The organism is Nostoc sp., assembly GCF_036917535.1.
Lineage (GTDB): Bacteria > Cyanobacteriota > Cyanobacteriia > Cyanobacteriales > Nostocaceae > Nostoc.
The window spans coordinates 1-44,374 of record NZ_JBALDA010000096.1 but is presented as its reverse complement, the minus strand read 5'-3'; the positions used below and the strand labels follow the sequence as shown (position 1 = coordinate 44,374).

41 protein-coding genes, 1 tRNA gene and 3 pseudogenes are annotated in these 44,374 nt (G+C 39.8%); 20 read left to right on the top strand and 25 right to left on the bottom strand.

From position 1 onward, the window contains the following. Positions 1–102: 102 nt before the first annotated feature. On the bottom strand, positions 103–477 hold the full coding sequence (locus V7K56_RS32250) for a hypothetical protein (protein WP_334917443.1): 375 nt from the start codon (positions 475–477) through the stop codon (positions 103–105). A gap of 232 nt (positions 478–709) precedes the next feature. Continuing rightward, entirely contained in the window at positions 710–1,432 is a 723-nt protein-coding gene (thyX, locus tag V7K56_RS32245) for an FAD-dependent thymidylate synthase (protein ID WP_334917441.1), read from the bottom strand. Between the two features lie 197 nt (positions 1,433–1,629). Between thyX and V7K56_RS32240 the strand changes: the two genes are divergently transcribed. Next, positions 1,630–1,845, top strand: coding sequence for a chlorophyll a/b-binding protein (locus V7K56_RS32240; RefSeq protein WP_114083012.1), 216 nt, complete (start codon positions 1,630–1,632; stop codon positions 1,843–1,845). Positions 1,846–1,990: 145 nt separating this feature from the next. Continuing rightward, positions 1,991–2,572, top strand: coding sequence for a thioredoxin family protein (locus V7K56_RS32235; protein ID WP_334917439.1), 582 nt, complete (start codon positions 1,991–1,993; stop codon positions 2,570–2,572). Positions 2,573–2,652: 80 nt separating this feature from the next. Here V7K56_RS32235 and V7K56_RS32230 read toward each other — a convergent pair whose 3' ends face one another. Beyond that, a complete protein-coding gene (locus tag V7K56_RS32230) occupies positions 2,653–3,165 on the bottom strand; it encodes a hypothetical protein (RefSeq protein WP_334917437.1) in 513 nt (170 codons plus the stop codon). 781 nt (positions 3,166–3,946) lie between these two features. On the opposite strand from V7K56_RS32230, the gene V7K56_RS32225 reads away from it, so the two are divergent. Continuing rightward, positions 3,947–5,161 carry a type I restriction endonuclease gene (locus tag V7K56_RS32225; RefSeq protein ID WP_334917435.1) on the top strand — a complete coding sequence of 405 codons (1,215 nt, stop codon included), beginning with the start codon at positions 3,947–3,949 and terminating at the stop codon, positions 5,159–5,161. Between the two features lie 176 nt (positions 5,162–5,337). On the opposite strand, the gene acsF is transcribed toward V7K56_RS32225, so the two are convergent. Beyond that, the gene (gene acsF, locus V7K56_RS32220) at positions 5,338–6,414 is read right to left on the bottom strand and encodes a magnesium-protoporphyrin IX monomethyl ester (oxidative) cyclase (protein ID WP_334917433.1); all 1,077 of its coding nucleotides are present in this window, start codon (positions 6,412–6,414) and stop codon (positions 5,338–5,340) included. Between the two features lie 46 nt (positions 6,415–6,460). On the opposite strand from acsF, the gene V7K56_RS32215 reads away from it, so the two are divergent. Beyond that, on the top strand, positions 6,461–6,586 hold the full coding sequence (locus V7K56_RS32215) for a hypothetical protein (RefSeq protein WP_334917431.1): 126 nt from the start codon (positions 6,461–6,463) through the stop codon (positions 6,584–6,586). Between the two features lie 324 nt (positions 6,587–6,910). Here V7K56_RS32215 and V7K56_RS32210 read toward each other — a convergent pair whose 3' ends face one another. Further along, a complete protein-coding gene (locus V7K56_RS32210) occupies positions 6,911–7,729 on the bottom strand; it encodes a DUF2996 domain-containing protein (protein WP_334917429.1) in 819 nt (272 codons plus the stop codon). A gap of 196 nt (positions 7,730–7,925) precedes the next feature. Beyond that, positions 7,926–8,297, bottom strand: a pseudogene (locus V7K56_RS32205) (EamA family transporter); the annotation flags it as partial. A 1,102-nt stretch (positions 8,298–9,399) separates the two neighbouring features. Here V7K56_RS32205 and V7K56_RS32200 point away from each other — a divergent pair. Further along, complete coding sequence (locus tag V7K56_RS32200; protein WP_334917427.1) at positions 9,400–10,380, top strand: water stress protein WSP1; 981 nt, start codon at positions 9,400–9,402, stop codon at positions 10,378–10,380. A 402-nt stretch (positions 10,381–10,782) separates the two neighbouring features. Here the strand turns inward: V7K56_RS32200 and V7K56_RS32195 are convergent, their stop codons facing one another. Both V7K56_RS32195 and V7K56_RS32190 read right to left on the bottom strand, forming a co-directional pair. Continuing rightward, on the bottom strand, positions 10,783–12,258 hold the full coding sequence (locus tag V7K56_RS32195; protein ID WP_334917424.1) for an NYN domain-containing protein: 1,476 nt from the start codon (positions 12,256–12,258) through the stop codon (positions 10,783–10,785). A 63-nt stretch (positions 12,259–12,321) separates the two neighbouring features. Beyond that, the gene (locus V7K56_RS32190; protein WP_334917422.1) at positions 12,322–13,194 is read right to left on the bottom strand and encodes a D-alanyl-D-alanine carboxypeptidase family protein; all 873 of its coding nucleotides are present in this window, start codon (positions 13,192–13,194) and stop codon (positions 12,322–12,324) included. Between the two features lie 380 nt (positions 13,195–13,574). Between V7K56_RS32190 and mnmG the strand changes: the two genes are divergently transcribed. From mnmG to V7K56_RS32175, 3 genes are all read left to right on the top strand, one after another. After that, on the top strand, positions 13,575–15,497 hold the full coding sequence (gene mnmG / locus V7K56_RS32185) for a tRNA uridine-5-carboxymethylaminomethyl(34) synthesis enzyme MnmG (RefSeq protein WP_334917420.1): 1,923 nt from the start codon (positions 13,575–13,577) through the stop codon (positions 15,495–15,497). Between the two features lie 434 nt (positions 15,498–15,931). Continuing rightward, the gene (locus V7K56_RS32180) at positions 15,932–17,293 is read left to right on the top strand and encodes a hypothetical protein (protein WP_334917418.1); all 1,362 of its coding nucleotides are present in this window, start codon (positions 15,932–15,934) and stop codon (positions 17,291–17,293) included. A gap of 506 nt (positions 17,294–17,799) precedes the next feature. Then, positions 17,800–18,777 carry a bestrophin family protein gene (locus V7K56_RS32175; protein WP_334917416.1) on the top strand — a complete coding sequence of 326 codons (978 nt, stop codon included), beginning with the start codon at positions 17,800–17,802 and terminating at the stop codon, positions 18,775–18,777. Between the two features lie 97 nt (positions 18,778–18,874). Here V7K56_RS32175 and V7K56_RS32170 read toward each other — a convergent pair whose 3' ends face one another. From V7K56_RS32170 to V7K56_RS32145, 6 genes are all read right to left on the bottom strand, one after another. Further along, complete coding sequence (locus V7K56_RS32170) at positions 18,875–19,495, bottom strand: hypothetical protein (protein ID WP_334917414.1); 621 nt, start codon at positions 19,493–19,495, stop codon at positions 18,875–18,877. 29 nt (positions 19,496–19,524) lie between these two features. After that, positions 19,525–20,889: a tRNA (N6-isopentenyl adenosine(37)-C2)-methylthiotransferase MiaB gene (gene miaB, locus V7K56_RS32165; protein WP_334917411.1), complete on the bottom strand. Its 1,365-nt coding sequence runs from the start codon at positions 20,887–20,889 to the stop codon at positions 19,525–19,527. 573 nt (positions 20,890–21,462) lie between these two features. Next, the gene (locus tag V7K56_RS32160; RefSeq protein WP_334917409.1) at positions 21,463–22,320 is read right to left on the bottom strand and encodes a GH25 family lysozyme; all 858 of its coding nucleotides are present in this window, start codon (positions 22,318–22,320) and stop codon (positions 21,463–21,465) included. 128 nt (positions 22,321–22,448) lie between these two features. Further along, the gene (locus V7K56_RS32155; protein ID WP_334917407.1) at positions 22,449–23,033 is read right to left on the bottom strand and encodes a retropepsin-like aspartic protease family protein; all 585 of its coding nucleotides are present in this window, start codon (positions 23,031–23,033) and stop codon (positions 22,449–22,451) included. A 734-nt stretch (positions 23,034–23,767) separates the two neighbouring features. Continuing rightward, positions 23,768–23,841: transfer RNA gene (locus tag V7K56_RS32150), tRNA-Val, on the bottom strand. A gap of 470 nt (positions 23,842–24,311) precedes the next feature. After that, positions 24,312–24,938: an NADPH-dependent FMN reductase gene (locus tag V7K56_RS32145; RefSeq protein WP_334917404.1), complete on the bottom strand. Its 627-nt coding sequence runs from the start codon at positions 24,936–24,938 to the stop codon at positions 24,312–24,314. A 119-nt stretch (positions 24,939–25,057) separates the two neighbouring features. Here V7K56_RS32145 and V7K56_RS32140 point away from each other — a divergent pair, with 119 nt between their 5' ends. Further along, positions 25,058–25,243: a hypothetical protein gene (locus tag V7K56_RS32140; protein ID WP_334917402.1), complete on the top strand. Its 186-nt coding sequence runs from the start codon at positions 25,058–25,060 to the stop codon at positions 25,241–25,243. Here the strand turns inward: V7K56_RS32140 and V7K56_RS32135 are convergent. From V7K56_RS32135 to V7K56_RS32125, 3 genes are all read right to left on the bottom strand, one after another. Then, entirely contained in the window at positions 25,240–25,974 is a 735-nt protein-coding gene (locus tag V7K56_RS32135; RefSeq protein WP_334917400.1) for an amino acid ABC transporter ATP-binding protein, read from the bottom strand. The two genes, V7K56_RS32140 and V7K56_RS32135, sit on opposite strands and share 4 nt — an antisense overlap. Continuing rightward, complete coding sequence (locus V7K56_RS32130; protein WP_334917398.1) at positions 25,967–27,454, bottom strand: ABC transporter permease subunit; 1,488 nt, start codon at positions 27,452–27,454, stop codon at positions 25,967–25,969. The genes V7K56_RS32135 and V7K56_RS32130 overlap by 8 nt, the downstream gene beginning before the upstream one ends. 233 nt (positions 27,455–27,687) lie before the next feature. Beyond that, complete coding sequence (locus V7K56_RS32125) at positions 27,688–28,278, bottom strand: TetR/AcrR family transcriptional regulator (protein ID WP_334917396.1); 591 nt, start codon at positions 28,276–28,278, stop codon at positions 27,688–27,690. Between the two features lie 114 nt (positions 28,279–28,392). Here V7K56_RS32125 and V7K56_RS32120 point away from each other — a divergent pair, with 114 nt between their 5' ends. Continuing rightward, a complete protein-coding gene (locus V7K56_RS32120) occupies positions 28,393–28,887 on the top strand; it encodes a hypothetical protein (protein WP_334917393.1) in 495 nt (164 codons plus the stop codon). Here V7K56_RS32120 and V7K56_RS32115 read toward each other — a convergent pair. From V7K56_RS32115 to V7K56_RS32095, 5 genes are all read right to left on the bottom strand, one after another. Then, positions 28,870–29,928, bottom strand: coding sequence for a 2-dehydropantoate 2-reductase (locus V7K56_RS32115; protein WP_334917391.1), 1,059 nt, complete (start codon positions 29,926–29,928; stop codon positions 28,870–28,872). The genes V7K56_RS32120 and V7K56_RS32115 overlap by 18 nt on opposite strands. Before the next feature lie 108 nt (positions 29,929–30,036). After that, positions 30,037–30,747 (bottom strand): GNAT family N-acetyltransferase, encoded by a 711-nt coding sequence (locus V7K56_RS32110; protein ID WP_334917389.1) that lies wholly within the window; start codon positions 30,745–30,747, stop codon positions 30,037–30,039. Next, complete coding sequence (locus V7K56_RS32105) at positions 30,744–31,613, bottom strand: inositol monophosphatase family protein (RefSeq protein ID WP_334917387.1); 870 nt, start codon at positions 31,611–31,613, stop codon at positions 30,744–30,746. Before V7K56_RS32105 ends, V7K56_RS32110 begins: the two co-directional genes overlap by 4 nt. Positions 31,614–32,096: 483 nt before the next feature. Continuing rightward, positions 32,097–32,690: a PEP-CTERM sorting domain-containing protein gene (locus V7K56_RS32100; RefSeq protein WP_334917385.1), complete on the bottom strand. Its 594-nt coding sequence runs from the start codon at positions 32,688–32,690 to the stop codon at positions 32,097–32,099. 129 nt (positions 32,691–32,819) lie between these two features. After that, positions 32,820–33,443 carry a 4Fe-4S single cluster domain-containing protein gene (locus tag V7K56_RS32095; protein WP_334917383.1) on the bottom strand — a complete coding sequence of 208 codons (624 nt, stop codon included), beginning with the start codon at positions 33,441–33,443 and terminating at the stop codon, positions 32,820–32,822. A gap of 380 nt (positions 33,444–33,823) precedes the next feature. Here V7K56_RS32095 and V7K56_RS32090 point away from each other — a divergent pair. From V7K56_RS32090 to V7K56_RS32065, 6 genes and pseudogenes are all read left to right on the top strand, one after another. Then, positions 33,824–34,195 (top strand): annotated as a pseudogene (locus tag V7K56_RS32090) (biliverdin-producing heme oxygenase); the annotation flags it as partial. Positions 34,196–34,348: 153 nt separating this feature from the next. Beyond that, positions 34,349–35,731: an oxygen-independent coproporphyrinogen III oxidase gene (hemN, locus tag V7K56_RS32085; protein WP_334917381.1), complete on the top strand. Its 1,383-nt coding sequence runs from the start codon at positions 34,349–34,351 to the stop codon at positions 35,729–35,731. Positions 35,732–36,107: 376 nt separating this feature from the next. Continuing rightward, positions 36,108–36,356, top strand: coding sequence for a GlsB/YeaQ/YmgE family stress response membrane protein (locus tag V7K56_RS32080; protein WP_334917379.1), 249 nt, complete (start codon positions 36,108–36,110; stop codon positions 36,354–36,356). Between the two features lie 203 nt (positions 36,357–36,559). Next, positions 36,560–37,252: a manganese catalase family protein gene (locus tag V7K56_RS32075; protein WP_334917377.1), complete on the top strand. Its 693-nt coding sequence runs from the start codon at positions 36,560–36,562 to the stop codon at positions 37,250–37,252. A 347-nt stretch (positions 37,253–37,599) separates the two neighbouring features. Beyond that, a pseudogene (locus V7K56_RS32070) lies at positions 37,600–37,767 on the top strand (DUF3891 family protein); the annotation flags it as partial. 113 nt (positions 37,768–37,880) lie between these two features. Next, a complete protein-coding gene (locus V7K56_RS32065) occupies positions 37,881–38,003 on the top strand; it encodes a hypothetical protein (protein ID WP_334917375.1) in 123 nt (40 codons plus the stop codon). A 562-nt stretch (positions 38,004–38,565) separates the two neighbouring features. Here the strand turns inward: V7K56_RS32065 and V7K56_RS32060 are convergent. Together V7K56_RS32060 and era are read right to left on the bottom strand one after the other, a co-directional pair. Then, positions 38,566–39,243, bottom strand: coding sequence for a response regulator transcription factor (locus V7K56_RS32060; RefSeq protein ID WP_334917373.1), 678 nt, complete (start codon positions 39,241–39,243; stop codon positions 38,566–38,568). A 100-nt stretch (positions 39,244–39,343) separates the two neighbouring features. Beyond that, the gene (gene era / locus V7K56_RS32055; protein WP_334917372.1) at positions 39,344–40,318 is read right to left on the bottom strand and encodes a GTPase Era; all 975 of its coding nucleotides are present in this window, start codon (positions 40,316–40,318) and stop codon (positions 39,344–39,346) included. Between the two features lie 429 nt (positions 40,319–40,747). On the opposite strand from era, the gene V7K56_RS32050 reads away from it, so the two are divergent. The 4 genes from V7K56_RS32050 to V7K56_RS32035 all read left to right on the top strand — a co-directional run bounded on the left by V7K56_RS32050 (position 40,748) and on the right by V7K56_RS32035 (position 43,374). Then, complete coding sequence (locus tag V7K56_RS32050; RefSeq protein WP_334917447.1) at positions 40,748–41,830, top strand: ATP-dependent 6-phosphofructokinase; 1,083 nt, start codon at positions 40,748–40,750, stop codon at positions 41,828–41,830. A gap of 251 nt (positions 41,831–42,081) precedes the next feature. Further along, complete coding sequence (locus V7K56_RS32045) at positions 42,082–42,519, top strand: hypothetical protein (RefSeq protein WP_334917371.1); 438 nt, start codon at positions 42,082–42,084, stop codon at positions 42,517–42,519. Positions 42,520–42,616: 97 nt separating this feature from the next. After that, positions 42,617–42,844, top strand: a complete 228-nt coding sequence (locus V7K56_RS32040; protein ID WP_334917449.1) for a hypothetical protein — start codon at positions 42,617–42,619, stop codon at positions 42,842–42,844. Positions 42,845–42,933: 89 nt separating this feature from the next. Next, the gene (locus V7K56_RS32035) at positions 42,934–43,374 is read left to right on the top strand and encodes a DUF4351 domain-containing protein (protein WP_334917369.1); all 441 of its coding nucleotides are present in this window, start codon (positions 42,934–42,936) and stop codon (positions 43,372–43,374) included. Positions 43,375–43,456: 82 nt separating this feature from the next. On the opposite strand, the gene V7K56_RS32030 is transcribed toward V7K56_RS32035, so the two are convergent. Then, the coding region (locus V7K56_RS32030) for a tetratricopeptide repeat protein (protein WP_334917367.1) at positions 43,457–44,374 on the bottom strand (918 nt) is incomplete at its 5' end.

Below are 44,374 nucleotides of genomic sequence, written 5' to 3'. Positions count from 1 at the left end.
CATCCGAGACTTTTATTTATCTTGCCATCATACGCATTATGGTTCAGCGATTAGCATAATTTTTCACCTCTAAAAACTTTTCAAACATCCTCTAAACAAAGTTTACACAAAAATAGAACTTAAATCTATTTTTGCAAGTCCGAGTTGGTTTGCAATTTTGACATACTCATTAATTAGATAGTTTATATCAACAGTGGGAAGTTCATTTGATGTATGGTTTATTTCAGAGAGAGCAAAGCTTTTGTTAATCAAAGTTTTCGGAGGTAAGCCAGGAAGTGAGAAAAAAAGATTTAGGTTATAAAAATATCCGTCTAAAGAGTCAGAAACAAAACCTCCAAAAGAGTAGACGCTCCTACCTCCAGTACCATAGCCTTCAAACTTATAATTATTGATTCCTAACTGATTACACCTCTTTAACAACTCAATCACTTCACTTGGCTTTGAAAGTAAAAACTTGTCCTCTACACTGATGTTCATAAAATTTTATGAGTTTCTAAAATTTTGTCTTGATTTTAGCTCAAAAAATTCTCAAATTTGAAATTTTAATGACTTAATTTACTGAAGGTGCTAATCTTGCATTACCTAAACGCTGCTTTTCATACCATTGTGCGATCGCTCTGAATCTAGTTCCATAAATCAGATTGCGATTGCTTTATCCTACCGCAAATTATGTCAACTCTCGTATATAGAGAGCAAGGTAAGCCATTATCTAAGGTGCTAACCTTGCTTTACCTAGACGCTGCTTTTCATACCATTGTGCGATCGCAGGTGCCCAATCTTCAAAATGAGGCCACATCATTTCACACAACTTTTGAATTTCAAGTTGAGCATCTTTTTTATTTCTCAAGTCACAAAAATGCAAGAAAGACCTTAAATTGAAACTAACTACAAAATGCTGGCGATAATCAAAAGGCACTTTACCTCTTGCGTGTTCTTCAGACATTCCCTCCTCAAAATCAGCTTTATATCGTTTAGCTGCTTCTAGACACCATTGCAAATCTGCTGCTCTAGCTTCAGGTGAATAATGGTATTTTTTGCCTTGTCTATCAGTGTAATAACCAATAGGACGTAGGTAAAAAACATCTTCTATGTCTTTCTTACCTTCTACTACATCAATAAATTGGTTGCCTGTGTACCTAAAAGATTGTACATCAAATGATACAGAAACCCGATGAGTCCGCGCCTGCTGCATCACACTGTGGGGAAAGTAGCCACAGTTGAAAACAATCTGGGGATGCTCTAAAGGCCCATAGTGTCCCCTCTCACCCGCTAAAAGCCGCTTAACAATAATTTCGCCGCTTTGTGACTCCGACGGCCAGGAGTCACGCTCATCAAACACGAACCCATCGGTATAGTCTTGGTGCATCGCGGCATAAATCACCTGCTGCGGGTTTGGTGTTTTGGCAATAACCTCTACTCGAAATCGATGCATTAGCTGTTGGGGAATGGATTTGTGATTGAAAGTGCTTACGAACAAGGAACAAAGCCTGTTACTTAGACATAACTTTGAACTCGATTCATCATCATATCCTGGCTTGGACTTCTACTCGATTAGATCAAAATACTTTACAAATGTTCATATATTTGTTACAGTTATTTACATAAACAACAGAAGACAGAGGAAAATCCATGCGTACAAGCACTGCTATAATTGATGACCAAGGCAAACTGAACAACTTTGCGATCGAACCAAAAGTTTATATAGATGAGCAAGGCGATCGCACTGGTTTCACTCCCTATGCAGAAATGCTCAACGGTCGTTTAGCAATGATTGGTTTTGTCTCTCTGATAGCATTAGAAGTATTTACAGGACACGGTATTGTTGGTGTTTTGGCAAATCTCTAAAAACTAATTTATTTAATAAAATTCTCAACAAATATAAGAGACGGGAAATTTCCTGTCTCTTAATTTATGGAAAACTTAGTGCTAGAGTGAAAATATACTGATAACAAAAGCCGTTAGTTATCAGCGTAAAAATATTGGGTGAACTATGGCTTTAACTGCTTCAACTATGTTGCCACTAGGCACTAAAGCGCCAGATTTTAATCTACCGGAAGTAGTATCTGGAAAGGCAACTTCACTTTCTACCTTTGCAGATAAAAAAGCACTGTTGGTAATGTTTATTTGTCGGCATTGCCCGTTTGTAAAACACGTCCAAAAAGAATTAGTGCAGTTAGGAAGAGATTATTTTACAAGTGATTTAGCGATCGTTGCTATCAGTGCTAACGATGCAAAGAATTACCCAGATGATGCGCCAGAGTCGTTACAAGCATTTGTTACAGAACAAGGGTTTAATTTTACCTTATGTTACGACGAGAGCCAGGAAACGGCAAAAGCTTACACAGCAGCTTGCACACCAGATTTTTTTGTATTTGATGGCGATCGCCAACTTGTTTATCGGGGACAATTAGATGATAGCCGCCCTAGTAATGATAAACCGGTAACAGGTGCAGATTTACGCGCAGCCATAGAAGCAGTGTTAGCGGATAAACCTGTTACAAGCGAGCAAAAGCCGAGTGTTGGTTGCAACATTAAATGGAAACCTGGAAACCAACCTAGTTATTTTGGTTAAGAGGGATTGGGGATTGGGCATTGGGCATTGGGCATTGTGAAAACTTGTCCTCACTACCTACTCCCTACTGCCCATGCCTATCAATGTTTAATTTCCAAATTCAGTATGTAGCATCCTAATTGGACTTTTTCTGCCCACAATTCATATTCCAACCGCAAATGCTCTGGCAAGGGATGTCCATTGAGAGTTAGGCTACTAGTAAAGTTTCGTAAACGAATGGGATCATTAGGTTGTAATGACTCAGTTGGCAACCAATAGCGACTAATGCCATAAACGCCCTGTTCCCAAAAGTGACGGTAACTCACTTGAGCGTTACCTTGCATAGTCATGATGACTCGGTAAGGGGAAATCTCCAGCCACAAAATTCGAGGACTGTTAGGAGCGTAAGCTTTGCTTTTGGTTTGAGGAAGTGTGTCTTCTGGACTTATGACACTCTCTACTTCGCAGCTAATTAAAGGCGGTGCGGTCATCAGTAAATGGAATCGATCGGTATCTTTTTGATACAATGTCGCGGCAGTTTCGACAACAGACCAGATTGGTAGGTCAGTGGAAATAAGTGATAAGCACACGGGCTTGCGGTGATGGGTGAGCATGGGAGCGATAAGGGCTAAAAGCTATTGAACAAAGTGAAATGGACACTCTAGCTGTCTAATAGGTCAGGGTAAGAAACTAAATAGTAAAGCAGGCTTAATATTAATGAATCCGCTGATTTGTTAATAAGCTACACAAATCTGGATAGAAACAGGTAGAATGTCAGCTTACACAGCAAAAACAATACTTTATCTAGAGAGAGCTAATTCGTAAGTAAAGCTTGTAAATATTCTAAGGCTATAGCCTCAAAACAGTGGCAGTCGTTTTAGATGCTAAAAACCTTCTTCAGGGAGACTTACCGGAGATTGGAGTAAGTTTCATACAGCCAAAAGCGATAGGACACTAGGAAGGAAGTCACTAGAAGCAACAAACTAAGTCGCTGATGAACTTCCGGTGTATTCAAATGCCAGTGTATCCTAATGTCGGCTTCTGTTATAACCGTAGAAACTCACGAAAACCTTTCTCATCAAAATATTGCTGAGTAAAAAGTAAAATTCATTGACTCAGCAATATTTTGGTCTGCCCATTGACGGGGCGACAAAGAGGCTAAAGCTTCATAAAAAATCATTCTAATTTATTTTTATTCATTACCGATGCCATTGCACCTGTGAACAAGTCATCAGTGTTACAGGCTGGTACTTATTTGGGAATACTTTTATAGGAGTGATAAAAAAGGCGATCGCACTAACACTTTCAATCCAAATGTACTACTCACCTTAAAATCACTCTTATTTTACATAAAAAGACGTATCAATACTCACTAATCTAGCAGGAGCAACCAAGATGGCATTCACTGAAGATATTACCAAGCTATCTGAACAAGTGCGTAAGCGGGCTGATCAAGTTGTTGGCGAAGAATCTACTAAGATGGCACTGATTGTTCCTTTTTTGAGTGCTCTTGGCTACGATGTCTATGATCCTAGTGAAGTAATGCCGGAATACGTGGCAGATTTTGCTATTAAAAAAGCAGGGCAGTTTGAAAAAGTAGATTACGCTTTAGCTATTAACAATAATATAGTTATGCTCGTAGAGGCAAAAGCTCGTGGTCAAAAAGCTGAAGCACATGATGGGCAACTAAGCCGCTATTTTAATGGACTTTTGACAACAAAAGTAGCTATCGTCACTAATGGGGTTGAGTACCGTTTCTTCACAGACTTGCGTGATAAAAATGTTATGGACAAGGAGCCATTTTTTACTTTTAACATTCTGGAATATGATACCAAAGATATTGATAACCTCAAATTCTTTCACCGTGAGAATTTTGAGGTTACAGCTATTACCAACCATGCTGAGGAAATGGTTTATGTAAAAGGCATGACTCAACTTCTAGGAAATCTTTTACGTTCTCCTTCTGAAGAATTTGTTCGCTTTTTAGTGACTGAACTTGGTACAGTTGCTCCTAGTTATGAAATTAAAGGTCGAATTACTGGTAAAATTATTGAGAAATTCAAACCAATTGTTAAAAAGTCGATTCAAGGAAGTTTAGTAGAGTTAATGACTCGCTCACTTACTCCAGTAATAGATCAGCCTGTTGAACCTCCAACAGACATAGATAATGGAGAAGTGGACATACAACCAGATCCTCAAGAACCAAAAATAGTAACAACTGCTGAAGATCTCGAAGCTTTTGAAAAAATTAAAGCAATTACGCAAACCTCAACGAGTTACAATTATCAACTTCAATACAAGGATACTGCTTCATACTTTGGTATCAATCTTGTTGGCAAAAGTACTTGGTGGTTTCTGCGGCTGTATCTATCTTCGCAGAAAAAAAGTTTTGTTACTCGGCTAAGTGTAGATGAAGTCAAATCTCTAGCTTCAAACTTTGAAGTGCTGGAAGTAACAGCTTCTCTGGGGGATGCTGCATCAAAAGTAATTATTTCCTCTGTCAGTGATTTAGATAAGCTGACATTACTGATTCTAAGATGTTACGAGGCAGAAGCAGCCAAGCATCAAACATTGACTCCAAACATAATCAGAATGGAAAAATCAGCTTAACTTAAGGTATTTATTACCAAACTACACTTAACTATCTCCGATTTTTGCCTAAGAGTAATTTAGCGATCGCAGTACTAATTGCTTGACATTTCAGTAATCATTGTCTTGGAAAAAGGACAAAAAAAGTGGCTCTACAATCAGCAGAACCACCAAAGCTTTTGCAAATCTGTTGTAAATTAACGAACTGCCCCTTGAGCAGAAACAGTATCAATCGGTTTCATCAGGTACAGCCGCAATAACTGCCAGCCGTTGGAGATGTAAAGCGGCAGTTTTTGGAAGAATTGTAAGAATTTGGGAGTGTTGGAGTTAGCGATCGCACCCAGCTTCTCGTTATTGCTTATACAAACATCCAACCGCTGATAAAACTCTGGATTCTCTACATTCAGCATCAGCGGGAATACCCGACCTGCATTTTCGTTGGTCTTCTTAATTACATGGATATCGTATTCTCGTGCATTCAATCCCAAGGAGGCATAAAAGTCCTTGCGTTGGATGTCATTGAGATACATAGTCGCAAATACCGACAACAGGAAGAACCGACTCCACAGCCGTGCCTTCCAATCATTCAATATTTGCGGCTGAGATTTCATGACCGCATCAAAAAAATCGCCGTGACGGTTTTCATCCTGACACCAGTTCTCAAAGAACCGGAAGATTGGATAAACCCGGTCTTCGGGATGTGCTTCTAAATGGCGATAAATGGTGATGTAGCGCCAATAACCAATTTTCTCAGAAAGATAAGTAGCGTAGAAAATGAATTTCGGTTTAAAGAAGGTATAACTGCGACTCTTAGTCAAAAACCCTAGATCTAGGGACAGATTAAAGTCCGACAAAGCTTTGTTCAAAAAGCCAGCATGACGCGCTTCATCCCGTGACATCAGGTTAAAACACTCAGCCAAGACAGGGCTTTTGCCTTTCAAGCGACGACCAAGTTCTTTATACAGCAAAAAGCCGGAAAACTCTGCCGTACAAGAACGTTCTAGAAATTCAACAAACAATCGGCGAGTTTCCCCGTCAATATGATCCCAAGATTGTTCAAACTCGGCATCCCGAACAAAGTGGTGGCGGTTGTAGTCAGTGCGGAACTCTTCAAGAATGGCTCTTAACTCATCTTCATTGACGGAGATATCCATCCGTGCCATTTCATCAAAATCGGTAGTATAAAACCGAGGTGTTAACAGGGTTTCTTTTGCCGGGACTTTAATCCCTGGCCGGATTTCTTCAAAGCCTGGTTTTTTGAGGGAATCTACCATGTCTTGATTTCTCTTTCGTCTTTATTATCTTAAGTAGACCTTTCGGGTGACGTTCCTACGTCTCTACCGCCACGGTAACGGCAGTTCCTCATCGGGAGCCAGTGCGTTGGGCGGCTGTGCCGACTTGAAGCAACTGGCGTGGAAACCCGTTGGCGCTAGCCTCTCCCTTTGAGAGAAGACCGGACTGCCTCACCAGAAATGCTCTGGCAAACCGTAACAGCCCACGATAATCGAATTGTATAAAGTTCAGTCTACCAAGGTGCGGGTAACAAATTTGTAAGCAAAACATTAAGAGTTGCAACAATCATTCAATATTTGCGGAATCAAAAATCGCAGATTAGTCATTTGTCATTTGTCCTCTCTTACAAAGTCTGAGCGGAGGAAACCTCCGCTCAACGCCAGTTCGCCCAAGTCGGGAAACTCGCCCAAGCGACTGGCTCGACTTTGCACTTTGTCCTTTGTAAAAAACTAATGATTAATGACTAATGACCAATGACTAATTTCTACCTAACCACTTTTGACCGTCCAAGCGCTGAACTAAGCCATATACCAATAAATCGAGGGTAGTTTTGCGTTCATCGATTAGGAATGACTCAAGAGTGCTAGGTTTTTTGCCTTCATTACAAGAAAATCCCTTTTTTCCTTGAATATCTTCATCGGGGAAATACAGGTTAAACTGACGCTTACCAATTTCTGACCAACTGCCGATAATTTGCCAGCATTCTTCGGCGGATTCAAAGCCAGTAATTGGCATCTTCTGCTTGGCAAAAGATAGCTGTAAATCTTGTACGCCTTTTTGAGCGATCGCTTTTTGTAAAGCTGGCAAGTAGTCTTGCTCAATAAACTCTACAAATGGCTTATTTTCAACAGCTGGGGCTTTTTCCTTTTTTGCGGCTTTAGCTGCGGCGGGTTTTTCTTCTGTTGCGTCGTCGGCGGCGGGTTTTTCTCCTTTTGCGGCTTTAGCTGCGGCGGGTTTTTCTTCTGTTGCGTCGGCTGCGGGTTTTTCTCCTTTTGCGGCTTTAGCTGCGGCGGGTTTTTCTTCTGTTGCGTCGGCGGCGGCGGGTTTTTCTCCTTTTGTGGCTTTAACTGCGGTGGCGGGTTTTTCTCGCTTGGGTGGTACAGCAGCTGGTTTAGCAGCATTGGGATTATCTTCGGGGTTTGCGGCTTTAGGATCTGGCGTGTTGGCAGTAGGAATATCTGTGGCTTCGGGCGAGTCTGTACTAGGAGCGTGTTCTTCAGCTACACTGGGAGCTTGCTTGTCAACAGTGCTGGGAGCTACTTCTCCCGCTTGATTGTGATTGGTTGGGTCTGCCATTGCTCAGGTCAATCCTTTAATCTAGCTTTGGGAGCGATCGCTCACCTTGATGTATCGGGTATTTTTATTTTGACATACTAGTACTGCAAGGCGAAATTCTTAATTCGTAATTCCTATACTGTAAGGATTTCATTTATTTGGGATGGGTGGTTTACTTCAGCCATACTGTAGCTGCGATCGCACCAAAAAATTCCTAAATATTTACCTGTTCTCTCAATAACCAGACTGATAAAGCCAAAGTTAGAGGCGGTTCCAAGCGTCCCACCAAGATGACATTGTTCACCCCTGTAAGTGCCATGCCAGTGCCTGGAAAATTAAACTAGGGGCTAACGCTCCTAATAAATATAGCTACTGCCGTTAGACTGACCCAATTCTTTCTTGAGAGCTGCTTCAAAGTAGCTTTGTTCCACTGCCGCCCATAAATTAGGATTAGAAGTATCAAGGCACAAAGGTTTCCTACAAATAAAACATTACAAAAAGAAATCGGATTGCGATTGCCGATAAAATGTTGAGCACCAATTTCTGTTAGTTTCCGGGTAACGGCGCTAGATACTCCAAAAATTAGCATTGCTAGCCAAAGATAGGTTTGTCCTGAAATTTTATGGATTTGGTGATGTGGTCTTTTGGGTCTAGTCACAATAACATTACTGCCCGGAGCAACGGAAACGCCTCCGGCTTTAGACTGTGCGTTTATGCCCTAGCAAAAGTCTGATTTAGCCCTCCATAAAAAGTTATCAACTTTCTGGCAGAATCAGGTTAAACGGAAAATATAAAATTAAAAATAAATTTTTAATTTTATATTTTAAGTCTTATTTAATTATTTTCGCCCCAGGTATTTTGAAGCGAACAAGCTAAAAGCGATCGCCTCCGAAGATAAATTGTTTAATAGCTATTAAATCAGTCAACTTCTGCCTGTACTAATACCTTTGCCAACTGTATTAGTTAACTGTAGTATTTTATCTAATAAAATTCTTTTTCTTTGTGAAACTCTACAAAATCAGACTTGGCAAGACAAAAGGATTGAGTAAATTGCTTTATGCAACCTCAGAGGTAATAGGTAGCGTTTTCACAAGGAGAAAGCTTACTTCTATATTACTTTGCCCCGATGTGCTTTTTTTGTTAAAACAACGGGAGAAGTATATCAGCGAGTGAAAACAGTCAGCAACTACCAAACCTTAACCAAGATGTTATTAAACCTTAATATTAGTCAAATACAGTCTTGTTAAGATAACTCCAAATACAATTTACAACCTGAAGTTTTGACTTTTAATGGGCAAATTAAAGATGCTTAACTCTCGGCTCATTGTAATCTAGTTTGGAAATAATAGATTCCCAAAAAATGTCTGAAAGTGTAACTTGATGTAGTTTTGAGATATCTACCTCCGACATCAAGTTATCACATATTCTACTTTCAGAAATTGAGCAAATAGTAATTACAACAATCTTGAGTTAAGTTGTCTTAGCTTGTTTACAGTCAAAAGTTTAGCAGTATTTCAGTTTTGCAAATTCCTCTGTTATATAAGCAAAGTAAGATAACGCAGACTAATCTTAAATCTCAACCTGGGAAGGTTAGTTTTGTTTGTGTCGTACAAGCTTTTAGTCAGATAGCAATACGCTGTATTTGGAGTGTTCTCAAAAGTTTAACAGGTTTCAATAAGGAGAAAATTCTCATGGCTCTTTACGGCTATACCATTGGAGAAGATCGTGACTCAAACGCTAGTAATGGCAAGCAACTTGATGTTTACCGCTTTTTAATCCCTTCTGGTTCTAAAGGTTCTATTACCCCTACAAAAGTAGGTACAGTCAATATTGCAGGTACTGTTACTAACGCAGATCTAGAAGGTTTGGCAACTAACCCTACTACCGGAAGGGTAAGTGCAGTTAACGAAGCACGGGCAACTAATCCTCCAAATCCAATTGATCCAGCTGTTATTGTCGTTAATAATGTAGATCAGCCTTTTGCTCCAGCCACGGTTTCACCAACTCCTACACCATCTAACCTACATCGTTTTGGATTTGAGTCAGGTGCTGACTTTAGTAAACAACAAAATGCTCTGTACAACATTTCTGGAAATAAAACTGCTAATCTTGGTGGAGAACCAGTAGGAAGCTCACTTTATAAAATTACTACAGGTAACCCTGGAACTATTAGCCTTGTAGACGCTTTTGGCGCACCTACTACTGCTGCACAAATACAAGGAACTCAACCTACCAACCCTGGAAAATTTGCCGATGGATTAGCTGTCGACAATCTCAATCCTGGTAGAACTCGCGCTTTTGCTAGCGATTTTCATACCTCTGATGGAAATGGGAACAATCTTTATAAAGTCGATTTACTCACTGGTCAGCTATCTGCGCCGATTGCTCTAAGAACTCCTTCAGGGCAACCTTTGAATGTCAACGCAGATTCTGATTTGTCATTTGCTAACTTCGGTTCTCAAAGATTGATCGGTTGGCTGGAAACTGGTGCTGTTTATGAGATCACAGGCTACCAAGATGAACTTGCTGCATCAGGTCTAGGTTTAGGTAGTGCCACAGGTACTAACGGCGCTGGCTTTGCAACCGCCACCTTACTTGGTAACGTTACTTTACCAAATGCTTTGGCAACAGCACCCGTTCAGTATGAAGGCTTTACGATTGTTAATGAATAACAGTCGTTAAGATGCTCTTTCTTCAACTCTTGTAAAAACTACTTTTACAAGAGTTGAAGAACGGATCTAAAGATAAAAAAGTTTTGTTTGCCAAACCACCTGTACTTTTTGTCAAGATTAACTAGATTTTTATTTTGAAATTTATCAAAACAGAATACATACGTCAGTTTTAATAACAAGTTCAGTTTGGCACTTATAAACTAGTTAATACTGATAAAGAAAATTAAGCTTGAGTGATGGTTGTGCATAGCGCAACCGTACATCTTGTTGTGGGCGTAGGTGTAGCCCGCCGCAGGCATCGCCTGCAAACTACACTGAGGTTGATAACTAGCAACTTAGATTAATAGTCTGCCAAGCGAGATTATGACAGGTTAACGGAGTTTGTAGTAAGCACTTTAGTCTTTAAATAAGGGCTACACCATTCAAAGTTTTATTTGATGAGCCATTAGAGCCTATAGTTAGCATTTCTCTCAAAATTAGTTTATTGTTGTCAATCGATAAAGAAATATCTGTTTCTTCAATGACTTTTTTCAAAAAGCTCGTCAATGTTTTACCATATTTGTCTCTTTGTTTGTCAAAGTTTGGGATATTATCTCTCAAAACTTTGTGAATTTGAGATAGATGAATACCATCTTGTTTAAGCTGATTTAATTGCCCAAAATTTTGCTTCAAGTCTTGCAAAACATTTTTAGTTACTACTAAAATATCATCATTTAATTGACTCTCGCTAATTACTTCACTAATTAAAATATCCTCTATTTTTGCTTGAGGAGTAGGTATAGGTATAAAGCAATCACAAACAGATTTTAGAATACGATTAATTTGTCCTTCATAAGCACATCCAATTACAGTCTTTCCATATTCATGGAGCTTTTTAGCTAAAGCAGCAAATGCACCATCACCTGATACAATAACGAAAACTTGCAACGTAGGACGACTCTGGGCTAATTCCATAACATCAATGGCTAGTTGCATATCTGCTGCATTCCGTTTATGGCTGTAATCAAAAATTTGAATTGCTTCGATGCCAAGTTCTTGAATTTCATTCTTGAGTAACCTTAATCGAGAATCACTCCAGTCGGCATAAGCACATTGGATAGCAATTTTATTAACTAGGTTAGTATTTTCTAGATTTGTTTGGATTTGTTTCAGAGAAAAATTTAAGTTAGGGTTGCTTCTACCCATTGTTAAATTTTCAATATCATAAAAAATAGCTGTATTGAACTGCCCAATATTAGGTGAAGCATGAGCAGTGGAAGTAAATTGCTCTATACGAATTTGACGCTGCTTTAACTCTTTTAACTCAGCGATTAAAGACGTTATTTCTGGTGCTGACTCTGAACTACTCGTTTCCTGTTTTAACTCCGTAATTGTTGTTGTTAAGTCATTAACTTGTAATTTTGCTTGTTGTAACTCTTCTTGTAACTGCTCAGTTAATGTATTAATCTGACTCTGGGTTTGGACAGTCTGCTCTCGCAGTTCACCAATGGTTCTGGAGAGAATATACTGGCGTTGCTGATAAGCTGTTACTAAAGCTTGCTGAACGATATCCCATTCTTGGGGGAAAGCCTCACGGGTACACACTTGTAAAACTGTTTCATAACCTGCGATCGCAATTTCTAAATTACTAGCAATGTTCCCTTGTTCAAACTCTTGAATAATGGTACTCAGTTTGATAATGACTCTAGCTAAATTAATAGCAATTGCAGGTTCTTTAGCAAAGCGATTGCTTACCCTTTTTCGCAACATTAAAGCTAAATCATTGTTGAGTTTACTTAAGTTACGTTGCAGAAGTGGATAGATTTCCTGATTTTGATAAGTTGCTCTTAATAAATCAATTAGGAAGTCTTGCTCTTGGTTAGCAGCTTCGTTTGGCATAGCTAAATCCTTGATAATATATCTTTTAGGTTAGTATTCCCAAGTTTTCATGCTATCTAACAATTAAAGCGGCGTCATCCAATAGGTAGTACCTCGAATAGTTTGTTTTTTAAAACCAAATAAAGGTAAATTCTCTTCAGATAAACCCACATAAGTCCAATGTGGAACATCGTTTTCTACAGTTTGAAACCAACCATTTTGATTAAGAGCTTTTCTCTGTTCTTTACTGCCTACGCGTAAGTCAATTGCTAATCCCCAAAGATGTTGTGAAGTTCCGGGAGGTGCAACTAAACCGAGAATTTTTGTTTCTTTACCTTGTTGAACTTTTGCTAAAACTTGATTATTAGCATATTTATTCCAAAATTTTAAATTTGTGTTGAAAGTGCGAGTACAATCACCAGATCCATAACCAGATTTTAGCGGAATTTTTTGTTGAAATCTTGCTTTATTCAAAGCATCAGCCGCAGGCTTTTGTAAATAACAGTCATTAGTACCATCAATATGACCCATTGTTAAAGTAGCTTGAAACTCTTGGGTTTCTTGTTCATTAGCAAAGATATCTTTTTGCGGCAATTTAATCCCAATATCTTGATTTACAAATACTGCACCATAACTTCGCAGCAAAGTATATTCATAAGTACCAGGCTGGGGAATTGTCGGTAATTTTCTAGCGATCGCAGATAAAAAGCGCTGTTGAGCATTTAATTTGGTATCGGGAATAAATGGTTCTGATGTTAGATTTTTAGAGGTATCTGTACAAGGTAATGAATCATTATTCAAGCATTTTTGTAATGGTTGAGTAGTTATAGCAACTTGGTGGTGGGTAATCTCATTGCTAGCTACTAATACAAAAATCATCAATATAAAAATACCGATAAAACTTATCTTTCTAATAAATCTAGTAGTATTTTTTTGATTGCTGAGTGTGAGTTTCATTTTTAAATAATTGCTTAGTGAATCAGTAATAAAATTAAGAAGTTTTTGGAAAGTTTTATTAATCAATTAAAGTTACAAATAATTTGTCAGCATTAAACTATAATTTCATCCAAATTAGAAAAAATATTTCAGACATACCAGTTATAAATTAATTTGTGCTATTTAACGAGATGAACAATAGCCGCTATCGAAAAACCGGAATGTTGTCATAAATTTTAAAAGGATGATATTTTCCACTTCCTACTAAAGTTAAAAAATAGAATCTTGTCTTTAATTGAGTACTAGTAAGTTTGATAACTTTTTTATGAGAAAGTTACATCCATGAAACCACTGGAACAGTTAAAATTGAAAAGAACTCTAAGCTTGCCGTTTTTGTAAGTATGACCATGCACAATTCCGTTGAATTCCAAGACGCTTTTGATATCATAGTCGTCGGTGCAGGTCACTCCGGTTGCGAAGCAGCTCTCGCCTCTGCACGCCTCGGTTGTCGTACCCTGCTATTGACGCTCAATTTAGATAAAATCGCTTGGCAACCTTGTAACCCAGCAGTAGGTGGCCCAGCCAAATCTCAGTTGACTTATGAAGTAGATGCACTCGGAGGAGAAATTGCTAAAGTAGCAGACCGCACCTATCTGCAAAAACGCATCCTCAACTCTTCACGAGGGCCTGCTGTTTGGGCATTACGCGCCCAGACTGATAAGCGCGAATATGCAGCAGTAATGAAAAATATTGTCGAGAATCAAGAAAACTTGACAATCCGCGAAAGTATGGCAATAGATTTGGTGCTAGGCGCTAACGATGAAGTCATCGGCGTTGAAACATATTTTGGTGTGGGGTTCCAATGTAAAGCAGTCATCTTAACAACTGGCACCTTCCTGGGAGGCAAAATTTGGGTTGGTAACAAATCAATGCCAGCCGGACGTGCTGGAGAATTTGCGGCTGAAGGATTGACACAAACCCTAAATCGCCTGGGATTTGAAACTGGCAGGCTTAAAACTGGAACTCCAGCACGGGTAGATAAGCGATCGGTAGATTATAGTAAAATGCTCATCCAGCCAGGGGATGAAGATGTGCGCTGGTTTAGCTTTGACCCAGATGTGTGGATAGAACGGGAACAGATGCCCTGCTACATCACCCGCACAACCGCCGAAACCCATCGCCTGATTCAGGAAAATTTACACCTGTCGCCAGTTTATGGCGGTTGGGTGGAAGCCAAAGGGCCGCGTTATTGTCCCAGTATTGAAGATAAGATTGTTCGCTTTGCCGATAAAGAAAGCCACCAAATCTTTATTGAACCGGAAGGAAGGGATATACCTGAACTTTATATTCAAGGGTTTTCTACAGGATTGCCAGAAAATTTGCAACTGCAAATGTTGCGGACTCTCCCCGGTTTGGAAAATTGTGTGATGCTGCGTCCCGCCTATGCAGTGGAATATGACTATTTACCAGCAACTCAGTGTTACCCCACACTAATGACTAAGAAAATTGCGGGGCTGTTTTGTGCTGGGCAGATTAACGGCACTACAGGTTATGAAGAAGCGGCATCTCAAGGATTAGTGGCAGGAATTAACGCGGCTCGATTTGTTCGCTCTCAAGAAATGATTGTCTTTCCCCGCGAGCAAAGTTACATTGGGACGCTAGTTGATGACCTGTGTACAAAAGACCTACGAGAACCTTACCGAATGCTTACCAGTAGGTCAGAGTACCGATTGCTATTGCGTTCTGACAATGCCGACCAACGCCTGACACCCTTGGGACGAGAAATTGGTTTAATTGATGATCGCCGCTGGGATATATTTACTCAAAAACAGGGTAATATCACCACAGAAAAACAAAGATTGCAAACCACACGAGTTAAAGAACATGATGAAATTGGCATAGCGATCGCATCTGATACCCAACAAGCAATTAAAGGTTCAATTACCCTCAATGACTTGTTGCGCCGTCCAGGATTACATTACGTTGACCTCGATAGGTTCGGACTGGGAAACCCTAACCTCAACCGGGTCGAGAAAGAAGGCGCAGAAATTGACATCAAGTATTCTGGCTATCTTGCTAGGCAACAAAATCAGATTGACCAAATTGCCCGCCAAGCTCACCGCCAGTTACCTGGGGATTTAGACTATACAACAATTGATACTCTTTCTAAAGAGGCACGGGAAAAGCTGACTCACGTAAAACCACTTACCCTTGGTCAAGCTGCACGTATAGGTGGTGTAAACCCAGCGGATATTAACGCCTTATTATTATATTTAGAATTACGTAGAACCAAGAACCAGTCAGAGTTTCCAGCGTTAGCTTAACACAAACTTGATAAAGACTGAGTATAGTAGTAGAGAGAGAGATTGGTATGATAGATGACATAAATATTAGTGATGTCATCATCAACAATCCCCAGATGAAAGTTGAGTTTAATACCGACACTCAATCAACTTATCTCAATTAAGATGGGGGATTGGATGTTTGATTATTTAGGAGGCAAAAGGCAGGAGTAACCCACGCGCAACTGCATAGGATTGGAGCAAGACCGGAGACGGAGCGGTCCAAGCTTTGGATCTCGCTCAACACATTTCAATACAATTCTTCTTTTTAAACAGGGTAATTACTTAAATTATAAGTTTTTATTCATACTTATCTTTTCAGTAATAACTGTCCTCTACCTGCTACCTCCTCTATAATCCTAATTCCAGGCAGTAGGGGTGGCGTTTACTCGTCCAAGCAACAACCCAGAACCTCTATGTTACAAGAAGCCAGCACCCGTCTCATAGTACCAGAACCATCAGAGGACTTAATCACCAACGAGCCTTGGTCGATAGAAAACTATGCTGATGGCTTAATGGATGAACTCTTTGCCGATATCGACTACATTCTGGATGCTAGTTTTAATCTGCCTTCTGAAACTGTTAGGCACAGTAGTCAAAACAAATCAAACCACTCTGTTGCTGGAGTTTCCGCCCAAGCTCAACGCCAATCACCTTCAGAATACGTGCCTCTGCAAACAGTTACGATACCACAGATTATCTTACCGAACACACTGAACCAAGCAGTACATTCAGTTGCTCAAGATAACCACCAGCAATTGAGTACCGTTATATTTGATCCCGCTACTGTTAAACCAATTAGTAGAAAGCGTCAGAAAACTAGTCCGGTTTTAGGCAAACTGTTGATTGTAGGAACAACTTTAGGCGTGGCGATCGCTAGTATGATCTACTTGGTGCAGTCTGGAGTCGTATATCTTTTAAATACTAAATTGCCTGAGTCAGCGCTTCTATTGCCGCAATCGCAGTCACGGTTGCCCGTAAAAACAGAAATAGAAGCAGAGTTAGTTGACTATATGCTCCAAGCGCTGGCTGTTATAGATAAGCAAGGAGCAAAAAGCAATCAAAAATCTTTCAGTCCAGAATTCTCCAGTCAGGCAAATACTAACCAAATAGCTCTTGGTCGTCAGCAAGCAACTAGTAATCTACCAGCACTTCCACTTCTAGCTAACAATACACCACTACCCCCCAATCGTTCTGGAAGTGTTGTTGAGCGCATCTACGTCCCCGTTTATCAAGCGCCGTCACCAATGCGCTATGCCCTTCCTGCCATTCCGGGGACTCCTACACTTTTACCACAAGTTGCCAGTGCATTGCGGGTATCTCAACCCAATGTTGTGAAAACTGCCTTGAATACAGTGCGACAAGCTGCCAAGCCTGTAACTGTCAATATGTTAGCTGCCGCTGTCCAAGCCGAACTTAAACCTGTGGCAGCCAAAACTGCACCCATTACCGTGCGCCAAACACCCAAGCCTCTGCCTGCATTACCAGTGGTTCCATTACGCGCTGCACTCGCCCCAGAGTCAGAACCAACTATTACCCAGGAACAAGTATATCCGCCAACTGCGATCGCAGAAGCTCCGAGTAATACCTTAGAGGGGTTGCTAGAGTTGGGTAATAAATCTGCCGCTCTGTTTAAAATTGATGGCGTGACTCGCCGCATCAATATGGGCGAAAGTATCGGCTCCAGCGGTTGGACACTAGTAGATGTCAGTAATGGCGAAGCAGTTATCCGACGTAATGGCGAAGTGCGCTCAATTTATGCAGGACAGAAATTATAAATGTTTTAACCCTCTGCCTGGTTGAGGAGAGTTTAGAGATTAAACTTATCTATTACTGTTAATAGTACTGCGACCAACAATAATTGATTGAAATAATTTGATCGCGTCAAATAATCCTCTGTCTCTGTCTGCACTGTTATTAACCCAAATGCATAGGTGTAGTCCGTCGTAGACATCCCTCTGTCGGTAAGAAAAAGTAAATATTTACTGTAAATAGCTGGAAATTTTGTCTAATTATCTCAGAAAGCAGTGAAATACCACAACCTTTAATCAATATAAGCAGAAAATCAGGTTTGTGATGAAGAATTGGAAGATAGTATTGAATTTCCCTACCTAAAGATGGTTCACAGAAATAAATTTCAATGTTAGAACTATAATTTGTGTTTATTATAGTTCTACTATGGTGACATTTGAAAACCTACATATTGCATATATCTTGCTTAAGCAAGATATATTTAGCTAAAAAAGTTAGTTTGCTAATTGATGTAATCCTCAACCCCTAAAACATGAAACAACCTAACTATTTTAGAAATAATTCTAAAAACTCTTTAAGAGAAAAATATCATCTTTACAAAGGCGAAAAGCTGAACTGGCTTCAAGTAACTCTTCGGCTTGAAAGGTCAATTATCTCTATTATTCTTCCTTGGGTAATTTTTTGCACTATCTATGGTACTTTTATCTCATTTTTAGCTCATTTAGGATTACCAATAGCATTTTCGGATTCCAGCAATATTCTTACCAATGCTGTTTTAAGTTTTAATATTGGTTTTACATTACTATTAGTCTTTCGGACGAATACAGCCCATGATAGATTTTGGGAAGGTCGTCAACTATGGGGAGCTTTAGTAAATACATCGCGTAATTTAACTCGGGGAATTTCGATAATAGTTAAAGAGAAGACACCACAAGATAAATTAGAAAAAGAGGCAATACTTCGATTAGTAACTGCTTTTGCAGTTGCAATGAAGTTACATCTAAGATCGGTGCCTTTAGATACTCAGTTGGCATCATTAATGTCTGAAAAACAATATTTACAACTCCAAGAGACTAATCATCCTCCACTACAAATTGCTTATTGGATAGGAGATTATTTGCAGTATCAGCATGACCGAAATTGTCTAAATATCTATCAACTAACTACTCTGCATAACTGTGTAGATGATTTAGTAGATATTTTAGGTGGTTGCGAACGCATTTTAAAAACGCCGCTGCCTTTGATATATACTATTAAACTTAGACAACTGTTATTAATCTTTTGTCTTATATTACCTTTGGAAATTGTAAGCTTTTTAAATTGGTGGACTGGTATAGTAATGGCTTTTGTAAGTTTTACGTTATTAAGTATTGAACAAATTGGCTCAGAAATTGAAGAACCTTTTGGGTTTGATCCTAATGACTTACCTTTAAATACTATTTGCAATACAATCTCAAACAATGTTGAAGAATTAATCAGGCTTGCTTCTAACAATGTTCGTTCTTATTAAATCCATAAACAAGTTTTACTAGATAAATTCCTGATGAGATGGGAGAAGTTTTTCTTTTATTAATCATAGATAATACTTAGTTGAAAAATGCAATCGTTTAATAAATAGTTCGCCAAGCTTTTACTGTCCCTTTGCCAATTTCGCTATCAACAGTTTGACCTCCTTCCAAGACTAGTCTGATATCTAAGTTCTCATCTGGAGCATTTTTCAAAGCAGTGGCTAATTCTTTACTGATAGCAAATGTGCCAGCTGAACCGTCTAATTGAAAAACTTTTTTTCTGACCTTGAGCAAAAGCTTATTGACTTTTTTAGTCGTGGTAAATCTAAAATAGTCAGGTCGCGTGTATCCCAGACCTGCTGTGTAGAAAGAAGACCTTGCTTCATCCGAATTTACTGTTACGAGTACTCGAATGCTCGAAGGAGTCCACAAACTAATAACTTCCTTTGAACCCTCACGGTACAAGCGACCACCTAAAGAATTGCGATCAAAAACTCCAACAAACTCCCCTTCAAAGGGGTCAACAATTCTTACGGCTTTCGACCAAGGCACATCCATATCGGGGGACAGTCCAGCTGATTTGACTGTTGGCAAATCGCTTGATGCTTGGGCAACAATAGCTACCTCTTGAACGCTGAAAGCAGCACAAATTTGAGGGAAAATTACAGCCAAGCTAGCCCCAAAAAGAAGAACTGGAATCGTTTGCGGTAACTTCATCATAAGTCAGGAGTATAATCTTCAAATGGTTCTTACTGCAAAATGGTTTGCCTTACTTCAACTGGTTCACCCGTCAAACTAAAAGGACGAGCTTCGGTAATTTTTACCTTCACTAACTGCCCTTTGAGTTCTTTGATGTTACCGCTAAAAAAGGTCAAACGATTACCACCAGTGCGTCCCATTACCTGGGTTGGATCTTTAGGATTTTGGTCTTCTACTAAAACTTCTTCAATGCGTCCAAAGTAACGTTGCGATCGCTGTGCTACTTTCAAGTTTCCCAGATGATTGAGCCGTTGCAGGCGATCGCTTTTAATTTCTTCACTCAGTTGATTGTCCCACAACGCGGCTGGTGTCCCTGGACGCGGCGAATATGCTGCTGTATTCAACATATCAAAACCAATATCTTCCACCAGTTTCAGAGTATTTTCAAACTGTGCTTCTGTCTCCCCAGGAAAACCGACAATTACATCAGCACTAATCGAGGCATCTGGCATATACCGCCGAATGGTATCGATAATCCGACGATATTTTTCATGGGTATAACCCCGCGCCATCGCCTTTAAAAGTTCATTATCCCCAGATTGAAAGGGAATGTGGAAGTGTTCGCACACTTTGGGCAACTCAGCACAAGCTTGAATTAATCTCTCGGTAAAATAACGAGGGTGGCTAGTAGCAAACCTTAATCTTTCAATTCCAGATACATCATGTACGTAATAAAGCAAATCTGTAAAGTTGTGTAGATGCCGACCTTCTGATGTGACTCCAGATAAATCTCTGCCGTAAGCATCAATATTTTGACCGAGTAGAGTAATTTCTTTGTAACCTTGTCGTCCTAATTCTTCCATTTCAGCCCGGATAGCTGACGGCGTGCGAGATTGTTCGACACCGCGCACATTGGGAACCACGCAATAAGTACAGCGTTCGTTACAGCCGTAAATTACATTCACCCAAGCTGTCACTGTACTATCTCGTCGCGGCTGGGTGATATCTTCAATAATGTGAACTGCTTCGGTTGCTACGACTTGATTACCCTCAAATACTGACTCCAGCAAATCTTTCAGACGATTGGCATGTTGTGGGCCCATTACCAAATCTAATTCTGGGACTCGCCGCAACAGTGCTTCTCCTTCTTGCTGGGCAACACAACCAGCAACTATGAGAGTTAAATCAGGCTGCTCGTGTTTACGCTTTGCTTGTCTGCCAAGATAGGAATATACCTTTTGTTCAGCATTATCTCGAATTGTGCAGGTGTTGTAGAGAATCACATCTGCATGATTCGGGTCTTGACACCACTCAAAGCCCATGTCTTCCAAAACGCCAGCCATGCGCTCTGAGTCAGCTTTATTCATCTGACAACCGAAAGTAGTGATGTGGTAGTGGCGTTTAGAAGTGGTCATGGGCAATTCTGCTGAATCAGCGTAATGTTATGTAAGGTTTATTTCTATTCTATAACGCTCTTAAGCTGCTTCCGAAATGCTGAGTAACTCTTGAGAGAAACGGGCAGACTGAAATAATTTCAATATACAAACCTAAAAAATTGACAAACTACAAGCATTAGCGGCAATCAAATTCGCCCTTTTTCTCCAGAATCTTGATGCATCGTTGCCGAAGAAATGTCTTGCTGATAATTAGGGTATGTGAACCGAGAATAGTAGACTGTCAAGATTGATTTGGGGAGGGTTTGTAGAAATGCAACCACAAACCATTCCCATGATTTAATTGATGGTTACTTAATAGTAGTATTTAGTTGTCAAAAATGCTTTTTTTGGGTTCGTATAACTTACGTCTGATGTGAATTAGAAACGCCGCTTATTCTGTAAGGGTTTCTAGATTCGCTCAAAATCATAGTTTTGGGATTACCTATGAAATTACAAGGGTTTCAAAGCTTAATTCACATTAAACGTAACTTAGATACATGATTAATCGCGTTAGTGCAAGTCATCAAGATTTTTTTGACAATCAAGCTTAACTTAAGCGGTCGCTAATTTGTCTCCAGGGGCAACAATGCCATTAGCTGTAAGATTGTTAGCTTCCTGATAAGCGATAACAGCCTTTTTGGTAGCTGGGCCAAAAATACCATCTGGCGCTCCTGGATCGAATTCTGGGTGAGTTGAGTCTTGGGCAACTTTTATTAAAGTCTGCTGCAACTTTTTAACCTTCGGGCCGATGCGACCTTCCTGAAGTGAAACAGCAGGAACGGTTAAAACTTGGAGACGATCCAAAGCACCGTTGAATCTATTCCGATCTACATTACCGGATATACCAGGAAAACCAGTCTGGTCGCCTTTGTATTGGTGAAAGGTGTAAAGTTCCCAACCACCTGGAACAGTAGGAGTGTCTGTATCAAAATTTGCAATCCACAGGTCATAGTCAGCAAAGAGTGAGGTTTTGATCTTATCGTTCCAAAAGCTAGGGCCAGTATAGATGATCGGTTTGTAACCTGTAGCAACTTCTACCGCAGTTAAGACGTTGGTAATTTTATTAAGCTTTTCTGTGGAATTCAAGTCATCCCAATGATCGTTCTGTCCAAAATTGTAGTAGTCTTGTTCAATGTCTACAACTGGGGGGAGATCACCTGGTTCTATCTCTAGAGCTTGAGCAAACATTTTTACCTGCGGGTTAACCTCTTCAGATGGACGAAAGAAAAGATAAGCCCCACGAATAATGCTAGCTTTCTTTATGGCAGGCCAGTAAGAAGCAAACTGATCATCTTGCTTATAGGTTCCGTAGTTCACTCTAGCAAAAGCAAAGTAAATACCTTGACTTTTCACTTTTTCCCAATCAATATTTCCACTGAATTCAGAAACGTCAATACCTTCAACTGACATAGGTTGTCTGTCCTTGTATGTAAAAGTACTTGGCTAACTACTATGTCATGTTGGCTGTTTACGGAAATCTCTAGGCCGCAAATAAAATCTTTACAAATCGCAAACACTTGTCTCGATAGTATTACGACTTAGCGGTGATGAAATTCAACTTCTGTTTCCAGAATCCTAATATCATAGTTACCAAAGAAATCGTGACCTAGCAGCCCGATGCTGGCTTTTGGTGCGATCGCCACTTGAAGATTATTGGCTGTAACTCCACCTACTGCAATAGATTTTACCTTACTGGTTGAGAATTCTACTTCACTACCATCAGCAATTTGGGCTTGCATTGTACCTGTAGTCTGTAGTTGAAGTGTATTCGCCATATCTTGAGTGATAATGGTTCCACTAGCACCTGTATCTACAATCATTTCAAAGGTTTTTTTGTCGTTGAAGGTGACATCAATCACAGGAGTTCCACCAAAACGGCGTTTGATTGAGACTCGAAAAACTTTATTGTCTGAAGGTGCGCTTATGATATTGCCACAAATCCTTCCCAATCCAACGGTTTTACCAGAGGAAGTTATCATGTAACACGCTCCTGGATCGTCTGCTGTTGCCTGATGAGAGAATGTTAAAAATATCAGCGTCAGCATTAGTGCGTAGGCGTAGCCCGTCGTAGACATTGCAGCTAGATTAACGCTGGTAATCCAACGCCTCCAAGCATTCTTCATGTTAAACTGCTCTCCAATTTTTGTGATTACTCTTAATAGCTAAACTCATCATTGCAGCTGTAAAACATGGTGCGAAAAGCACAGGTTTCTAATATAAAAAATCAGGTTTATTGATTAAAAAATAAAAATTATGTTTGTTGAAAACAAGAGATTTTAACCGACTTTTGTATTTTCAATTTAGCTGATAAAAAAGTTTTTTATATAATATGTCTCAATCAAGATAAAATCGCATCTTACTCAATACATCTTACCTATAATTACTGATTGATAAATTAAAGATTAAGTAAAGACACGATAAAAATACTTAGAGCAAATTCAATCTGACATACTAAGAAGTTGATAAGAGAGATTTGTTAGCTTACTCAAAGCTTGCTGCTGCATTTACAGCAGTTGTGATCGCATTTATAACATCAACATATGGGTAAAGTCACAACGACATTTAATTAGTCACTGTACACTGGGTGGGTTGAAAGCCAAATCTGAAACTATTACGCACGCATACAAAAAATGTTGTAATAACCCGCCAGGTACTAGGTGGGTTATCATAATTTTTATTAGGGAGGGTTGAAAGAGAGCGCTAAGTTGATATTATCGTTATAGTCTCTGTAAATAAATGACATTAATCTGTCACTGGCACTTAAATAACATCAATTTGTCCCGACGACAGTTAATTAGTGCGAACGACGTTGATCTGTCACCGACGACATAATAATTAGTCACTGTACAACAAATAATGGACGTAACTGGATTCGAACCAGTGACCTCTACGATGTCAACGTAGCGCTCTAACCAACTGAGCTATACGTCCTTAACCTTTTTGCCTGTCCCAAGTATACCATCTGAGACCGATTTGGGACAATGCGAGAGATTAAACCAATAAATCATAGTGGCTCCGTACAGCTTAAGTTTAGCTTTGGGGGTAAAAAGCATATTTTCAACCCTATACCCGTGGGCAATATCGCGATAAAAGGGATATGGCTACGGCACAGGCGATCGCTACTAAAATCCAAAATGACTCCTAGAGCGTGTTTTCTTGCCTCGTTGTATCCTAAAAAAATAGGCGATCATTACGTTGTGATGATGAACTGAGGAGACTTAAATCAGGAACAGTGGGAGCGGTTAAAACCGTTACTATAGCAAGGGAAGCAAAGCTTAGGACAAAATAATCCTTTAGAAAAGGGACTTAAGCCCATTGCTAACGTCCTAATAACCTATAGTTCGACTGCTATAACAGCAGAAAAATCGGCGTTGCAGTTATTTACTAAACACCTGAAGAATTTAGTTAAGCTTCAGCAATATCTTTGTTAAGCCATCGCCTAGCTTTTCAATAGATTGCTGCTGTTTCGGATCTTTTAACGTGCCATCAGCATTAAAGGCTTCATAAGCTTTGGGTACGGCTACCTGATCGGGAAGTACCAAAACTTTGATGTTTCCTAAAATAGCTCGCAGGTGAACCAACCCCCGCAAACCACCAAGAGCGCCTGGGGAAGCGCTCATAATACTAGCAACCTTACCTACAAAAGCAGTCAAAGCCAAAGGTGCTTCATTTGGATATGGACGGGATGCCCAGTCAATAGCATTCTTCAAAACTGCTGTGAGTGAACTGTTATATTCTGGCGAAGCAATCAGCAATCCTTGATGAGAAATCATCAAGTCCTTAAACGTGTGGGCGTTGGCAGGTAGTCCTTCTTGAGCTTCCAAATCTTCATCATACAAAGGTAAAGGCAAATCGCGGAGGTCTATGTAAGTCACTTCTGCGCCTGCTGCCTTCGCGCCAGCCGCCGCGATTTTTACCAATTTTTTGTTGTAAGAACCAATCCGGGTGCTGCCGGCAAAGGCGAGGATTTTAGGTGTAGATGCCATAATTCTAGGTTGAATGCGAAGAATTAACCTGTTCAGCTGCATTATCCTGTTTTCCGGCGATCGCCATTTGCTACCTTTAGAGTTTCTTTACAAACTTTCTCGTTATGGCGAATTGGTCAGACTCTTATCTTGGCAAATTACGACAAGTTGTAGGCAATCGCATGCAAAACTTCATTTTGATTTTGCGAGCCGTTGAATGGTCAGGCAATCTCGCTTGCTTAGATGGAGAATCGCTGGCGCTGGGATTTTTCGATTTGGCTGATTTACCTACGTTAATGCCAAACGATCGCCCTGTTTTGGAAAAGTTTCAAAAATATAAAAAAAGCGGCGAATTTCAATTGTTTTAAAGCATTTTTTCCAAGAACTGCTTGGCGCGATCGCACTGAGGATTTTGAAAAAATTCACCAGGAGTAGTATCTTCTGCTAAACTTCCCTGGTCGAGGAACATAATCCGATTAGCAACTTCTCTGGCAAAACCCATTTCATGGGTGACGATCGCCATTGTCATTCCAGATAGTGCTAAAGCTTTCATCACTTCCAACACATCTTTAACCATTTCTGGATCTAGGGCAGAGGTGGGTTCATCAAACAAAATCATCTCAGGTTCCATTGCTAACGCCCGAGCGATCGCTACTCGCTGTTTCTGTCCCCCGGATAGTTTGGATGGGTACACATCAGCTTTTGGTCTTAAACCTACCTTAGCAAGCAATTCTAAGCCATGTTCTTCTGCTTTTTGCTTGTTTATTCCTTTCACCTTTGTGGGTGCGTAGGTGACATTTTGCAGCACACTCATGTGGGGAAACAAATTAAAATGTTGAAATACCATCACCAAATGCTGGCGCACCTTAGCAATGTTTGCTTTGGGTTTGGTAATTTCTTGCTCGTGAAAGTAGATTCTGCCTCTGGTGGGTTGTTCTAGTAAGTTTATGCATCGTAAAAAGGTAGACTTACCTGAACCAGAAGGGCCTAGTATAGCAACTACTTCTCCCTGATAAAACTCAGTGGAAATATCTTTGAGTACGTCGAGTTTACCAAAGGATTTAGATAAGAATTCCGTGCGAATTACTACATTATTCACTTTGCCGTAACCTCCTTTCTAAAGCGGATGCACCCAAGGTCATACCCATTACCAAAACATAATAGATTAACCCTGCAAATAGCAGTGGTTCAAAATAAATATATTTGTTTGCACCAACGATTTGGGCGCTGCGTAATATTTCCACCACCCCAATTGTTGAAACTAGTGCGGAATCTTTGAGCAATCCGATAGTTTCATTCACCAATGCCGGGAGAATGTTCTTTAATGCTTGGGGTAAAATCACATCCCACATCATCAACCAATAAGGAACACCCATAGACATCGCCGCTTCACTTTGCCCTTTATCTACCGCCTGAATCCCACCCCTGATGGTTTCTGATATATAAGCACCAGAATTTAGGGTAAAAGTTAGTACCCCAGCCTCCAATGCAGAAATGTCATAACCTGTAAGCTGTGGTGTTGCGTAGTAAACCAACGCCAACTGTAATAGCAAAGGTGTGCCTCGAAAAACAGAAGTGTAGGCGTTAGCAACCCAGGTAAGCGGCTTGATGCCGATAATTTTTAATAGAGACAGGATTGTTCCCCAAATTAGCCCCAAGGTTACAGATAATAGCGTGAACAACAAAGTTAAAGGGATTCCCCGCAGAATAAAGGGAATGTCAGGAAGAATTCTGGTGAAGTCAAGATTCAATCCGCCTTTAGCAGGAGTTGAGGATGCAGGATTGGCGGTGATATTCTGTGAAAACCACTTGGTTACTAGTTTAGCCAATGTGCCATTGTCCTTCATTTGTTGAAGGACTTTGTTAAACGGTTCTACAAATGAAGAACCTTTAGGAAAAGCGATCGCCGATCCACTTGCTTCCTCTGAAGGAATAATATTAAATTCTAAATCTGGGTTAGCTTGGGCAAATCCTTTAGCAACAGTATCCTCAACAATTGCTGCATCAATTCGCCCAGATTTGATTTCCTGAACTACTTCCGGCACTTTGTTGAGTTGCTTTAGCTGAATACCTGCAACTTTTTTAGCAATTTTCTGGGCATTTTGTTCTTGTATCGTTCCTAGTTGTACCCCAACCTTTTTTCCCGATAAGTCTTGGGGCTGCTTCAGGTTGCTACCTTTAGGAGCGACAATGGTATCTTTGGCTTCGTAATAAATAATTGAAAAATCAATATTTTTCTGACGTTCTGGAGTTGGAGTCATCCCAGCCATCACAAAGTCAGCGCGATTTGCTTGGAGTGCAGGAATTAAGCCATTAAAATCGGATTCCATTATTTGAAGTTTAAACCCTAGTTTTTCAGCAAGGGTTTTGGCAATATCTATATCAAAACCAACGATTTGGCGATCGCCTCCTTTCGTATCATAAAACTCATAAGGAGGATAATCTGGGGAAGTAATCATCGTCAGCGTATCTTTCCCTAAAGGTGAAGCAGCCTTTAGAAAATTACTATGTCCTGAAATGATGCTGATTCCTACTACAGTTAGAACCAGTATCGTTAATAGCCATACTTTTTTTTTCATGAACTTGATATTTCTTTAGAGACAGCCTCTAAGAAAAAAGGGTCATATTAAGTAGGTGGGTGGGAAAATTTCTCGTTGAGAGAAGGCAGGGGGCAGGAGGGAAAAAGGTTTTAGCTTAGTTAATTTTTATTCACATAGTTTGGTTTTATTATGCCGACTTACTTAGCAGCTAGCCAAATATTTTAGTGGATCTAGAAATTTTGTGCAGAAGTTTTTGAATCTGTACTTATTTTTTAGACCACTTTATCTTTTAACAGAAAATCTAAAAGACGGCGAACATAAGCACCCCACAACTCAGCATCAGGTGGAAAAACTGATGCATAAAGCATAATACTGCTGATTGTGTCGAAGAATAAATCAGAGTCGGCATCGGCTTGAAATTCACCTCGCTCCTTTGCACGTTTTAGCACGATCGCAAAAGCTTGTCGTCGAGGTTGTAGATATTTTGTCCAATACATCTGAGCGAACTGAGGATTGGTTAATGCAGTGCTAACAATCATGGCAACGGTCTGTTTTCCTAAAGAGTTGAGCGTAAGTTGTGCAGCATTCTCAATCAGAGAATCGATGTCACCCCAGAAACTCCCTGTATCAGGTATCACAACTTCTTGTCTAAGACTTTCAATTGCATCTGCAATCAACTCTTCCTTAGAACTATATCGTCGATAAATCGTAGTTTTGCCTACTCCAGCACGAGCAGCGATCGCATCAACACTCATCTGAGTAAAACCAACCTCTATCAGTAAATCAATTGTCGCTTGGAGAATTGCCTGATGAGACTCAACACTGCGAGGTCTTCCAGGTCGCTTTTTAGCAGGTTCACTCATATAGCAAGAATTTTATATTAATTTTTATCTCTGACAGACAAGTTATAAATGTGATTGATATTTGTATTTGGTATTATCGATACCATCAGTATCGATAATATTATTTACAGACTTATGTCTTTGCGAACTCGACCCCAATATACCAACAAAAATAGTACTCAAACTTTACGTCAAGGGCTGGAGGAATACTACGCGGTCAATTTCGATCTCACTCATCCCAGTACTCAACCAGAGGATTTTGCCAAAATCTTGTTTGCTCATGATGCTAGTCACGTCATTTATGGCTGTGACACAGATATGTATGATGAACTTAAGATTTTGCCTCTGACATTTTGGACAAGTGACTTCAAATTTAAAGATTGGTTGCGTGAGCGGCAAAATCCATCTGTAAATGTGATGTACGAAGACTTGATCAAACGTCATGGTGTGATTTGGTTGTACAGTTCCATCTTTTTTGAATTACTGCGATTAATGCCAGAATTGATTTCAATGTGGTTAAAAACTCGGAATCATCAGATTTTCGTCCCGTTTCTTAACTTTGAACCAATGTTAGACCGTTCACTGTTAGAAATTCGTCAAGAGTTTGACCTTTTACCTTTTATTAAATAGACTTTTTTGTTTAGTTGCCTCCAGCAGCTTAACGCTGGCATAAATAGCATCAATATAAGGTGTAGGAATTTGAGTGAGTTTTCCCAATTCTGCCACTGCGCCAACGATCGCGTCTATCTCGGTAGCGCGTCCAGCTTCAATATCTTGTAGCATTGAGGTTTTATGAGCGCCAACATTTTCTGCCCCATTAATTCGTTGTTCCAAACTAATGCCAAACTTTATACCTAAGTTTTCTGCGATCGCTTGAGTTTCTGTCATCATTTGCCGCGCTAATTCACGGGTGAGGGGATAACGGCAAATATCCTCTAAAGTAGCGCCAGTTAAGGCACTGATCGGATTAAATGCCACATTTCCCCACAACTTGATCCAAATTTCCGTGCGAATTTGATTGCGGATTGGTGCTTTAAATCCTGCTTGTTTTAAAGTTTGTGCTAATAATTGAATGCGTTCTGTTTTAGTGCAGTTGATTTCACCGAGAGTAAAGCGATCGCCTTCAATATGTTTAATTACACCTGGTTCAATTATCTCAGTTGCCGGGTAAACCACACAACCAATAGCACGTTCAGCACCGATACTAGCTTCAATAATCCCATCTGGATCGACAGATTGAATCCGCGTACCTTCATATTTACCGCCATACTTGCGAAAGTACCACCAAGGAACGCCATTTTGGGCTGTCACCACCATTGTGTGAGCATTGTATAGTGCTGGGAGAAAAGGTGCGATCGCAGATACACTGTGAGCCTTTACAGTTAAAATTACTACATCCTGTGTCCCTGCTGACTGAATATCACTCGTTGCCATCGGAGTAACAATTTGGCTGGAACCGTCTGCCATAAGTAACTTCAGCCCATTTTTTTGAATTGCCTCCAAATGAGAACCACGAGCAATCAGCGTCACTGCTTCACCTGCTAATGCCAGTTTTGCTCCTAAATATCCACCAATTGCACCCGCGCCAACAATACAGATTTTCATTTTGTCAAAAGAATATGAGTCGTGGAAGACAGTATCTAGTACCGCAAAGTGGAATTCAAAATTCAAAATTCAAAATTCAAAATGAATACAACGTAAGCGTTTCGTTGATTTGGAATAGGTGGTTTATTTACGCCGTGCTGTACTAGTACAATACGGCGTAAATAAACATACCATTCAAAATGACGTGAAAGCCCGGAATACAATACTTTTGACTTTTGACTTTTGAACGCCAGTTGCTTCAAGTCGGGGAACCCGCCCAACGCACTGGCTCCTTTTGACTTCCGCGCAGCGGTACTGTACTTCGTGCTTGAATTCATCTTGGTTAGACTCAATATTTTGAAAAAATGTCGATCTAACAAATCCCAAATTATGTAGTAAGGCAATAGAACGGTGATTTTCTACATCAACGTCAGCGCGAAAATCAAGATTTTGGTATGTCTCAACTAAATAATTAATCATACACTTCATGGCTTCGAGCGCATAACCTTTTCCCCAGAAATTAGGGAAAAACACATATCCAAGCATTGCACTATTATCTATAGTAATTGTTGCTTGAACATATCCAACGTAGCATTTCTCTACAAGAGACCAGACAGCCCAGTTTAACCAAATCTCCGTTCCATCTGGTGATTGACGACGTGCCAAAACCATGTAGCGATCGCGAAGTGATTGAACACTTTGTGGCGGCACATCTTCAATAAACTTGTATATACTCGCACTCTGTAATCCATCAAAAAGCAGTTCGGCATGATATGGTTCTAGTGGTTCTAAACAGAGTCGTTGAGAGGACATTTTCATTGGCGATCTAGACCGAATACCTTGGACTAACTCATCTTTATCATTAACCTGTAGATGCAACAGTACCCGATATTGATTAACCCTCAAATAGCTACACTTTGCATTGCTTCTAATAAATCTTGATGAACAGATTTTGAGGCAGCTACGATCAATCCAGGCAGACTATAGTTTTGACAAGTATGCAGTGGTGGTAAAGTCAAACCATCCAGAGTAGTTACAATCCAGCCAGCCTCTTTCGCAATAAAAGCGAGTGCAGCACTATCAAGAAATTTGCCCGATTTGATGACTGCTCCACTCAAGTCGCCACTGAGAATACCATTGAGATTGGGAATTTGAATATCACTAGAGTAATCAGTTGCTATATCGATTACTTTATACCGATCTTTTAAAAAATGTGCAATGGAATTCATTCCCCATCCCAACAAAATAGCAGGTTTAGGAGATGTTATATGTAACGGGGCACAGGCTGCTAAGTTCATCTCTAGTGTCCCTTTAAAAGCACCTTCACCTCGGAGGGCATAAAAATAGATGTTTTGGGCGGGAGAAATGGCAATTACTGCTTCAAAGTCATCCGAATTTAGAATACTGAGAATAATTTGGTAATTAGAATGTCCATCGATGTAAAACTTCGTGCCGTCAATAGGGTCGAGTGTGACTAAATAATCATCTTCTGAACCAAGTTCGATAGCCCGAAAATATTTGGTATTATTAGAACTTTCATATTCTTCACCATAAAAGCGAATATTTGGGAAAGTGCCTAGTAACACTACTTCTACCAGATTTTGAATAGCCACATCTGCATCAGTAAGGACGGCGGCAAAAAAGTTTTTTGCTTGTTCTTTGGCAGGAAGTGCAGCAATTTTTGGTTGAAGAAAATGGGCATAGGCTGCTGCTACTTTGAGATGGGGGAGTAAAGTCTCTAAAATTAATCGAGTAGTTGGGGTTGTGGACATTACAGCAAACTCCTTTTAGAAATAATCTCCCGCTAGCAGGGCGATAGAATTCTATATCTAGACAAAATTACGGTATCATTTGGATGCAATGATACCACCGTTGCTATATTACTTTAATCTGTATGTCTCAAAAAGCCTATAGATAAATCGCAAGTTTTCTCGTAAATTTAAGGGTTTAAGACCGAACGTCAACACTTATTACAGCATTTCATTAATTCATAGCGAATTAAAGAAAGGCAATATCCTACAACGCCAATGTGTCGGCTTGCATTATTAATGCGTCGGCTTGCATTGTTAATGCGTTGGCTTGCATTAAAAACGCTACGCTTTTACGCAAAACTGTATTTAGTTAAAGTTACCCTACAAATGGTTTTAGGAAACTTTTTCGAGCTTATTGTGAGTGAATTTGAATAGCTTTTGACGTTTGAGTACTGAAGATGCGCCCAGAGTGCCGATGATGAGTAAGCTAAAAATAGAAGTGGGTTAAGGGACGGTGATTAGGGTCGCAGAAAAATTAATGGGTAATTCATTATCTTTTAATCCCAAATTTTCAAAACCTGGTCTAGTTGGTGTAGAAAAAACCTCTAAATAACCTGGTGTCGGCAAAAAACTAGCGAAAAATGGACTAGAATAATTTCCTCTCGAAGTGGAATACGCAAAACCCTTACTTGTTAACTGCTGAGTATTAAGGCTAATTAAATTATCAATATCAAAAGGTTCGTTTCCTGGCATTGGAGTCCCGGCGGGTTGCAGACCAGTAATTGTTTCACCATTTCGTGTACCAGTAATTCCAGTAATCAAGTAAAAACCCAAATCGTTAGGGGTGTCATTAGTGGTAAAAGTACCGTTTGCCTCTATGCCAGTACCAGAATAATTCCAACTCCAACTTAAAGCAGAAGCGGCTGGCATTGTCCCGAAAACTAATCCAGATATGGTGACGAGGGCTATGGCAGATAGAGCTAGATTTGTCATGGAAGTCGTTAGTGCGATCGCGGATCTTGTAGAAGGTTCCCGTGTATTATACGGAATTCCCGGATTTTGAAACCAAAATCGCGCTGTAAAAAGTCTGAATACCATGGGTATAAAACAGAACTTTTTTAAAACGAATATATGCACCACTATTGTAAAGTTTTTTCCAATTTTCCTGATTAAGAGTGGTTAACGCCAAATGCCCCGATTTTTAGCTTTGCTACTTAAAAATTACTTCTAAGTCAATTCCAGCCCACCTTGATAGCCAGTGACAATGCGGCCACCATCCTTGAGGATGTGGATTTCTATCTGGTCGCTAGCCCAAGTAATCTGGTCTTGGAAAGCCGGGTTTAACACCCGAACCCGTTGATTACTAGAAGAAACTGGAGAATTGGGAGAATTAATTGCCAGAGATTGTATAAAAGGTCCGTCAATCAGAATATCGAGTTGTTCTAACAATGCTTGGGAACCTGGCGGCGCGGATTGGGACTGTAGCTGCTTAAGAGTGAACCCAGAAAAAGACATTACATTTAAACCAGCAGCTTTTACCTTCCGGGCTAAAGATGCCAGTGCAGTTGCTTGCCAAAACGGTTCTCCACCAGAGAATGTTACACCCGTGTTGCGGGGATTATTGAGAATATTATCGGCAAGAGTATCAACAGCAATCAATTGGTTAGCCTCAAAAGACCAGGAGTTAGTATTAAAGCAGCCAGGACATTCACGCAGACAACCTTGTACCCAGACGACTGCACGACAACCAGGGCCATTAACTTCTGACTGATCGACGTAACCCATAATATTGAGATAGCCTGGGGGAATTTCCATGAGTGCTAGCGATGGGTCAGTTGGTTTAATTTCCATCTCTTTAACTCCTTTTAGCCGTTAACTGTTAAATATAGCGAATCTCCAGTTAGATAACCGTGACAATGGTTATATAACTGGAGATTTAATTGATGATTAATCTCTCAAAAACTTTTGGCGGTTTGAAAAGTCCGCTTTAACTTACTAGACTGAACCAGAAGTGGCATTAGAGGCGCCAACGCAGGAAACCTCCGCTCAACGCCAGTTTGCCCAAGTCGGGAAACCCGCCTAAGTGACTGGCTCGACTTTGCGCTAAATTTATTTATGGGGATTGTTAATGCGTGAATTTTGAATTTTGAATTCCCCGTACCCCTGTGGGGAAGCAAGCTACGCGTAGCGTCTCGAAGAGAAGGGGTTGACTTCCGCCTTGCGGTACTAGTGAACTAGCCTTATTGCTAGGTCATGCCTACACTCGCTACATGGGCGATCTTTGTGAGGGTCAAATGCTACAAAAAGTTGCTCAGTCAGCCCTGAAGCTTTCTGGCTATGAAGGCACATCCTTTTACAACTTTGAGCAAATTCCTGACAAAAAGGCATTTAAGGATAAGTATCGTTAGGCATTAAATGCATTACCCGTTGATGATATAACAGTAGAACGGATTGTTGCAGAAGCTAATAATGCCTTTGGGTTTAATTTAAAGATTGCTCAAGAGTTAGAGGGAAGTTTAATTAAAGCACTCGGTCAAGTTCTCTTCAATAGCCTCACTCGTTCTCAGAATTTAGGTAGCACTGAAATAGCTGCGGCTAATTAATTTTGTCATTGAGCATTAGGTAAAGAGGCAGAAGTGCAGGGGGAAGGGTACAGAGGAGAGGAATTTTCCCCCTGCTCCAGCACTCCCCTGCTCCCCACAGACGTGATTAATCGCGTCTCTATCTACTCCCTTCATTCATTGGAAAGCAACTCAATGGTTTTTCTATTACCTGATGTCAAGTTTGATCTGGATCTGATTCAAAAGTACGACACTCGCGCACCTAGATATACCAGTTACCCGCCCGCTACAGAGTTAAGCGAAACATTCACTGAAACTGATTTTAAGGCCGCGATCGCCGCCTCGAATCAACACAAAACTCCTCTTTCTTTATATTTTCATATCCCCTTTTGCCAAAGTGCTTGCTACTTCTGTGGTTGTAATACAGTAATTTCCAACAACAAGAATATTGCTAAACCTTACGTGGAGTTTTTGGTTCAAGACATTAAAAACACCACAGCTTTAATCGATCAAGATAGAAAAGTGCTGCAAATCCACTGGGGAGGCGGTACTCCTAATTACTTGGATTATCACCAAGTAGAATTTTTATGGAAAAACATCAATCGCTATTTCAACATCGATCCTCAAGCAGAAATTTCAATTGAGATTAATCCCCGCTATGTCGATAAAAACTATATTTTCTTTCTAAGACAGATTGGATTTAACCGTATTAGTTTTGGCATTCAGGATTTTAATCGCCAAGTTCAAGTAGCTGTCAATCGTGTTCAGCCAGAAGAAATGCTCTTTGATGTCATGAGTTGGATCAAAGAAGCTAAGTTTGAAAGTGTGAATGTAGACCTAATTTATGGTTTACCCTATCAAACACGTGAGACATTTCATCAGACACTGAAAAAGACGATTGAGTTAGATCCCGATCGAATTGTCGTCTTTAACTTTGCTTATGTGCCGTGGCTGAAACCGACGCAAAAAAATATTCCTCAAGAGGCGCTACCTCCAGCAGAGGAAAAGTTAGAGATTCTGAAAATGACCATTGAAAAATTGACGAATAACCAATATCTATTTATTGGGATGGATCATTTTGCTAAAACTAATGACGAATTAGCGATCGCTCAACGTAATGGTACCCTCAAACGCAATTTTCAGGGCTATACTACACACGCCGAAACAGAATTATTTGGTTTTGGTGCCACATCCATCAGTATGTTAGAAGATGCTTATGCCCAAAACCACAAGGAATTAAAGGATTATTATCAGACACTAGCAGCAGGTACTTTGCCTGTTAGTAAAGGTATCAAACTCACTCAGAATGATATTATTAGACGGGATGTAATTATGGGTATTATGTCTCATTTTCAACTTCATAAGCAAGATATTGAAAACAAATATAATATCAGTTTTGATGAATATTTTTCTGAAGAGCTAGAAGCGTTAAAACCACTAGAAGCCGATGGTCTCGTCAGTTTATCAAAAAATCAGATCCAGATTACAGACATCGGTAGATTACTAGTAAGAAATATTGTTGTCATATTTGATACTCACACAAGAATGCGAGAGACAAAGTTCTCCCGCGCTATTTGATAATGAATTATTTGTTATAAAACTAGCACTAATTTTATAACAAATATTATTAATACATCTAATACATCCACAAAAAATTAGATGGAAGATTTATGCTTTAAGATAGAGATGAAAGAGAATAGATTGAGTAATATTTATTTTATTGAGAATAATTATGTTTAAAGCTCAATATTTTTAAGAATTTAATAACTTAAAATGCAGAAACTTTCGTTTAATATGTAAGATGTAAAAAATGTAAATTCTCATCAAATCTAGGATATAACTCGATATAAATTATTTTGTATAACTTTTGGATTTAGCATTTACCCCATCTGGTAGAAAGAATTTGGAATTAGAGTTGATAGCTTAGATATTAAGTGAGATTGTTGAGGCGGTTATGAGTATTATTGCTTGGATAGTTTTAGGACTTTTGGCAGGTGCTATTGCTAAAGCTATTTATCCTGGCTATCAAAGTGGTGGAATTCTCTCCACAATGATTTTGGGTATCATTGGTGCTTTCGTTGGTGGAAGTTTGTTTACCTTGTTACGAACAGGAACTCTGCAAATTACTTCGGCTGGCGCTGGTTTAACTGTCCCTGGTATTTTAGTAGCTGTGCTTGGTGCAATTGTTGCTATTTATATATGAGGATTAATCATAAGAAGCAGGAATGCATAATCGCTGATTGGCAGTTATCAACACTCACATGAATATACTGTATTTTATTAGTCTTTTAGTTCACCAATTTGAAAAGCTATTAAAGATAAAATTAGCTTTTTTTGGGAAAACCTAAGAGACAATAAAATAGCCGATCCTTTTTGTAATATCAGATTTTTGGGAAGTGTAAATCTATGTTTTTTCACAAGAAAGAGCCGATTCATGCAGTTAATATTAGTGAACCAAACCCTCGTTTTGCTCAGTTACTTTTAGAGCAGTTTGGCGGAGCTACTGGAGAACTTAGTGCAGCACTTCAATATTGGGTTCAATCATTTCATGTCGAGAATGCTGGCATTAAAGACATGCTTCAAGACATTGCGATCGAGGAATTCAGCCATTTAGAAATGGTTGGTAAACTTATCGAAGGTCATACTAAAAATGTGGATCAAACAGAGGCTTATAAAAGTACTCTCTTTGCAATCCGAGGGGTTGGACCTCATTTTCTAGATAGTCAAGGTAATGCTTGGACTGCAAGTTACTTGAATGAAGGTGGAGATGTAGTGCGTGATTTAAGAGCTAACCTTGCAGCCGAAGCTGGTGCTCGTCAGACTTACGAAGAATTGATTAAGTTGGCAACCGACAAAGGAACCCAAGAGACTTTAGTACATCTGTTAACACGAGAAATTTCTCATACCCAGATGTTTATGAAAGCTCTAGATTCGCTAGGTAAGTTGACAGATCCATTCTTTGGTAATATTAAGCCAGATGAAACTGTTGCTCTCTACTACAATCTATCTACAAACGGAAATGGTAAAGATGAGCGTGGCCCTTGGAATTCTGAGCCAACATTCAAATATATTGCTAATCCGCTAGAAAGCCACTCTTAATTGTATAGGTGATTGCAGTTAGAGTATAGGTTGATTTTGACCAAAGAGATTTTGGGGAATTATGAAAAACTCCCAATCATCTTCTGAGTAAACAGCCCACCTTATTTAACAGTTTTTGGGCTGTTTAGCATACATCTAGTAAGCAAAAAAAAATTCCCGACTTTTCTAAGAAGTCGGGAATTTTAGCTGAGTATTTGGCTATTACACTCGATTGAAAATAACTATAGCTTTAAACATTCAGCCACACTGAAAAAGTTAGAGCGATCGCTTGTTGAATTTCTATCCCGACATTTCTGACTTCAGAAATTAATTCAACTCAAAATCAAAACCCAGAATCAGGAGATTCAAGTGATAACTTCGTTGTTGTCAAACTCTGGCCATTCCAATACGATAAATTCACGGTCAACATCGAAGCCTGCGACCTCTCCCAGGTTAAATTTGAAAGCAGCACTGAATTAACTCAAGCACTACAAGAAGCCCCCATCAAGGTACTAGAGTGGATATTCGTTAAGAGTTTGATGCATAAAGCTTACAGCTATTTAGCTGAAAATCGCTGTAAGAAAACTAGGTTATGCGATCGCACTGTTCTATCAAATTTCTACTTATTTTTGCAATGGTAATCTCAGTAATGACTATTGCATGGCATGATGCTGTGGATATAACCCAAGCTGCTGAGACACAAGAGGTAGCGATCGCATTTCCCACTAAAGGCGTAAAGTCAGTTTTTATTATTCTAATTTTTTTTATCTAAAGATGTACTTTTAAGGCAGATTGTTATTACTTGTGATAGTTCCTTTTTATCATTCCGATCGGTGAAAGTAAATATACTTAATAACTGAGGTTCAGAGCATGGACTCAACAGGTAAGGTTCAAACTGTGGACTCGTCCTGGTCTCTTCCACTGCTGTTGAAAGAGTATGCAATGAGCCGAGTAACTGTCTATTTTTATAACGACAGATGGGTTCCAATTAAATATTGTTTTTTGGAAAAGGCAATTTTGCTTCACCAGAAGGCAAAATTAGAAGGCAAGGAAATTTTGTTATTTCCTACAAATGTAGACCCTAATCAATTCTCAAACTCTTTTAACTAAAATGCATTGAGGTAGACTATTTTTCAAACATCTTGGCAACAAATAAATCGGCTCTAGAGGCATATATATTTATATGCCTCTACTTGTATTAGCTCTCTATTTTATTTTCTGGAAGTCCTATCAAGCAGCAGTTGTGATCTTTTCTTTGTTAGTTGCTTTTGGAACAAACAGTAGTGGAAACAAAAGCCCAGAGCGGTGCTTGTAGTCATTACAGATTCTAGTAATCAAACCAACCCAGAACGTAGTGCTACAACTGCTGCTTGCACGCGATCGTCTACTGCTAATTTATTCATAATCCCTCGGACGTGAGTTTTGATGGTGTTGGGACTGAGATAGAGTTTTTCGGCAATCTCTGGGTTACTCAACCCATCTACCATCAATTTTAAGACTTCTAACTCGCGCCCAGATAAGTTGGCGGTGTTGGTGGTAGGTGAAGGCGGTTTGAGATTATCAATTACTCGCCGCGCAATTTGGGGATCGAGATAGGCTGCACCATCGACTGCGGCTGCGATCGCACTTAACAATCGTTCTACACTAGCACCTTTGATACAATATGCATCTGCACCACTAGATAGTGCCGCAATAATTTCTGTCTCTGTTTGATGAGATGTCAACATCACTACATGAATTGCTGGCAGCGCCGCCTTAATTTGCTGTGTTGCAGCAATACCATCCAATCGCGGCAATCCAATATCCATAACCACCAAATCAGGTTTCAGTTGCAGTGCGGCTTGAACTCCTAAATAACCATCTTCAGCTTGTCCAACAATTTCCAACTGAGGATGAGCCATTAACGATTGCTCTAATCCCAATTGCATCATCGGATCGTCTTCGACAATTAACACGCGCAAGGGCGGAGCATTGACTGGTAAATTTAAGGGATAGCGAGTATCTAAAGACATTTTTATTAATTAAGAGTCATTTGTCATTTGTCCTTTGTCTTTTGTCCTTTGCTTTTTTTGCTTGGCAATGACTAATGACTAATGACAAATGACCAATATATTATTCTTCCACGCGATAGCCTAACTCTGCTAAACTAACCCGCGACTGTCGCCATTTTGGCTGGACTTTCACAAACAATTCGAGATAAACTTTGCCAGCGATTAATTTTTGGATTTGTTCGCGAGCTTCACTACCAATTGCTTTGAGCATCGCTCCACCTTTGCCAATAAGTATGCCTTTTTGGGAATCACGCTCGACGTTGATGGTAGCAAGTACACGAGTAATGCTGGGAGTTTCTTCTACTAAATCTATGGCGATCGCTACTGAATGGGGTACTTCTTCACGAGTCAACAATAAAATTTGTTCTCGGATTAATTCACCCATAATAAAGCGTTCTGGCTGGTCAGTTACTAAGTCTGGAGGATAATATAATGGCCCAATTTCTAAATGTTTAATTAATAATTCTTGAAGTTGCGGTAATCCGGCACTAGTCTTGGCAGAAAACTTCACGATTTCCCATTCATGGGACTGGGCCATTTGGGCGTAACTATCATCTAGAAACTGAGAATCAGCGGGTTGTTGGTCAGTTTTGTTCGCGCCTAGAATTACTGGGGTTTTGCTGCGACTGAGCAAATCGGCAATATAGCGATCGCCTGCTCCACAAGCCACAGATCCATCTACTACAAATAACACTACATCTACCGATTCAATGGCTATTTTGGCATTTTGCACCAATACTTCGCCCAATTGATGATGGGGCTTATGAATTCCTGGCGTATCTACAAATATTAACTGCGCTTCTAGTGTAGTTAATACACCGCGCAAACGGTTACGTGTAGTTTGTGCTACTGGTGATGTAATGGCAATTTTTTGTCCTACTAACTGATTCATCAAAGTAGATTTACCGACATTTGGACGACCAACAATACCGATAAAACCTGATTTGAATTCAGGAGGAGCCTGGGGAATTGTTACTTCTTCTGAAAAAGAGAAAGTGTGATTTTCAATACTAGTCACCTTTGGCTCCACCCTCATATTTTATAGCTGGGATAACTTGGTTTTTTCTTAGACACAAAATAGGCATAAAATTATCCTGGCATTTTTAGGGATTGCTTTTGCCGAGGTTTAATCTACTACTGGCTCTACACTTATATTTTACAGCTGAGATAGCCTTAGTTGTAGTATTCAAAAGTCAGAATTCAGTAGTCAGAATATAAAAAAAATTAAACTCTAAGTTTACCTCATTTCATCGGTAATCATACCAAACTCAGATAAATTCTGACTTCTGGCTCAGGAATTGCTGAATTTATAGACTTTATTTTGTTTTTAGATACAAAAGAAACATAAAATTACTTTGGCATTGACAGGGAGAACTTTTGCTTAAGTTTAATCTGCTGCTAACTTTGGCTTAATTTTCATCGACTAACCAATATATACATTTGGATCAAAATGTCAATAAAAGATGTGGGAGAACCCAAACGCATAGGAATTCTTACGAGTGGAGGTGATTGTTCTGGCTTAAATGCTGTAATTAGGGCTGTAGTTAATTGTGCTGTCAATACTTATGGCTGGGAGGTTTTGGGAATTCGTCAAGCGACTCTAGGATTAATGGCGCGTCCGCCACAATTCACTAAGCTAGAAGTCGATCAAGTTGACTCATTGTTAACTGCGGGTGGCACAATGTTGGGGACAACCAATAAAGGCGACCCTTTTGCCTTTCCAATGGTCGATGGAAGTTTATGCGATCGCTCCGAAGAAATTGTTGCAGGTTATCATCAACTAGGTTTAGACGCTTTGATTGGTATCGGTGGCGATGGTAGTTTGGCAATTTTGCGTCGCCTCGCTCAACAAGGTGGTATTAATTTGGTAGGTATTCCCAAAACCATTGATAACGATATTGGCATTACCGAACACGCCATCGGTTTTGATACAGCAGTAAATATTGCCACAGAAGCACTAGATCGGTTACATTTTACTGCTGCAAGTCATAGCCGAGTCATGATTTTGGAAGTAATGGGTCGTGATGCTGGACACATAGCAATAGCTGCGGGAATTGCGGGGGGAGCAAATGTAATTTTAATTCCCGAAATACCTTATACAGTTGAGCATATTTGCCACAAAATCAAAGAACGCCAAGATAAAGGCAAAAACTATTGTTTGATTATTGTTTCAGAAGCAGTTCGTACCCAAGGCGGCGAAAATGTGACGATTACCAATCGTTTAGGTCAATCTCGATACGGGGGAATTGGCGAATATTTAGCCGATGAAATTATTCAACACATCGGTGTAGAAACGCGAGTCACAGTCTTAGGACACATTCAACGGGGTGGAACTGCTTCACCACTAGATAGATTAGTTGCAACAGCCTTTGGCGTAGCAGCAGTTAATCTGATTGCCGAAGAGCAATATGATCGCATGGTGACATGGCAAAATCGCCGAGTATTAAGTGTACCAATTACAGAAGCGATCGCTCAATATAGCGCTGTCGATCCCAATGGTACTTTAGTTAAAACTGCTCGTGGTATGAGTATTTATTTGGGAGACTAAACACATGGTACAGGCACAGCATAGCTGTGCCTATCAAAGTACAAAGTTTAGTAGAATTTGATATTGCACAGGTGTTGGAAATTAAAAATGCTAGTTTTCTACGTTGGCAGTTTAGAGAATATTCTCCTGTGAATTTTGTTTGATAACTAGAGCCATACTAAATATTCTAATCATCTGGATTTATCCCAGTTTAATAGTTTAAAATTTACTTGATAAATAGTTTTCTATAGTTGTTTTAAATCTAAAACAATATGAATGCACAACTAACTCTAGACGAAATTCACTCAGTACGCGAATTACTCAAAGAATATCAACTAGCAAATAAAGCCATTGATGCTGTAGAACGTCACAACGGTAATCTCGAAACCTCCTTTGAAGAACTGTGGATTGAGAAAAACGGACAATCGGCGATGGGAGTAAAAAAAATCTGGCAAACTACATTAGATGTGTTGCGCGATGAACTTTGCGGAAATGAAGGTTTTCGGGCGCGTTTGAGCGATTATACTAAAAGTCCAGAAAACGCTGTGTTACTGACGGCAGCGATTACATCCCTCATGGCTTTAACCGCAATTCCTCTCGATCCATCGATCGCTACTATTGTTGTTCTCTACATCCTTAAAATCGGCTTAAATGTTTATTGTAAATATACCGATGTAAGTGACGGGGGAACTTTACCGCCGGGGAAATAAAATACAGACGCAATAACTTCTTCATTTGCGCGATCGCACAATAATTACTGAAACCATTTTAGATTAATATAATCATCAGATTAGGTCTGTTAATATTGTGAGTTTTGATAATGTTTGTAAGCTGCTAGCAGAAAAATATCCAGCAGATTTTGTTCGATGGTTAATTGCTGAGGAATCAGTAAATATAAAGGTGCTAAAAACTGAATTAAGCTTGGAACCAATTCGTGCAGATTCTGTGACCAAAGAAAAAAGGATACAAGCCCCTGAATTTATTTATGGAAAAGGTAAAATATATAAACCGAGATACGAAGTACGAGGCTTATAGCGTCTTTGTTTAAAGCTCCTAAATTTATTTATGGTGATTGTAATTTTGAATTTTGTTAGCGCAGCGTTAGCGAGTCCGCGAGCGTCATTTTGAATTTTGAATTGTTAATACCTCTGGCTACTCTGAGTCGTACTGATTTCCCACAAGGTTTATTATCCCAGGTTGCTGAAAAAGTAGCTACAATTTCAGATAGGGAGACAAAACAAAATATTGCCGGGTATACAGAAATTTTAGCTGGTTTGCGATTCGACAAAACTTTGATTCGTCAATTGTTAAGTGAGGATATTATGCAAGAATCAGTGATTTATCAAGATATTTTGCAGAAGGGACAAGAACAGGGTAAACAACAAGAAGCTTTTTCTTTATCTATATCTCTGGTAGAAGAACGTTTTGGTGAGATTGATGAATCAATTTATCAAAAAGTTCAAGGCTTGAAAATTGAACAATTAGAGGCTTTATGTCGATCGCTCTTAAGAATGTCTGAGATGGATGATTTACTAACTTGGTTGGAACAGCAACAAAGTAGTTGAAGTTAAATTGATTTTCAGAAAGCGATCGCACTTCTCCACAAAATCAGATATGTAGACGCAACGCGGCTTAGTTAGGGCAAAATTAAGAAATTATACCAGTATCAAATGAATAGCGATCGCCAAATTCGATAAATATTTCCAGGGCTTGTTGATAATAATTCCGTGCCTGGTGGTATTCCCGCAACTCTTGGGCAACCCTTCCCAACTGGTGGTAAGTCCTAGCACAGGAGTAGCGATCGCCAAATTCGATAAATATTTCCAGGGCTTGTTGATAATAATCCCGTGCCTGGTGGTATTCCCGCAAATCTTGGGCAACGCTTCCCAACTGGTGGTAAGTCCTAGCACAGGAGTTGCGATCGCCAAATTCGATATTGATTTCCAGGGCTTGTTGATAATAATCCCGTGCCTGGTGGTATTCCCGCAAATCTTGGGCAACCCTTCCCAACTGGTGGTAAGTGCTAGCACAGGAGTAGCGATCGCCAAATTCGATATTGATTTCCAGGGCTTGTTGATAATAATCCCGTGCCTGGTCGTACTCCCGCAATTCTTGGGCAACGATTCCCAACTGGTGGTAAGTCCTAGCACAGGAGTTGCGATCGCCAAATTCGATTTTGATTTCCAGGGCTTGTTGATAATAATCCCGTGCCTGGTGGTATTCCCGCAAATCTTGGGCAACGCTTCCCAACTGGTGGTAAGTGCTAGCACAGGAGTAGCGATCGCCAAATTCGATATTGATTTCCAGGGCTTGTTGATAATAATCCCGTGCCTGGTCGTACTCCCGCAATTCTTGGGCAACGATTCCCAACTGGTGGTAAGTCCTAGCACAGGAGTTGCGATCGCCAAATTCGATTTTGATTTCCAGGGCTTGTTGATAATAATCTCGTGCCTGGTGGTATTCCCGCAAATCTTGGGCAACGCTTCCCAACTGGTGGTAAGTCCTAGCACAGGAGTTGCGATCGCCAAATTCGATATTGATTTCCAGGGCTTGTTGATAATAATC

What these genes read in the sequence shown, in the direction of transcription:
- thyX (WP_334917441.1), bottom strand. Translation starts at nt 1,432, where the DNA reads ATGCATCGATTTCGAGTAGAGGTTATTGCCAAAACACCAAACCCGCAG.
- era (WP_334917372.1), bottom strand. Translation starts at nt 40,318, where the DNA reads ATGAGGGTGGAGCCAAAGGTGACTAGTATTGAAAATCACACTTTCTCT.
- V7K56_RS32155 (WP_334917407.1), bottom strand. Translation starts at nt 23,033, where the DNA reads ATGAAGAATGCTTGGAGGCGTTGGATTACCAGCGTTAATCTAGCTGCA.
- V7K56_RS32060 (WP_334917373.1), bottom strand. Translation starts at nt 39,243, where the DNA reads ATGTCTTTAGATACTCGCTATCCCTTAAATTTACCAGTCAATGCTCCG.
- V7K56_RS32160 (WP_334917409.1), bottom strand. Translation starts at nt 22,320, where the DNA reads ATGTCAGTTGAAGGTATTGACGTTTCTGAATTCAGTGGAAATATTGAT.
- V7K56_RS32100 (WP_334917385.1), bottom strand. Translation starts at nt 32,690, where the DNA reads ATGGTATTCAGACTTTTTACAGCGCGATTTTGGTTTCAAAATCCGGGA.
- hemN (WP_334917381.1), top strand. Translation starts at nt 34,349, where the DNA reads ATGGTTTTTCTATTACCTGATGTCAAGTTTGATCTGGATCTGATTCAA.
- V7K56_RS32105 (WP_334917387.1), bottom strand. Translation starts at nt 31,613, where the DNA reads ATGTCCACAACCCCAACTACTCGATTAATTTTAGAGACTTTACTCCCC.
- V7K56_RS32190 (WP_334917422.1), bottom strand. Translation starts at nt 13,194, where the DNA reads ATGAAACTCACACTCAGCAATCAAAAAAATACTACTAGATTTATTAGA.
- V7K56_RS32095 (WP_334917383.1), bottom strand. Translation starts at nt 33,443, where the DNA reads ATGGAAATTAAACCAACTGACCCATCGCTAGCACTCATGGAAATTCCC.
- V7K56_RS32125 (WP_334917396.1), bottom strand. Translation starts at nt 28,278, where the DNA reads ATGAGTGAACCTGCTAAAAAGCGACCTGGAAGACCTCGCAGTGTTGAG.
- V7K56_RS32170 (WP_334917414.1), bottom strand. Translation starts at nt 19,495, where the DNA reads ATGATGAAGTTACCGCAAACGATTCCAGTTCTTCTTTTTGGGGCTAGC.
- V7K56_RS32225 (WP_334917435.1), top strand. Translation starts at nt 3,947, where the DNA reads ATGGCATTCACTGAAGATATTACCAAGCTATCTGAACAAGTGCGTAAG.
- mnmG (WP_334917420.1), top strand. Translation starts at nt 13,575, where the DNA reads ATGACCATGCACAATTCCGTTGAATTCCAAGACGCTTTTGATATCATA.
- acsF (WP_334917433.1), bottom strand. Translation starts at nt 6,414, where the DNA reads ATGGTAGATTCCCTCAAAAAACCAGGCTTTGAAGAAATCCGGCCAGGG.
- V7K56_RS32240 (WP_114083012.1), top strand. Translation starts at nt 1,630, where the DNA reads ATGCGTACAAGCACTGCTATAATTGATGACCAAGGCAAACTGAACAAC.
- V7K56_RS32195 (WP_334917424.1), bottom strand. Translation starts at nt 12,258, where the DNA reads ATGCCAAACGAAGCTGCTAACCAAGAGCAAGACTTCCTAATTGATTTA.
- V7K56_RS32180 (WP_334917418.1), top strand. Translation starts at nt 15,932, where the DNA reads ATGTTACAAGAAGCCAGCACCCGTCTCATAGTACCAGAACCATCAGAG.
- V7K56_RS32230 (WP_334917437.1), bottom strand. Translation starts at nt 3,165, where the DNA reads ATGCTCACCCATCACCGCAAGCCCGTGTGCTTATCACTTATTTCCACT.
- V7K56_RS32065 (WP_334917375.1), top strand. Translation starts at nt 37,881, where the DNA reads ATGACTATTGCATGGCATGATGCTGTGGATATAACCCAAGCTGCTGAG.
- V7K56_RS32210 (WP_334917429.1), bottom strand. Translation starts at nt 7,729, where the DNA reads ATGGCAGACCCAACCAATCACAATCAAGCGGGAGAAGTAGCTCCCAGC.
- V7K56_RS32140 (WP_334917402.1), top strand. Translation starts at nt 25,058, where the DNA reads ATGCAAAACTTCATTTTGATTTTGCGAGCCGTTGAATGGTCAGGCAAT.
- V7K56_RS32120 (WP_334917393.1), top strand. Translation starts at nt 28,393, where the DNA reads ATGTCTTTGCGAACTCGACCCCAATATACCAACAAAAATAGTACTCAA.
- V7K56_RS32080 (WP_334917379.1), top strand. Translation starts at nt 36,108, where the DNA reads ATGAGTATTATTGCTTGGATAGTTTTAGGACTTTTGGCAGGTGCTATT.
- miaB (WP_334917411.1), bottom strand. Translation starts at nt 20,889, where the DNA reads ATGACCACTTCTAAACGCCACTACCACATCACTACTTTCGGTTGTCAG.
- V7K56_RS32130 (WP_334917398.1), bottom strand. Translation starts at nt 27,454, where the DNA reads ATGAAAAAAAAAGTATGGCTATTAACGATACTGGTTCTAACTGTAGTA.
- V7K56_RS32235 (WP_334917439.1), top strand. Translation starts at nt 1,991, where the DNA reads ATGGCTTTAACTGCTTCAACTATGTTGCCACTAGGCACTAAAGCGCCA.
- V7K56_RS32045 (WP_334917371.1), top strand. Translation starts at nt 42,082, where the DNA reads ATGAATGCACAACTAACTCTAGACGAAATTCACTCAGTACGCGAATTA.
- V7K56_RS32145 (WP_334917404.1), bottom strand. Translation starts at nt 24,938, where the DNA reads ATGCAGCTGAACAGGTTAATTCTTCGCATTCAACCTAGAATTATGGCA.
- V7K56_RS32175 (WP_334917416.1), top strand. Translation starts at nt 17,800, where the DNA reads ATGAAACAACCTAACTATTTTAGAAATAATTCTAAAAACTCTTTAAGA.
- V7K56_RS32075 (WP_334917377.1), top strand. Translation starts at nt 36,560, where the DNA reads ATGTTTTTTCACAAGAAAGAGCCGATTCATGCAGTTAATATTAGTGAA.
- V7K56_RS32200 (WP_334917427.1), top strand. Translation starts at nt 9,400, where the DNA reads ATGGCTCTTTACGGCTATACCATTGGAGAAGATCGTGACTCAAACGCT.
- V7K56_RS32250 (WP_334917443.1), bottom strand. Translation starts at nt 477, where the DNA reads ATGAACATCAGTGTAGAGGACAAGTTTTTACTTTCAAAGCCAAGTGAA.